The organism is Pseudomonas sp. UMAB-40 (assembly GCF_900095275.1).
GTDB lineage: Bacteria > Pseudomonadota > Gammaproteobacteria > Pseudomonadales > Pseudomonadaceae > Aquipseudomonas > Aquipseudomonas mandelii_B.
Genome location: NZ_LT607574.1, coordinates 26,656 through 81,794, shown reverse-complemented (window position 1 = coordinate 81,794; position 55,139 = coordinate 26,656). Strand labels below are relative to the sequence as shown.

Genomic DNA, 55,139 nt, shown 5'->3' with positions numbered 1-55,139 from the left:
GAGTCAACGGGGCGTTTTTGTCTGCTGGTCCGAGGACAACCGGACTTTGTGTTTGGAAGCGTTCAGTTGTTCGGGCGGATGGCCTTCAGAGTTGTTGCCTGAGCAATTGTGCCCATGGTGACGTCTCGGTGCCAGTCACCCCAATAGAAGGTCTGCATGCCAAAAAAGACGGGATGATTTCCAATTTTTACATCTCGTCCAGCTGATCTTCGCGAACGGCTTGTGCATGAATCGTGACGGTGCGACGGCTAAGCTTTACGGCAGCCCTTCGTGACCGACCAATAGTTACCGCTCACGAAGGACATCGACCCCGAACGGACACTTGCTGCCGCTATCTGAATGCTATGCGTAGATCATCAATAACCTGCTTGATTGACGGCCCTTGCGCTGCCGGCGGCTCAGGACTCTCCCCAAATTCACGCCAGATGAACAGCGTAAGTTCCGCTCCGTCAGTCAGTGACAGGGCGTTTTCGTCGCTGGCGAATGTCTGCAACAGCCTGTACCGGGCATCTTTCCAGAAAAGCGCTTCGACCCAGGCGTACACGGGAATGAAGTGAAAGTGGATGGGGTAACCAGGGTCGTGACCGAATCGACTGATGTAGAGCCATTTCGGCTTTAGCTGCCATTCCAGGGTTTTCTGGATGTTGGCCATCAGCCCACCCAACTCCGCCAGTGCATCCTCGGGAAGTTCAGCCAGCGAGTTGACGTGAGTTTTCGACCCCAGCATCAGATAGCCGGGAAGCGCCGACGACAGGTGATGATTGAGTAGCCAATGGGTGGTTTCAAAAATGACGAAGTGTGGTGCTACTTCCATGTGCTGATGTCCATGATCGTGGGGCACACAGAGTATCAAGGCATCGACTGTTGTGAAGGCCACCTCTGTGTCTATGCGCTTCCCACATCGGATTAATGCCGATTCATCACTGTTCTTTCAAATGCTCGGGGCACATTCTTGGCCAAACCCCGACGCCGTACTGCGCGTCATTCTCCACCTGACGAAGAGCTAAAAAATGAGCGTATTCACTCACGTTACAGTCGGCACCAATGATTTGAACAACGCCCGCAGTTTCTACGACAACGCACTGGGCGAACTGGGCCAGAAGCGCATTGCCGACCTCGGCGACAACGGTTCTATCTGGGGCGAAAACGCGCCGTCTTTCTTCGTTCTGAAACCGGCGAACGGCGCACCTGCCAGTGTCGGTAATGGGGTGACCATCAGTTTCGAAGCGCCGACGCGTGCCGCCATCGACGCGTTTCATGCTGCCGCATTGGCCGCTGGCGGTACCTGTGAAGGCCTGCCGGGACCGCGTGGCTGGGCACCGAATGCCTACGCGGCCTATGCCCGTGATCTGGACGGCAACAAACTGGCGGCCTATTGCTTCAGTCCCGATTAAGCGACTCCACCGGCAATAAGAGCCCGGTCAGCCGAAGGCTGTCGCGTCCGCCACGTTTGGATTCGTAGAGCGCCGCGTCGCCTTGTTCGATCAGCGCCGTCAGGCTGACGGGCGGTTTGTCGAACAGGGTGGCGCCGATGCTCAGTGTCACGGCGTCGGGCGTGGCGAACGTTTGAGAGGACGTGGTGCGGAACCGGTCACGCAGCGTATTGCCGAGTTCGACAATGCGCTCGGTCGATGCGTTGTTCAGCAGAATGACGAATTCATCTCCACCCAAGCGGGCCACCAACGCCTCTTCGGGCAGTAACGAGCGAATCATCTCGCTCAGCGCCACCAGCAGCCTGTCGCCTGCGGCATGGCCGTACAGGTCGTTGACCAGTTTGAAGTTATCGATGTCGATCAGCAGCAAGGCACCGGGTCGGGTCGACGAGACCTTTTCCAACAGACGCGGCGCCCGCAATTCGAGGGCTCGGCGATTGTAAAGGGCGGTCAATGGATCCCGCTCGGCCAACCGTGCGATCTGTTTTTCGCGCCGGTAGCGCTCGGTCCCGGTCATCGACAAGGCGATCAGCATGATTGCCATGGCGCCTTCGACCAGGGAAATCTGAATGATCTCGCCACGAAACGCCGTCAGATCGATCAGCGTGCCGGGAATCACGGCGGTCAATGCCTTGGCAACGTAGAAAATCCCGTGGGCCAGCAGCACATACCGCAGTTGCACCGCACCGACGCTCAAGGACTTGCCATGGGGACGCAGCAGAAAGCTGGCCCTGAGCGTCGACAGCGCCACGAGCAACGAGTTGACCAGCAACATGGCCTTCGACCACATTTCCCCGTCCGACAAGGACAGCATGGCGAACCAGGCGACGAAGATCAGGTACCAGGCACGGGACAGCTGTGTTTGGGTGAAACGTGCGACGCCCAGCAGGAACAGGAAGTGCGCGGTCACCAACAGGCCGTTGGCGAACCAGATGCCAATCAGGAGATACCCGCTGACGCGCAGCAAGGCGAGGGTGCTGCCCACGGAGATCGTTGCAAACCCGGCGCTCCAGAGCAGCAGCGAAGGCTCACGAATGCTGCGCCATTCGATGGCCAGATACAGCGCGGCGGCCGCTGCGAGGGCGATCGAAAGGGTCAACAGTGTGGGAGGGTCGAGCGGCATTTCCTGACAGACCTGTCTGGCTTTGGGAAGGACGGGGCGATTGTAAGCGAGCCTGGGTCTGGACAGCATCAGGCGCGAATCGCCGAGCCTGTCATTGGTCGGGCGCTACAGCCACGTATTCACCACCCGACGATCCAGCTCTTCCCAATCCGCCATGCCCAACACCCGCGTGGTGTTCAACCCGCGCAAATAACCACGCAACTGGTTGGCGGTGGCACGGGTTAGCTCCGGGTCGGGTGGGTTTTCGCACAGCAGTACGGTTTCGTACTCGATCAAGTACTCGGCTACCCGGTCACGGAAATCGGGCAGAACGGCGTCGCGGATCAGGTCAAACGTTCTCAAGGAGAGGCCTCATCAATCTTTTTCGGTTGTGATTGAGTGTGTACGAGTCTGCACGGTGCGCAACTATTGCTGGAGGCAATAGTGACAATCAAGAAACACAAGTTCTGCTTTGGCGCAATTAACCGGAAAATCGCCCCCATCGAACACCGCCCGTGACGCTGTCCCGTCGCGTGATGAACCCGGACTTTTTATTTTCAGGATGACATCCATGCGCCCTTTATTTGTGCCTGCCATGGCGTTTGCCTCTCTGTTGCTCAGCGGTTGCGCCTCTGCGCCGAACGACCCGACGCTGACCTTGCAGACCCGCAAGACGCCCGCCCAGTACGCCGAATGCGTCGTACCGAAATTGCAGGGCAGTGCGTTGAACCCGACCGTCTCGCAGACCCAGCGCAGCTACCGGATCGTGGTGCCGAGCAAAGTCTCTGCGGACAACGTGCTGGAAGCCTACAAGGCCGGCAGTGGCGGCAAGGTGTTCATCTACGAGCGACACCTGCTGGCCTCGAATTTACTGCCTTCGAGTTTTGGACGCGCCGCCCAGGATTGCATCTGACCCCGGCCTGTAAACGTTTTTCAAGCGCTCCTTTGGTTGGCCGCAACCAACCAATTTTCTGCCCCGCACCGCATTTCGGTTGCGGGGCTTTTTTTGCGCGGGCCAATTTGAATGGCCCAACACGGCCCGGATCGCCTGGTCGATATCGCGCAGATGTAGGCAGGTTTGTGCAGCACGAAATAATCCTGTCCTCTGGACGAAAAGCATCGTAGTTTACGCGCCATAAATACAAGGACGTCTGGGGTGTAAATGGGCGCTTATCGTTTGCTGTTGGCTATTCTTGTGGCCGTTTCTCATATGGGCAAGACGTTCGCGGGGCTTAACCCCGGCGTGGTTGCCGTTATTTCCTTTCTGATCATCAGCGGCTTCGTAATGACCTCGCTCATCGAGCGCAATTATAAGGCGCCGGAGAAAATCGGCCTGTTCTACATGGACAGGGCCTTGAGGCTTTACCCGCAGTTCCTGTTCTACTTCCTGGCATCCTGCGCCGTGATCTATTGCCTGCTGCCCGGCACGCCTCAAGCCGCCGAGCTGACGCTCGGGAACATCGCGGCGAGCCTCACTATGGTGCCCCTCGGTTTCTATATGTTCGGAATCGCAGGGTCGCTGATCTTGCCGCCGGCCTGGTCACTGGGGCTCGAGATGTGTTTCTACCTGGTGATTCCTTTCCTGATGATCTACAAGGTGAGGGGCGTTGCGTTTGCCGTGTCTGTCGCCGTGTTTATGACCGCGTGTCTTGGTTTCATCAACACCGATGTGTACGGCTATCGCCTGTTGCCGGGCGCCTTGTTCATGTTCCTGTGCGGCAGCTACCTGTACAAACCGCAGGCGAAGGGATTAGCGATCGCTGCTGGCACTGCCGTGGCGGCTGCCTTGACGTTTGCGGCAATCGAAGCGGGATTGATCGAGCGCCGGCCGTTTAACGCGGAGGTGACAGCGGGCATAGCGTTAGGCATTCCGGCCGTGTACGTGCTGACGAAACTCAAGTTTCATCGGGTTGACGAGTTCCTCGGGGACATCAGCTACGGCGTGTTTTTGAACCACTTTGTGGTGATGTACTTCCTGCGCGCTTTCTGGCCGGTTGCCTACGACGCGCACATCGTTGCAGCCGTTCTGGTCCTGTCGTTCGGGTTCAGTTGCGTTTCGTACTACTCCATCGAGCGACCGGCGCTGAAACTCCGTCATGCGCTTCGGGCTGGTGTCAGGTATGGCGCGGTTAAACCGCAAGGCGGCGAAACAGCGGCTTAGTACTGTCACTGGCGTTATGCCGGTCTTTCTCGGTCATACGTTTTCATTATCCGATCGGGTAAACGAGTACCGATCGATATCAGACCTGAGCTGCCAGCCCTGGCTTTGCCAATAGTCAGCAGCTGTTTCATCGAACGACCGCCTCACAGGGCAGCAGCCGATGGGCCTCGTCGAGTTCCATAGCGTGATGGACACCCCATTCGATCAACGATTCGAGGATGGGCCGCAGGCTTTCACCCAGCGGGGTGAGCAGGTATTCGATCCCCTGACGATCCTGGGCGCTGGGTTGCCGGCTCACCATCCCGTGTTCCTCAAGCGCTCGCAGTTGCTCGATCAACACCTTCTGTGAAACGCCGACGATGCGCTTCTCCAGATCACAGGTGCGTTGCGGTCCGTCCAGCAGCACATGAAGGATGACTCCCTTCCAGCGCCCGGAGAGCACAGCCAGCGTGCGCTCGATCGGCAAGCCCGGCAGTCTATTGATTGTCTTCATTGGGTACCACTGACTAAACGGTGTGTAGATAGGCTCGATTTACGAACAGTACGCTTTCCCTCCGATCAGATCCGACCCGAAGGAAGCCCAATGATAGACCTGTTTGAATCTCAGTTGGTTGGTGGCACCGTACTGCTGAAAAACCGCATCGTCATGGCCCCTATGACGCGCACGCGGACGTCCGAGGGGGACGTCCCCAATGAATTGATGGCCACCTATTACGGGCAGCGAGCCAGTGCCGGCCTGATCGTCGCCGAGGCAACGGACGTTGCTCCGTCCAGCAATGGCTACGCCATGACACCCGGCATCTACACGTCAGCCCAACGGCAGGGCTGGCGTCTGGTCACCGATCAGGTTCACCGCAACGGCGGCACGATATTTCTGCAACTGTGGCACGTCGGCAGGATGGCTCATCCATCGCTCATGCCGAACGGCGAGGCGCCTTGGGGCGTGACCGACGAAAGAGCTGAATCGCAGGTGTTTGCCCACGGCCCGGACGGCAAGTTGGACCATATCCCGGCAGGTAAACCTCGGCGCCTGAGGCCAGAGGAAGTGATGGCGTTGGTCGACACGTTTACCCAGGACTGCATCCACGCTCGGGAGGCCGGGTTTGACGGTGTCGAAATCCATGGTGCCAATGGCTATCTGTTCGAGCAGTTCATGAACTCGGTGCTCAATACGCGCAGCGATTTATATGGAGGCGGCAGCGTGGAAAACCGTACACGGTTCCTGCTGGAAGTCGTTGAAGCGGCGGTGCGTGAATGGGGGCCGGGGCGTGTGGGTGTACGCCTGTCGCCGTTCGGCAAGTTCAACGGTATTCCGGCGGACCCGCTGACCGAGGAAACCTTGCTGTACGTGGCTGAGCGTCTGGGTCGTCTCGGCGTCGCCTATCTGCACTTGGTCTACGAGCTGATGCCTGAGGAAAACATGGAGTTGGCCGAATTCAAAACGAACCACCTCGACCACGCTCTGCTGGCCAAGGTTCGGGCGGCGTTCACTGGCACAATCATCTGGTGTGGCGGATTCACTGATCGCAACAACGCGCAGGCTGCGCTCGATACCGGGTTGGTGGACTTGATTGCCTTCGGCAGACCCTTTATCGCCAACCCGGACCTTGCAGAGCGTCTCAAACACGGCTGGCCGTTAGCCGAAGCGGACCGATCAACGTATTACACCCGACGCGGCGAGGTCGGTTATACGGACTTCCCCGCCTATTCACTCGGGTAATGCTTTACGCAGCCTTAGACTGACTGCGGCGGTGGCAGGCGTTCGGTGGCGGGTTCTGCCAGCGCCTGCGATTTGCCGTCAATTGCCGCGTTGTGCTCCCTGTGCGCACCCCGGGGATCGGGTCCGGCCATTTAAGCTGATATCATTCGGGCGCTGACACACCGAGTGGAAAATCATGAATCGTCAAAAAAAAATCAAGCAGCTATTAAAGGCGCACGCCAAAAAGGCCAGTGCCAAACTGGCACCGGCAAGCAAGTCTAAATACATCAGCAAGGCTGACCGATTGAAGCTCGCGGCTGAATCCAGTCTCGATCCCATCACCTCCTCTGAGAGCGAGTGAGTTGCAGGAAACAGCGGTCTGTCGTGTCCAGCGATTGTTTGCCGGCACGCCGATTCACTGTTCGCGCCGCATCCGTCCCAGGAGCGTCCAATGCCGCCCATCATCACGCGCCTGGTGGCGCTGTTTGTTCTGTGCCTGACGCTTGAAGTGCCAGCCCAGACCGGCACCTGCCCGGCTGGCGAGAAGCAAGTGTGCCTGGACAGTTGCATTTGCCTGCCAGACATGGGGCTGACCGATGACCTCTACCAGATCGCCGCGCCGGCCTTGGCACTGTGGCTGACCCAAGCCCGCGCTGACGCCGCCATCACCGGCCTGCAACCCATTCCACCGCACATCCGGGAGCAACTGCTGCGCTGGTACGACCCCAGCGTCCTCGATGCCGCACGCTACAAAGTCAGCGATAACGGCCAGTTCAACGCCGCCACTGCCATGCTGCAAAACCCCGATGTCGGTGCCGTGACGCTGATCGACATCATCCTCTTCCGGGATGCTGAAACCGCAGAACAGAACATCGTGCTCTGGGCTCACGAACTCAAGCATGTGCAGCAGTTTCAGGAATGGGGGGTAGAAGGATTTGCCCAGCGCTATACACAAGATTTCAATGCGGTGGAGGCGCCGGCTTATGCCATACAGGCTGAGGTCAGGCGGACGTTGCGGGACGGAGCTGTAACTCATCCTTGAACCTGATCTGGAGCGGCGCATGAAAGTTGGTGTGATTTCCGATACCCATGGCTTGCTCCGCGCTGAAGCCCTGGCTGCCTTGGCGGGTTGTGAGCGGATCATTCACGCGGGCGACATTGGCAACGCCGACATTCTCGATCAACTCAACGCTATCGCCCCGCTTTACGTCGTCCGCGGGAATAATGACCTGGACGCCCCATGGGCAGAAAAAATCCCCGACCTTCTTCGTTTCGATCTCGACGGATGGGAAACGCTGCTGGTGCATGACATCGCCGATCTCCCGGCCGCGCTCGACTCAGCCATCAAACTGGTGATTACCGGTCATTCGCACAAGCCAAGGATAGAGTGGCGTGGCGAACAGCTTTACCTCAATCCCGGCAGTGCGGGGCGGCGGCGTTTCAAGTTGCCGGTGACGTTGGCGGTGCTGGATGTATTCGAAATGTCCCTGGAGCCGCGTCTGGTCTCGTTGCTCGAATAATGTCTGGGGTTTTTTCTAACAAAAAACGGCTCGTTGATAAAACGAGCCGTCGTTGTGAAAGGGCTATTTCAGATCGGCCTCAAAGGTGATCCGCATCAATCACCGCCTTGGCGAACGCCTGTGGATCTTCCTGCGGCAGGTTGTGACCGATGCCGCCGCTGATCAGCCGGAACTCGTATTTGCCGGTGAAGCGCTTGGCGTAATCCTCGGGGGCAGGGTGCGGCGCACCGTTGGCATCGCCTTCAAGGGTGATGGTCGGCACGCTGATGGACGGCGCCATGGCCAGTTTCTGTTCGAGCGCCTCGTATTGAGGCTCGCCCTGGACCATGCCCAGGCGCCAGCGGTAGTTGAAGACGGTGATCTCGACGTGGTCGGGGTTTTCCAAGGCCTTGGCGCTGCGGTCAAAAGTGGCGTCGTCGAACGCCCATTTTGGCGAAGCCAGTTGCCAGATCAACTTGGCGAAGTCATGGGTGTTTTTCTCATACCCGGCGCGACCGCGGTCGGTGGCGAAGTAAAACTGATACCACCACTGCAATTCCGCCTTGGGCGGCAGTGGATTCTTGCCGGCCGCCTGATTGCCGATCAGATAGCCGCTGACCGAAACCAGCGCCTTGACCCGTTCCGGCCACAGCGCCGAGACGATGTCGGCGGAGCGCGCGCCCCAGTCGTAGCCACCGAGCACCGCTTGTTTGATCTTCAGGGCATCCATGAAGTCGATGACGTCACTGGCCAACGCGGCCGGTTGGCCGTTGCGAAGGGTTTTATCGGACAGGAAATGTGTATCACCGTAGCCACGCGCATACGGCATCAATACGCGATACCCCTTCGCCGCAAGCAGCGGGGCGACTTCGTCATAACTGTGAATGTCGTAGGGCCAGCCGTGCAGAAGAATCACCACCGGCCCGTCGGCCGGGCCAGTTTCGGCGTAGGCCACGTTCAGCAGTCCAGCCTTGATGTGCTTCAGCGGGCCGAACGGGGAGGGTGTTGAATAAGTGGCTTCTGCCGTGATTGCCGCCTGCTGTGCGGCGGCAGGCGTTTGCGCGTGCGCCACGCCGAGCGCGCCGAACAGGGCAAACGCCAGGATCGACGAGCTGGCCAAGCGGCGGCGGGTATTGCCGATGTTGTTTTGCATTGCCATCTTCATGGTGATGTCTCCGTTGCAAGCCGTTGGCCAGGGGATCTGGCTGAGCCCCTTGAAACCTTGAATGCATTTCAACGCGGTGACGTATCTGGCCTGTGTCGAAACCCAGGCCCGGTGAAAACGGATGTATCAAGAGGATAGTCGTACACACTGTGATACACGCCGGCGCGGTGAAATAGCGGCCATTGGTGCACTCAAAATTCCCGACATTGGCGCTGTGTTGCGATCCGGGCGACGCGTACCCTTTTCCAGATCAACGGGCCGATCTGTGACAGAGGATAAACCGTGGCGACGAACAACCTTTTCAGCGTGAAAATCCCTGACAGCAAAATGGCCCGCGAGGTGACGCAGCTCATTCGCGATACCGAGAGCGAGTTGCTGTTTTCCCACTCCACGCGTGTCTACTTTTGGGGGGCGTTGCTCGGAGAGCGCAAGGGCCAGGCCTTTGATCCGGAGTTACTCTACGTCGCTGCCATGTTCCACGACCTCGGCCTGACCTCGATCTATCGCGAGAGTCAGCTTCGCTTCGAGGTGGACAGTGCGAATGCCGCGCGCGATTTCCTACGAGGCCATCACATCGCCGAAGGCGACATCGAGAAAGTCTGGAACGCCGTCGCGCTCCATACGACGCCGGGCATTCCAGAACACATGCATTCAGAGATTGCCCTGGTGCAGGCCGGCGCGGGAATGGACGTGGCGGGGCGTGGTTTTGAGCTGTTCACGGACGAACAACGCGAAGCGGTGATCGCTGCCTATCCTCGCGATACCGACTTTGCCCATCAGATGATCGACGCGTTTTATCACGGGCTGCAGCATCGGCCCCAGAGTACATTCGGGACTTTCAACGATGATTTCCTGGCTTACAAGGATCCGGGTTTCCAGCGGGTGAATCTTTGCAGCGTTATCCTGAGTTCGCGTTGGGAGCGGTGAGTCATGCTCTCAACGTTTCTGGTGTTTTGCACGGCAGATATGCCTCCGGCGGATCAAAGCTGCGGCGACTAAGCGGGGGGAGTTGTTTCCTGACAGAGCTGCACATCGAGATAATCGCGGTGGATCTCACCCTTTTCATCAGGTGGATATTCCAGAACGAGGCGGCAGTGCTCAGCGTCGTAACGCATACCTTCGACGAAGCAATCGTATTCCATTCCCGGAAATCGCGTTATGAGTGTCGCTATATTTTCCTTCGTCCACTCCAACAGCCGCATATGAAATGAACGCCAGTACATGCCGTATTTTTGAGCCTCTTTCACGGGGTAAAAACCCAGGACGTTGAGGCTGTAACCTAACAGCCTTGAGCTGTCCAGGTCGGGACATTGATGTATCGTGCGCTCCAGCCAACCATGAACTTGCTGCTGGATGTGTTGGCCGATCGTTGTCCTGAGCTCGTGGGAGTTCAGAATACCGCTCCATATGAGCTCATGATGAATGCGACGCGCGACAATTCTCGGTTTTCTTACGCGTGATGCGTCTTCGATCAACGAACAAATCAATTTCACAATGTCTTCGGTAGCGTGTTGCGGAATCGGCAACTTCGCTGACATGCGCTCGTCAAGAACGGTGACCATATCCCTGATGAGGTCACCCAATGCCGTCAAACGTAAGTAAAGATCATCGTGAATCTTTAACTGCGTCAATTGGAGGTCGTCGTTCAATTCGTCGACGATTGACGTGACTCTCATCCGCGCCCCGTGCAGTGCCGCCGCCCGCCTTGGCGCGTTGCTTGCGACATGACTGATGAATGCTTCGAGCACCAGGCGGTAATAGGCCCGCCATTGATCGATGTCCCATGGCGTGCGACGCGAATAGGTGGGGGAAAGGAGTGTGGAGATGCTTTCAACCAGCTTAGGGTCCCCGCACAGTGCGGATGTCACAGTTCGGGTGATACCTTCCGAGCCCGATTCGTAGTAGTCCGTCTCGCTGTAGAGGAACGAGGCCTTATTGTCGATCGCGGCGGTCACGATGTTTTTGGTGAAAATCTCGACACACAGGTGGTACTTCCGTTGCCGGCTCATCTCGCGGAACAGATCGTTAATCAATCCCGGAGCGCCCTCGACCGTAGCTCGGCAGAACTTTGGGCTGCCCATGGCAAGCAGAAGCCGGTCGGCACCGGATAGTTCAGATGGGGAGGTCGTGGCATGTTGGACGATCCTGACGACAGACCTGGACAGTTCATCCGCTACGATCGCCAGCTCCGTTGGCGAGCCACGCATAATGCTGGCCTCGAGAGTTTTGACGAAACGGCTGGCATTCAATCGGTTGAACTTGGCCGGGCGAATGAACGCGGACCACAGCCAGATGAAAATGGTCAGGAGGAAAGCCGCACCCAGCCAGAATTGCCACGACTCGGGAGTAAACAGGGGCCCTGAGGGAACCCAGCCTTGCTTGGCGCGCCAGAGGTCAGTCAACAGGGCCAAGATGCCTACGCTGAAAGTGACGAATAACGACAAGCCTCTCAGAGGCAAGGTTGCAGTGGCGATACGAAACTTGTAACGCACATCGACGGTGGTCCAGACCAACACCATCAGTGCCAGGCCTGCGATGAATTCCGAGAATCCAAAAAACTTGGGCGCAGTGCTATTGAGCTGAAAGCACTGGAAGGTGAACCCTACCAGTGAACACGTTTCCATGGTCATGTGAACGTCCTGTTTCCGCGCCCATGGATCTTTTTGGGCTGGCGTGCGAATGAAAAAAACGGGGGGCGTATCCTATCCCATCGCCGCGGCGTAAGGCGATGGCGGAGACCTTGCTTATCAAGATCCCATCAAGCCCTGCTATTCCAGGTCACCGCACACAGCGCCAGTCCGGCTACATTGAGGGTTACGGGATTGAAGGCATCCCTGAGCATGGAGAAATTGAAAATCGCGACATCCAGCAGCAGGCCGGCCAGCGCCGCCGAGGCGATGATCAACGGCCAGGCAATGCGTGACGCGAGCAATAGCCATAAGGCCAGGGCAATCTCGGCGACTCCGGCGGCATAGGCAAACAACTCCACCTGATGGATGCCATGGGCTTGAATCATGGTCCGCTCGCCTGGACTCAGCCACAGCAGCTTGGGCACCAGACCATGGTAGGCAAACATGAACGCCAGGCTTCCCCGGGCGATCCAGTGGGTGCGTTTCAAGGCGCTCACGTTGGCGCTTTCAAAAATCGACGCTCATGGTCGGGCGTGGGCAACAGGCAGGTGTCGTATTTTCCAAAGAGCCGATATCGATTCAGCGCAATGCGATCGTAGACCCAGTCCCGCAGCGTGCGCGGGCAGGCGCGCAACAGTCTCAATGGACGCCAGGCGCCGGGCAATTGGGCGATGACTTCGAAGACGGCATCCGAACGCACCCAGTAGTGCCGGTCGCGGATCACGGCCATGGTATCGAATTGATCCAGGGGCAAACCTGCCCACGCCAGCAACGCTTGTCCTTCGGGCGATTGCACTGCCGCCAAGCGCACGCGTTGGTCGCGGTCGTGGCGGATCAGGAACCTTGCCCAGCCGTTGCACAGCTTGCAGACGCCGTCGAACAAGACCACGGTTTCGCCTGGCTGGAGTAATGGCGCGGGTGAGGACCGGATTATGGACGCGGGCATAGAGGGGGCCATGGGGGATGGATTGTTCCGGATCATACCCGCGTGCCTGGGCGGAAGTCTTTACGGGAAGCGCCAGCCTCTATCAAGGATGGCCAGTGAAGGGCGGTGTCATCTTGGTGTCACCTAAGGCATGGCAAGATCATCGCAAACCGTCCTGAACACCCAGCGCAACCCCCGCCCACGGGCTGATGAATTTTCCAGGAATCCTCACCATGAAAGGAGACGCCTCTCTGTTTGCGGCCATTGACCTGGGCTCCAACGCGTTTCGCCTGATGATTGGCCAGTCGGTCAGACGCAACCAGCAGATCGTGATCCAGGAAGTCAAAACCCTGCGCGAGCCCGTCCGCTTGGCCGAAGGATTTCAGGGCGGCGCGCTGGATGAGTTGGCGTTGGATAGGGGGTGGCAAGCGCTCGCGCGATTCGGCAAAAAGCTGCGCGGCTTTGAGGCTGGACGGGTGCGGGCCGTGGCGACCAGCGCGGTGCGCGAAGCCGACAATGCGCAACTGTTTTTGACCAGCGCCGAGCGTCATCTGGGTTTTCGAATCGACGTTATCTCCGGGCATGAAGAAGCCCGGCTGGTGTATGCCGGGGTTGCCCACGCGACACCGAGTGCCGCGAGTATGCGGCTCGTGGTGGATATTGGCGGCGGGTCCACCGAGTTGATTCTGGGGCAGGGCGCCCAGCCCCTGCTGACCGAAAGCATTGCCATTGGCAGCAGCACTTTTGGCACGCGGTACTTCCAGGGTGGGCGCATTACGGCTCAGGCCCTGCTGGAAGCCGAGCGTGTCGCCACTGTGCAGTTTGAAAAGGTCGCGCGTCGTTACCGTGCACTGGGTTGGCAGCAGGCCATCGGCTCTTCAGGCACCGCGCGGATGCTCGCCAAAGTCCTCAAGGCCAACGGCTTGAACGACGATGACCAAAGCGGAATCACCTACGGCGGTTTGCTGCGCTTGTCATTGCGCCTGCTTGAAGCGGGGCAGGTCAATTCGCTCAGGTTGGCGAGCTTGCAACCCCATCGGCTGAGTAGTTTGCCGGGCGGTCTGGTGGTCATGCTGGCCGCGTTCAAGGTTTTTGGCATCTCGCAAATGACACCTTCCGAAGCGGGGTTAAGGGTCGGCGTGCTTCATGGGTTGATGGCCAGGCACTGATGGGGTGCTGTCGACTGACTGCAGTCATTATCGGTCAGGGATGCAAGCCGTCAGTCAGCGCTACTCAAGCGCGGGCGAATGCCAACTATCATGAACCGGGCGAAACCATCCTGAAGGAGGCGGTACCCCATGACGAAGGAAACCATCAGTGCAAAGGACGGAGAGGGTGAAGATGCCTCTTCGTTGATAGACGCGAGAATCAAGGAACTGAGTGATTGGCGGGGCGAAACGCTCGCCCGGGTCCGGGCGCTGATCCAACAGGCCGACCCTGACGTGGTCGAAGAATGGAAGTGGCGGATTCCGGTGTGGTCGCATGCGGGCATCATCTGCACTGGCGAGACGTACAAGAACGCCGTGAAGATGACCTTCGCCAAGGGGGCGTCGCTGGAGGATCCTTCGGGGCTTTTCAACGCGAGTCTTGAAGGCAATACGCGACGGGCGATAGACGTGCATGAAGGGGATGAAATTAATGAGAAAGCGTTGAAGGCGTTGATTAACGCTGCCGTCGCGCTCAACACCTCGCGAGCGGCCGCGCGTGCCAAACCGGCGAAGTGAGAGCAAGAACTAATTTCGATCAATGAATCGCACTTCTTGTAGCAGCAGGCTTCGCCAGCTGTAACAGATCGTGTGTCGGCTTAACTGACGTCTAAGCAGTGCTTAGTTAGTGCTCCTGAAATCAATCCGTCACGAATTTATTCATGCGACTTCTTTAGGTTGTTTGTGTTATCGCAAAAATGTATTAAAAACTGTCACTTATTACAGGTGGTTTAATGCGGGCTGCTGACTAGTGTTGTCGATGCAATCATAAAACGGCGGGGCGATACGCCCCTTCGATGTCTTAGCGAAGATAGGTGGACTTAAATGACTGATAATATTGCTCAGTGTATAAAGAATGCAGCGAAAAATATGCCTGTTTACGTCAAGGCTAATATCTATGATGAGAGTGTGGGTGTATACGTGGTTAAAGAGTTTGACGGCACGTTGCTGTCAGTAGAAAAGTCGCAGATTACTATTTCAACTGATGAAAATCCCTTCGGTCGAAGCATTCTTGTCCGGAATATCTTAAAGCTTAAAGGCACCCCTTTTATTCATTCTGGGATGACCATTTTTATAGAACTCCATTCGGGGGAGGTATTTGAGTTGTTTTATGTGAATCCTTCGGATTCCGTTGAAAATTTAAAAGTTAAGATTCAGAGTGAGAAAGGGTTTTATTCATATCAGCAAAGGTTGTTCCACCAAGGTCGGCAATTGGAGGACGGACGCACTTTAGCGGATTATGAGATTGGTGAAAATGCAACTGTACATTTGGAGGTGAGGGGGACGTAAACGGCTGGACCGACTGGGAAGCAATTGGCAAAGTTGTGCTTGCTCCAGGACGTAGAACAAAGTAGGCGGGTTTATTTATGACTTCAGATAAATCCGTCAACACTGTCAATTATCGTTTTTATTGTTTTTGCTGATGTTGTCTAAGTCTCTTAAAAAATCTTTATATAAGCAAGGTTTGCCTTCTCCGTCCTGGTAAATTCCATTTTTTAACTCGATGAGGATGTCAATGGCGTAAATTTTGTCGTCTTCGAGTGTCGAGCCTTCTGGGAATCGGTGCGAGTAGGTGCTGTTTTTCTGGCTGATTATATGGTTTACACCGTTTTCGTCTGAAAGATTGAATGGTCGATATCGACTTTCAGAGTCTCCTAGACTTGCCCGAATACCTCCTATCGATGCGATGGCTGCATCTATAGCAGTAATGGCATTATCTATCTTCGTGGCTGCTGACTCTGGGCTGGCGGCAGTTAATACAATAGTCCCACTTTTGATGTTCATAGAAATTGCGTCAAATTTGGGATTGATTTCGAAGGACTTGTTGTCTGACGTAATAGGCGTCCCGAGGGTCAGGTCTATCTGGCCGTTTTTTTTATCTGTCATGATGGACTCCAGTTATAAGTAGATAATGAGGTCTTGCTGCATTTCTGCCGGAAAATAGACGTACAAGGAAGTTGATAATTCATACGACTAATTCTTTTATTACGTAAAAGAAGATAGAGCTGCATGTGCGAATCGGCAACTGTAACAAATAACAGTTTTTAAGAATTTTTGGCTATAGCTTTCGCGTTAAATACATCGGTAATCAAAGAGCGTGACAAAGGCAGACAAAGGAAGCCATCCGTGCAAAGGACGGAGACGGAGAAAGTGCCTCTTCGCTGATAGACGCGAGAATCAAGGAGTTGAGTGATTGGTGGGGCGCTCCGGTGTCGTCGTATACCGGCATCTCCGCACCGGCGAGACGTACAAGAGCGCCGTGAAGATGACCTTCGCCAAGGGGGCGTCGCTGGAAGATCCTTCGGGGCTTTTCAACGCGAGTCTTGAAGGCAATACGCGACGGGCGATAGACGTGCATGAAGGGGATGAAATTAATGAGAAAGCGTTGAAGGCGTTGATTAACGCTGCCGTCGCGCTCAACACCTCTCGAACAAAAGCCGCCGCCAACCAAGGGGTGGCAAATTGCCTGCTTTAGCTGATACCAATTGGCCATCTCATCCGTTAGAGTGTGCGCCGCCCGAGAGATGGATCCCGGGCACTATCTCATGGAGTTTTTTCAGTGAAGTACGTTAGTAAAGTTGTCGCGGTTGCGCTGTTCGGTCTGGTTCTGGCGGGTTGCACCGGCACGCCGATGAACACCCAGCATTATGAAAGCAGTCAATACACCGTCTTGGGCCACAGTGAAGCAAGCGCCACTGGCCTGCTGCTGTTCGGCGTGATCCCGATCCAGCAGAACAACCGTTTTGTTCGCGCTCAGAATGCGGCGATCAAAGCCAAGGGCGGCGACGCGATGATCAACACCCAGGTGCAGGAAAACTGGTTCTGGGCGTGGGTCCTGACCGGTTACACCACCAAGATCTCCGGTGATGTGGTCAAGCTGAAAAACGTTCAGTAAGCCCAGTACCCGGTCTTGATTGCGGATGCGCAATTGTGGCGAGGGGATAACTCCCCTAGCCACAGGTTTTTGCTCCTCTGAAGATGTTCTTAAGTAATGGCCTTGCGGTTGAACCGGGTTTTCATCAGTGGAAGCTGGAGGTCATTGGCGTTCCGTCACTCTGGCTTGCTGTGCCACCCGATTCCTTCCCGACCACTTCGCCTGATAGAGCTGCTGATCGGCGCGTTTGATCAGCGCGGTGGTATTGCTGTCCGATAACTCGGCCAGGCCGATGCCGATGCTGACCGTGACGTGCCCGACCGTAGCAAAAGTGGCTGCGGCAATCGCGGCGCGAATCTTCTCGGCAACGACCTCGGGGCTCTCGGGTTCCTCGACTTCCGGCAGCAGCACCGCAAACTCCTCGCCACCGTAACGGGCCACGAAGTCAGTGGCGCGGGTATTGTCCTGGATTACCCGGGCGAGTTGGTGCAGCACTTCATCGCCGATCGCGTGGCCGTGGGTGTCATTGATTTGCTTGAAGTGGTCGGCGTCGATGAACAGCAACGCGAAGGGCCGTCCGGTGCGTTGAAACAGCAGGTTGCACTCATCCAGTTTCTCGTCGAATCGGCGCCGGTTGTACACGCCGGTCAGTGCGTCGTGGGTGGCCAGTTTCAACAGATCGGCGTTGGCCTGGGTGAGGGCGGCGGTGCGTTGCGCGACCGTGGCTTCCAGCGACGCATTGGCTTCCTGCAACTCGCGCTCCTTGCCGAGCAAGGACTCCGTCATGCCCTGGAGGGATTGGCCCAGTTGGGCGATTTCTCGCACCGAATGATCCCGGGGGAAGGTCACGCCGGGTTGATGGTGCTGTACCCGGTGGGCCGACTTTGCCAGTTGCTCGATCGGGCGACTGAGGTACAGCGCCAGGTAGTACGCCACCAGACCAAACACGACCGCGGCAATGACCCCCAACACCAGCAATTTGTAAAACAGGATACGTGCGGGTTGAAGCGCGATATCCAGTGGCTGACGGACCGCGATGTACCACGTCAGGTCCGTGCTCGATGGCGTGGGCACCGCGACAACGCTGGTCAGGTAACCGTTGCCCACTGACCAGCCGGCCGTGTCGGAATGATTTTCCCGGGCGACCGGCATGTCCGCCACGCGTTGCCCCATGAGTGATTCCGGGTAGAGCACTTTGCCGTCATGGTCGACGATCAGCGCCTCCACTTCGGGCGTCATGTCCTTGCGCAGCACGGCCGAGTCGACAATCCGCGTCGCCCAGCTCCAATGGGCATGCGCGCCGAGCACACCGATTACCTGGCCCTCGGCATTGCGGATCGGCGCGGCTAAATCGATGAAGCGCAAAGGCTCGCCACTGGCGGTTCCGGGCAGCAGTTTGGCCAGCAGGACCGCCTCATGAGGATCGCCGGTATAGGCACCGCGCAGCCCGGCCTGGAACCAGGGGCGCTCCTTCACCGATTGGTTCACCAGAAGGCCGTTCACCGCTTGCCGTACACGCCCGTTGGCGTCAGCCACGCCCATCCAGGCGTACTCGGCGCGGGACTGTGAACGCAGCTCCATCGACGACAAGATATCCGGATCGTCCAGGTCGCCATGCTTGAAAAACGGCGCTCGACTGAGCAGGGACACTTCGAGCTGACGCTCATGCAGTTGCGCGCCCAACAGCTCGGCCGCCGACCTTGCCGTGCTCAACAACGCATTGCCGCTGGCCTGCTTCATCTGCTCGGTGGCGATGTGGCCCACGTAGAAACCCACACTCACCAGCGTGAGCAACGACAGACCGGCAAACCAGAGTGTCAGGTGGCTTCGCAAACTGGCTTTGATCATGGGCGATACCTGACGGTTTGAAGTCGCAGCATGGTATGCGCAATGGTTGGGTGGGTGCCAGTGGCGGCGCTTTCATGGCCATCGCTCGGTACCCGCATTCGCCAACGCTATGACGTGAAACAAAGTCGGTGGTACAAGTCGGACTGAAGCGCCTTCAGTCGGCACGACCGCGTATTTGCGCTAGGATCCGCGCAGCATCCCGGGCCGGAGACAAACCGAAGACACGAACGTAGTCCCGGCTGAATTGGGTAGCGCTTTCATAGCCGACATCGAACGCGGCGCTGGTGACGCTTTTAGCGTTCGCCACCAACAAAGTCCGCGCCTGGAGCAACCGCACGCGTTTTTGATACTGCAAGGGGCTGAGCGTGGTGACGGCTTTGAAATGGCGGTGGAACGCAGACACGCTCATTGACGCTGTGCGGGCCATGTCCTCCACCCGCAGCGGCTCGGCGAAGGCGCGGCGGATCCACTGGATGGCGAGGCTGACACGGGCCATGGCCGTATCGGGCGCGGCGATTTCGCGGAGCATCCAGCCGTGCGGTCCTTGCAAAACCCGATAGAGAATCTCCCGCTCGTACACCGGGCTCAGCGCCGGGATGTCCGCCGGCCGGTCCATCAATCGCAGCATGCGCACCCAGGCGTCCATCAGCTCGGGTGTGACCGCGGCCACCGAAAAACCGGCCTCCCGTGATTGTTCAGGCGGAGCGGCAGGTTTTGGCAGGTCTGTCAGCAACGGCGCCAGAACGGCAGGGTCCAGTGTCAAGGCGACGGCGAGGTAAGGTTCGCCGGACGTGGCTGGATGCACACTGCCGACCGCAGGCAGTTCAATCGACATCACGAAATAGGTCGCCGGGTCGTACCGCAGGGTGCGATCGCCGACGGTCATCGACTTACTGCCTTGCAGGATCAGGTTGATCATCGGCTCATAGACAGCGGCCAACTGATGCTCGGGAATCGCACCCTGGACCATCGCCACGCGCGGGATGCCCGTCTCTGTACGCCGGTTTTCGGCCCTGGCGGCGAGGGTTCTGAGTTCATGCAGTTGGTTTTCCATGGGGAGACATCTGACCGCAGGGTGACGCACGACGCAAGCGAAAAGCAGAAACAGGCAGGATTGGAGCAGTAACGGCTGCGCTCGCTCGACGGTCTATGGTTACCGTGGTTGCTCATCTGATTGACAGTGGAGCAAGCCATGAGCGTTATCGTCATCACCGGCGGCAGTCGAGGCATCGGTGCCAGCGCCGCAGTGCACTGTGCCCGGCGTGGAATGGGCGTCATCCTGACCTACAAGAGCAACGTGCAGGCGGCCGATTCGGTTGTTCAGCGCATCAAGTCCGAAGGTGGTCATGCCGTCGCCCTCGAACTGGACGTCTGCCATGCCGGGAGCTTTCGCGTGTTCGTCGATGCAGTACGGCAGGCGCTGCAATCGAACTGGCAAACCACCACCCTGGGTGGTCTGGTCAACAATGCCGGCCACGGCCTGTTCAACCCACTTGAGACGGTCACCGAGGCGCAGTTCGACGACCTCATGAACGTTCACCTCAAAGGCCCGTTCTTCCTGACACAGGCCTTGTTGCCGCTGATGGAGGAGGGCGCGAGCATCGTCAACCTGACCAGCGCGACGACACGGGTGGTCACCCCGGGCGTAGCGCCTTATGCCGCTTTCAAGGGCGGGCTGGAAGTACTGACCCGTTACATGGCCAAGGAGTTTGGTGAGCGGCGCATCCGTGCCAATGCCGTCTCGCCTGGCGCCATTCGCACCGAACTGGGCGGTGGCTTGAGCGAAGAATTCGAGACGCTGCTGGCCTCGCAAACGGCGCTCGGTCGCATCGGCGAACCGGACGACGTCGGTCGAGTAATCGCCACGCTAATGTCCGAAGAAAGTGCCTGGGTCAACGCGCAATCCATTGAGGTTTCCGGCGGTTACATCATCTGAATCAGCGAGGCGCATTCCATGCTTGATCATGTTTTTATCTCAGTCAGCGACACCCGACGCTCCGTCAATTTCTACACCTCGGCGCTCACACCGCTCGGCATCACTGACCGGCTGGATTACGACGGCAAGGATGGCCCGCCGGGCCACCCGGACCTCAAGGGGTTCGGCGCGCATGGCCGGGTGTTTTTCTGGCTGCGTGAAGGCGTGGTGGAGGGGCGGGCTGCGCATGTCGGGTTCGTTGCGAACAGCAGGGGCGAGGTCGATGCGGCCTATGCCGCTGCAATGAAAGCAGGCGCCACCGATAACGGCGCTCCCGGCGCACGGTTGCATTACGACCCGAATTATTACGCGGCCAACGTCCTGGACCCGGATGGGTACAGCCTCGAGTTCGTCTATAAAAACTGGCAGCACCCACAATGAGCAGACTTCTGATTTATGGCGCAACCGGGTACACCGGTCGGATGGTCTCGGCACAGGCGAAGGCAGCCGGGCTGGACTTCGAAATCGCCGGACGCGATGCGACAAGATTGGCCGCGCTTGCCCGGCAACTGAACGTGCCCTATCGCACCTTCACGCCCGACGTTCAAACGGCGCAAGCGCTGAGCGGCGTCACCGTCCTGTTGAACTGCGCCGGCCCGTTTGTGCTGACGGCAGAACCGTTGATGCGGGCCTGCCTCGAGGCCGGGGTCGACTATCTCGACATCACTGCCGAAATCAACGTTTACCGGCTGGCGGAGCGGTTGGGCGAGGACGCCGGTGTGATGCTGTTGCCTGGCGTCGGCTGGGACGTTGTCCCCACGGACTGCCTCGCCCTGCACGTTGCCCGTCGCGTCGAACAGCCGCAGTCGCTACGGATCGCGCTGCAGGTCGCAGGCTCCATGTCCCGCGGATCGGCCAATAGCGTTGGCGAGATCATCGGTGCGGGATTGATGGTGCGGGTCGACGGCGTACTCGTTCCTGCGCCGGATGCGCAACCGCGTCACTTCGATTTCGGCGCCGGGCCTGTGCTCTGCGCGCCGCTGTCGTTCGGTGACCTGGTCACCGGCGGGCGCTCGACGGGTATCCCCAACATCGCGATGTTCGTGCACATCAGCGGTGACGCGTTCCCTGATGGCGACTTATCCCGACTTCCCGATGGCCCCAGCGAGCAAGAGCGCCTGTCGCATCGGGCCCGTGCGGTTGCCGAGGTGACGGGGGCAGATGGGCAGGTTGCGCAGTCGATGATCGAGACGATCAACGGCTACTCCTACACACCGTTGGCCGCGGTGGAAGCCGCGCGACGGGTGTTGGCCGGGGAGCGGCGTTCCGGGTTCGAAACGCCGGGTCGTCTGTTCGGTGTGGGGTTTGCCGAGAGCATTGCCGGAACGGTGATCGTTGATCTCTAAGGCTGGCGCTGAAGGCACAGCAAGTGCTCGATCTGCGCCAGCTCCCAGGTGCTGAGCAAACTGACCGGGTCGGTGCCGTAACGTTGCCAGCGGTCGAGTTCACCCTCGCGGCCGTCCGGGCTTTGGCAACGTTGGCAATGCAGCAGGCGATTACCGTCGACACCGAGGCTCAGGCGCCAGCCTTCGATATCGACGTGCACGTGGCCGGGCTCGGGTTGTTCGCCGAGCCGTATCAGAGGCCGGACTTCCAGCGCGGCGTCGCGCAATTGCTGGTAAACCTCGCGGGCGGTCAGGGGTGGCACAAGGTATCTCCGGTGAAATCGCGGGGGTGCACAGAATAGAGCCTGCGCTTGCCGCTGTCAGCGGAGCCTCAAACCTCCTCGACTGCCTGCGGGCGTCGGGCAGGCTGACCCTCTTCCTCGCGAAGCTCGCGGCTCATGTCGTTGCAGCTTTGCGACCAGTCTGTCACCCACTGCGGCATCGGCGGCGATTGTTCCGCCAGGCCCAGTTCCCGGGCGAACTCGCCGGGTGCAACCGTGCCTTTGCCTGCGCGAAACAGACCGCGCATCACCACCACGCCGACCACGCGTCCCTTGCTCACGAAGCGGTGCTCCATAAAGCTCCACTTATCGTCCCAGCCCAGCATCCGGGTGTGAATCTCGAACGCTTCGAACAGCTTCAGCTCACGACGGAATTTGCCCCAGGTATCGCCAACGATCGGCACCGCCTTGTTACGCAGCGCCACCCGGAATGCGCCGCTGCGCAGCACGTAATCCATGCGCCCGATGTCCGCCAGGGTGAAATAGCGGCCATTGGTCACGTGACGGTTGAGGTCGAGGTCGAGTGGCCAGACGCGCAGGCGGATGACGGTGGTGGCCAAGGCATCAACCGGCTTGCGCCACGGACGACGAAACAGCATGAGGAACAGTCGGAACCAGAGATTCATAAGTACGCCGAAGGTTTGAGTGACCGGTGCACTTTAGGCAGGAGGGATCAGGTAAGGTAGGTGCGCAAATGACTTTTTTCATGCGAAAAGCGCAATTGGATCATTTATGCACGTCACGCTTTTACTCGCGGACCAATGTTCCGCCGCCAGCGCCACCCTGGCCCTGGAAGTACTAAGCGCGGCCAACCTGTTCGCAGACACGGTATGTCATGTGGTCTTTGCCCAAGAGCCACGGGGATGGCGATATCCTGCGATCGCAAAACTGGCTGGAGGCACATTTCGATCAACCCCTGCTGATTGATGATGTCGCCCAGCGATTCGGGTTCGGTGTGCGCAACTTCAAAAGGCGCTTCAAGGACGCCACCGGGTACACGCCGATTACCTACCTGCAAACCCTGCGTCTGGAGAAGGCCAAGCAGTTGCTTGAATCCACGCGAATGACGCTGGACAGCATCACTTACGCCGTGGGCTACGAAGATGGCAATTCATTCCGTAGACTTTTCCGCCAACGAGTGGGTTTGCTGCCGGCGGCCTACAGGAAGAAGTTTCAATCGGGTATGAGTTGATTCACACGGGATAAGCCACAGAAGATCTGGAGCAGTACATGAAGAAAGCCGCAGCACTCACCCTGGTCTTGCTACTCACTGCCGGGTTGTTCAGCGCGCAGGCACAAGCAGTCGGCGATGCTGAAGCCGGCGCGACACTGTTCAAACGGATATGCGGTGGCTGCCATCAAGTGGGGGAGTCGGCGCGGGGTTCGTTCGGGCCGCATCTCAATGGCATTTTTGGACGCCCGTCAGGTAGCACGACGGATTATCAATATTCCGACGCCATGAAATCGGCCGGCATCGTCTGGACCCGCGAAACCCTGATCGCGTACCTCGAAGATCCAAAGGAAGTAGTACCCGGTACCCGGATGATTTTCTGGGGGCTCAGCGATCCGGAGAAGATTGAAAACCTGTTGGCGTATCTTCAGACCTTTCAGCCGCAGTAGGGCACCCTGAACTGACGCAGCGCGGCTTTCGATCAAACGCTCGGACCCACCCTCAGCAAGGCGACGTGCGTACCAGGGCGATCTATATGTAGGAAGGCACCTACAAAAACTCAAGAAACCATGATTTTCCACACTCATAATTGAACTGGATAACCGCCGAATGGGGCGGTTTTACTTCGTTAGGATGTGTCAGTTTTTCCCCGGTATTGACTTCGATGTTTCAGGGGTAGACTCTTGGCGTCGCTGGACCCCGTAGCTGAAACCGGAAAGAAATGCTCTTGCCAAATAGACTCAAAGATCATCGTGTATCTCTAGTGCAGAAAAAAACATTCTGGTTTTATGACCGTGAATGTTGTTTTTCATGCGCCATGAATACACCGTATTTGTTAGCTGCGAGCTCTCTGGGATGGGCGTTTCGGTTGACGTTAGTTATGTGTGATAACACGGGTAAGAGGGGTTGGCGGATAGGTCTGCCCTAAATAGTTAGTTCTAATGATCGACGCGTTGCCATTGGATAGTTCGCGGCAGATGGCAGGTTGGATTGATTAGATAATATTCCAAGGACTGCACTTGCATGATGTAAGTGCGAACAATCGATAGAAGTGAGTTTATTCACTTCTGGAGGCAAGGATGCACGACCAAGTTACGTCTGAATTTTCTGTTCATCTGTGTATTCATCAACTATTCGAAGCCCAGGTTGCATGCAGTCCGCAAGCCACGGCGCTGGTCTTTGAGGGTGAGACGCTCAGCTATGGCGAACTCAACGTCAGGGCCAATCGGCTGGCGCATCGGCTGATTGCTTCGGGCGTCAGGCCTGACCAGCGCGTGGCGATCTGTGTCGAGCGCTCCCCGGCGATGGTGGTGGGCCTGATGGCGATCCTCAAGGCGGGCGGCGCCTATGTGCCGCTCGATCCGACCTATCCGGGTGATCGACTGGCTTACATTCTGGCCGATACCGCTCCGGTCCTGGTGCTGGCCGATGCGGCCGGGCGGCAGGCGCTGGGTGAGGCGTTGCAGGCCCATACCGTGCTTGATCCCAATGAAGTCCTGACGGAAGCAGAGGGCAATCTGCAGATTCCCGGCCTCACACCGCACAACCTTGCCTATCTGATCTATACCTCGGGTTCAACCGGACAGCCCAAGGGCGTCATGATCGAACACCGTGGATTGGTCGCGTCGACACTGGCACGGACCACGGTCTATCAGCCGGGAGCCGATGCGGTATTTTTGCTGTTGTCGTCGGTGGCGTTTGACAGCTCCGTGGCAGGTATCTTCGGAACGTTAACCACCGGCGGTGCGTTGTGCCTGCCGGGCAGCAATGCAGTGGTAGATCCACACATCATCAGCAGGCTGTTGATTGAAAACAACGTCACCTCAGTGCTGATGGTGCCGTCTCTGGCAAGGCTGGTTCTGCCGCAAGTCGCCCAGCTCGGCTATGGACAACTGCGTCAGGTGATCGTGGCGGGTGAAACATGCCCGGCGAAGCTGGTCCACGAAGTGACCTCATCGTTCACCCACGTTGAATTATTCAATGAGTATGGCCCGACGGAGGCGACCGTCTGGGCGGCGGTCCATCGCTGCTCCTCTGAAGACGTTGATCCGGTTCCGATAGGCCGTCCGATTGCAAACGCGCGGGTTTATCTTCTGGACGTGCATGGCGTGCCTGTTCCGCTGGGTGCGGTGGGCGAGATGTACATCGGGGGCGCGGGGGTTGCACGAGGATATCTGAACCTCGCCGAACTGACGGCTGAGCGCTTCTTGCTCGATCCATTCGCCGGCAAGCCTGACGCGCGGATGTATAAGACCGGGGATTTGGCGCGCTATCTGCCCAACGCAAACCTGGTGTTCCTGGGCCGCAACGACGATCAGGTCAAGATCCGCGGCTTGCGGATCGAACCGGGTGAAATCGCAGCCAGATTGTCCGGGCATCCCGCCATCCGCGAGGCGGTTGTGGAGGTGCAAGGCGTCGACCCGGACAAGCGACTGGTCGCTTATGTTGTGGCTCAGCCAGAGGCCGGCTTGTCGCTGGCAGGACGACTGCGCGATTACCTGAGTGAATGTTTACCCGACTACATGGTGCCGTCGGCTTTTGTGCTGATCGAACGCTTGCCGCTCACCCCTAATGGCAAGCTGGATCGCAAGGCATTGCCTGCTCCTGAGGGCGAGTCTTTTGTCCATGAGGTGTATGAGGCACCGCAAGGTGAGACCGAGACGATCCTCGCCGCGCTTTGGTCGGAATTGCTCGGGGTTGAACAGGTCGGTCGCCATGACCACTTCTTCGCCCTCGGCGGCCATTCGCTCATGGCTGTCCAGCTGATGCAAAGAGTCAGGCGTTATGGTCTGGAGTGTTCGCTGAGCGACATTTTTGATCATCCGCGATTGGCTCATCTTGCTTCTCGGATCGCACAGTCTCCTGTGCTGAAGCCGCCTGTCGGAGCGATCACGGTGCGCGCGGACGGGTCTGAGCTTCCGGTCTTTTTTGTGCCGTCGGGACTGGCGGATTATTCGTATGCGGTTTCACTGGCGCAACAACTGCGGGTGAGCTGCCCGATCCACGTATTGCCGTGGTCGGCCATTGGTGAGCCGCAACCTCAATCCCTGGAGGATATGGCCGAACGAATGATCCCGCTCATCCAGGCGATCCAGCCGGAAGGACCGTATCGAATCGCGGGCTATTCCTCTGGCGGGATCCTCGCTTATGCCATCGCCCATGCGCTGATGCGCAAAGAAGCGAGCGTCGAGTTTTTAGGGTTTGTTGACGTGCCTGCGCCTCATAAGCTGCTTTATAAGAACCGAGACATAAAGCAGTACTTTATCGAGCATGTTAAGGCGGTGGCCCCGGAGGCGGAGTGTCAAAAATTCGATGGGCTGAATGAGGCTGACGAGTTGGCTGAGCTGATTAAAAAAGCCCAGGATCTGGGCGGCTATGACTCAAATGCCGACCTCTTGCTGGAAACAATCAAATGGCAAGCCATTTATCATTTCTCACAGATTGCCGGTGCCTACACGCCCTCGCCATTGCCGATCAACCTCTACCATTTCTACGCGGCTGAACGTGAGCGTGCTCGTCTGCCGCAGGTGGATATGGTCGGCGGCTGGAGAGAATTATTGCCGGATCTGGCGATTAGTTCGGTTTCTATTCCAGGCACGCATGTGTCCATGATGGAGGACATCAGTCATCGCAAACACTTGGCTGAAGCCTTCAGCCGGGCGCTTTTGTAAGCGGTCGAGCGTAACGCTCATCTGCCTGCAAGCGAGGCAGTTACAACGGTTGCAACAGCCTCGCTTGCTGGTTCACATGTGCCATTGAGTCGCCGATAAACCGCCCGCAACAGTTTGCGGGCGTGCAGCGGGGTACCCATCAGCGAAGCATTATAAAAAGGAGAAATCATGGCAAATCCCTACCGCGAACTGCTCACCACCCCGGGGGTCATGGGGTTGGTGATCGCGAGTTCCATTGCCCGGCTGCCGCAGGCAATGATCGGCATCGGCATCATTACCATGCTGGTGCAGCAGACGGGTCTGTATTGGCTGGCTGGCTCGGTCGCCGGTACCTTTACCCTGGCGAATGCGCTGATCGGCCCGCACGTGTCAAAACTCGTCGATCAGCGGGGGCAGAGTCGGGTGCTGCCCTTAGTGACCACCTTCAGCATTGGCATGTTGCTGGCGCTGATCGTTGCCGTCTCTATGAGGGCGCCGACCCCGCTGTTGTTTATTCTTGCGGCACTGGCGGGCACGATGCCCAGCATGCCCGCGATGATAAGAGCACGCTGGACACAGCTTTTCCGTGGCAAGCCGCAGCTGCACACGGCCTTCTCCCTGGACACGGTGCTGACTGAGCTCGCGTTCATTATCGGTCCACCCCTGGCCATCGGTCTGAGCGTCAGCTTTTTCGCCGAAGCCGGACCTCTTGTGGCGGTCTTGTTGCTGGTCATCGGCGTGAGCGCTTTTCTTCTGCAAAAGCAGACAGAACCGAAGGTCGTCGTGGGCGTCAGGAAAAGCACCGGCTCGACCTTGCTGATTCCCGGCGTTCGCACCATCGTTCTGGCACTCCTGGCGATGGGGGTGATTGGCGGATCAATCGATGTGGCGGTGGTGGCCTTCGCCAACGCACAAGACTGGCCAGCGTCCGCCAGTTTCATCCTCGCAGCCTATGCGCTCGGCTCAATGATCGCGGGCCTGACGTTCGGCGCGTTGAGGGTCTCCTTGGCGATTGAAAAGCAGTTCTTCGTTGGGGTTCTGATCACGGCAGTTACAGCCGTCTTGCCTATTTTCTCGCCAGACGTCTACATCCTTTCCGGGATGCTGTTTGTGGCAGGCATGTCATTCGCACCCACGATGGTCGTCGTCATGAACCTTGGTACGATCATCGTTCCACCGTCCAGGATCACCGAAGGCCTGACGTGGATGACGACGGGCATCAGCATCGGCGTGGCGCTCGGTGGCGTACTCGCGGGTCTGGTCATCGACGCCTATGGCGCACGGGCAGGGTTCGGCGTCGCCATCGGTGCGGGGCTGGTGATGGTGGTGATCGTACTGTTGGGGCTGCGTACACTTCGCGCCACGTCAGCGGTTTGTGCCGAGCCGAGTTTCCAGTAATGAGCACTCTGGACTTCGTCGCCGCATTGATCTGCCGACAAGGGGCAGGGCCCTCTTCGTGGTCCCGCTGGTCGCTCAGCTAGAATGAGCATTCATTCCCCATTGATGGAGAACCAGAATGGTCAGCAAAAACACGATTTGCCTCTGGTACGACGGCGCCGCGCTGGACGCCGCGACGTTCTACGCCAAAACGTTTCCCGACAGCGCGGTGGGCACCATCCTTCGCGCGCCTGGCGACTATCCGGCGGGCAAGCAGGGCGATGTGTTGACGGTCGAATTCACGGTGATGGGCATCCCGTGTCTCGGCCTGAACGGGGGCTCTGGGGTCAAACACAACGAGGCGTTCTCGTTCCAGGTGGCGACTGACGACCAGGCCGAAACGGATCGCTTGTGGAACGCGATTGTCGGAAACGGCGGCCAGGAAAACGTCTGTGGCTGGTGCCAGGACAAGTGGGGACTGTCGTGGCAGATCACGCCCCGCGTCCTGACAAACGCCATCAACCATCCTGATCCAGCGGCGGCCAAGCGAGCGTTCGACGCCATGATGCAGATGGGGAAAATCGACGTCGCGGCGATCGAAGCGGCGGTCAAGGGTTAGACCGCGCGGCGCGGAAAGCCAGTGGTGGTCGCGGGTGCCTTCAAGACCCTTACTGCGTCTGGCTCGCTGCTCCCAGGTTGCTCAACAGCCACTCGACGAAGCTTCGCGCCAGCGGATTGTTCTCGCTGTCACGGTGGGTCAGCAAGGCCCAGTTCGGGCCGCGAATGGTGTCTTCCACCAACGGTTGCAACAGTCCGCTGTCCCTCGCTGGCCGACTCAATAGTTGGCTGACCAACGCGATGCCGAGCCCCGCGCATGCGGCGTCCAGCAGCAGGCCGGGGTCGGAGAAATTCAGCCCCTGATCCTTCTGCCCGACATCAATCCCAGCCTCCACCGCCCAATGACTCCAGTCCATTTCCCGCTCGCCGTGAAGGGTGGTGCGCTGCTCGACGGGCACCGCCAGCAGGTCTGGATGGCAGGCCGGGTAGAGGCGGTCGGCGTGCAGCACTTTGAAGCTGCACTCGGCCTGGGAGCTGATGTCATCGCGCACCGCGAGGTCGATGGTCTGGGTGGTCATGTCCGGGACTTCATCGGTGCTGAAAATCCACAGGTCGACTTCCGGGTGCTGCCGGCGAAAATCCCCCAGTCGAGGCAGTAGCCAATGACGGGCGAATGTCGGCGTGGTGTTGAGCACCAGTTGGTTGGGTTTCTGATACTGCCCTAGGCGACGAATGCCGACCGCCAGTTGCTGCAATAACGCCTGGGTGGTGCTGAGCAGATCGTGACCGGCATCGGTCAGGCTGACGCTGCGTCCACTGCGAAAGAACAACGGCTGCTCAAGGTACGCCTCAAGCGTGCGGATCTGCTGGCTGATGGCCGACTGGGTCAGGTGCAGCTCGTCGGCGGCCTTGTGAAAACTGCCCAGGCGGGCAGCGGCTTCAAAGCCGCGAAGGGTGCTGAGCGGAGGCCAGTGCTTAAGCATATCGATAAGTTCCTCTAATCACTTGTCTACAAAATCCATCGTTTGTTGGCCTTGTTTTACGGCCGTAGCATGCATGCCAAGACCGCGAAGGCAGTTTTCATTGAACACAATGACTTAACTCAAGGGTGCTTGTCATGCAGCAGAACGAACTTCAGAACAGTGGCTGGTGGATGCCGGCAGAGTGGGTGAAGCACGCCGCGACCTGGATGGTCTGGCCGCACAACCAGGCACTTTGGGAGTCGGGCTGGGGCGTCACCTTGCCGTTGGTGCAAGAGGATTTTGCCCGGGTGGCGAACGCCATCGCCCGGTTCGAACCGGTGAAAATGGTCGTCGACCCGACGGCTGTCGCGAGTGCCAAAGCGCTGTGTGGACCCAACATCGAACTCATCCCGTTGGCGGTCAACGACAGTTGGTGTCGGGACTCCGGCCCGAGCTTTGTCTGCCATCCGCAACACGGTCTGGGCGGGGTGAGCTGGCGTTTCAATGCCTGGGGTGGCAAGTCGCTGCATAACCTGGACGAAAGCCTGGGGCGCCGCGCACTCAATCATCTCGGCGTGCCATGTTTCGGCACTCCGCTGAGCAACGAAGGCGGTGCGATTCATGTGGACGGCGAGGGCACGCTGATCACCACCGAATCGGTGTTGCTCAACCCCAATCGCAACCCGGGCATGACCAAGGCCGAGATCGAGGAAATCTTCACGCGGTTATTGGGCGTGAAGAAAACCATCTGGCTGCCGGGTGACCCGGACTACGTGACCGGCGACATGACTGACGGCCACGTCGATGGCGTCTGCGCCTTCGCCCGCCCCGGCGTGTTGCTGGTGGATGCCACCCACGACAAAAATTCGGTGTACGCCGAGGTTGCACGGGAAAACCGTCGTGCGCTGGAACTGGCCACCGATGCCCTCGGGCGCACGTTCGAGCTGATCGAACTCTATGAAGCCACCGACGCCGTGGACACCGAAGCCGAAGTGTTCTGTGCCTCGTACACCAACTTCTACATCGCCAACAACGCGATCATCATGCCGGCCTATGGCATCGACGCCGACCACGCGGCGGCCGAGGTATTGGCCCGGGCGTTCCCGGGACGCGAAGTGGTGCCGGTGCGGATCAATCACCTGGCCCATGGCGGCGGCGGGGTGCATTGCATCACCCAGCAGCAGCCCGCCTGGCCAGTGCAGGGGTGATGCCATGACCCTTTTGACGATTGCCACCACCCAGATGCCGTGCACCTGGGACTTGCCGAAGAACCTCGATCAGGCCGAGCAGTTGGTCCGCGAGGCGGCGGCGAAGGGCGCCCAAGTCATCCTGTTGCAGGAGCTGTTTGCCACGCCGTATTTCTGCATCGAACAAAGCCATAAGCATTTGGCGTTGGCCGAAGAGTATCGATACAGCGGCTTACTCAAGCGCTTTGCTGGGCTGGCCAAGGAGTTGGGGGTGGTGCTGCCGCTGAGCTGGTTCGAGAAGGCCGGCAATGCCTACTTCAATTCCCTGAGTGTGGCCGACGCCGACGGGCGCTTGCTGGGGGTGTATCGCAAGACCCACATCCCAAATGCCATCGGTTATCAGGAGAAGGAGTATTTCAGCCCCGGCGACACCGGTTTCCGTGTCTGGGACACGGCGTTCGGGCGCCTCGGCGTGGGGATCTGCTGGGATCAGTGGTTCCCCGAGACCGCCCGCTGCCTGGCGCTGATGGGCGCCGAAGTCTTGCTGTTTCCCACCGCCATCGGCTCTGAGCCGGGCTGCGAAACCCTGGATTCCCGTGACCATTGGCAGATGACCATGCGCGGCCATGCCGCTGCAAACATCTTGCCGGTGGTGGCGGCCAATCGCGTCGGCCGGGAAGTGGCGACCACCGATCCGGAGTTGCAGATGAGCTTTTACGGTTCGTCGTTCATCTGCAACCACAAAGGCAAGTTGCTCGCCGAAGCCGACCGTGACAGCAGCGGTGTGCTGGTGCGCAGCCTCGACCTGGCCGCCATCCGCGAAGAACGCCTGAGTTGGGGCATCTACCGCGACCGTCGCCCGGACATGTACGGGGCGTTGCTGAGTCAGGACGGTCGTCACCTTCATGCACGCTGGAACACTCAAGGAGTTTGATATGTGCACTCCCTACAAGCTGTTGCTCGGCGCCTTGGGACTGGTAATCGCCTCGTCGTCGCTGCACGCCGAAGAAAAAACCCTGCGGCTCTACAACTGGGCCGATTACTTCGCCGAAGACACCCTCGCCAAATTCACCGCCGAAACCGGGATCAAAGTGATCTACGACGTCATGGATGGCAGCGAAACCCTGGAAGCCAAGATGCTCGCCGGCGGCAGTGGCTATGACCTGATTTTTCCCGGCGACACCGTTGCCGAACGCTTGATGCGCGCCGGCAGTCTGTTGCCGCTGGACCAGTCAAAACTCACCGCCGTGGACGACATCGAACCCGGTTTGCAGAAGCTGCGCAGGCAGTACGAAACGTCGAGCCAGGCCACCGTTCCCTACACCTGGGGCACCATCGGCCTGACCTACAATGACGAACAGGTCAAACAGCGTTCGCCCAGCGCCCCGGTCAACAGCCTGGACATGCTGTTCAAACCGGAACTGGCGGCGAAATTTGCCGATTGCGGCATCTCGATGATCGACTCGCCAGACGAAGTGCTGGCGGTGGTGCTCAACTACCTCGGGCGCGAACCGCGCAGCGCCAAGCCTGAAGACCTGGCCGCAGCGAGTGAGTTGCTGATGAAACTGCGACCGCACATTCGCAAGTTCCAGTCGCAACCCGTGACCGATCTGGTCAACGGCAACCTGTGCCTGTCCCTCGGTTACAGCGGCGACATGACCCAGGCACAACGTACGTCTGACGGCGCCGGCAAGCACACCCGATTCGAGTACCGCATTCCCCGCGAAGGCACGACGGTGTGGATGGACACCATGGCGATCCCGGTCGACGCCAGACACCCGGAGTACGCCTACGCGTTCATCAACTTCGTCATGCGCCCGCAGAACATGGCCGCCATCAGCAACTTCACCGGCTACCCGACTTCCAACGCCAAGGCCCGTCCCAGTGTCGATGCGAGTATGCGCAACAACCCGGACATTTACCTCGATGAGGCGACCTATGCGCGGCTGATTCCGGGCAAGGACATTCCCCAATCCGACATGCGGGCGCGGATGCGCACCTGGACCAAATTCAAGACGGCCACTGCAAAATGAGTGCTTCAGACAAAGATCAACACAGGCCGACACGTCGGGACTTCATCAAGCAGGTGTCGGTCATTGCCGGTCTCGGCGCCGCTGCCTCCCTCGGTTTCAGCGTTGCGCCCGTGCACGCGGCGACACAAGGTCCTTGGCGCATGCCGGATGAGGGCGACCGACACGAACGAGCCTTCATCGCGTTCGGCGCACAGAGCGCCATCTGGGAGGATTTCACGCCCGATGTACAAGCGGCCATTGGCCTGATCGCCCGCACCATCGCGCGCTATGAACCGGTCACCGTGTTCTGCCGCCAGCGCGAGCGGCGTCTGGCCGAACAACAGTGCGGCACGACCAACATCACCTACGTCACCACCGAGCTCGACGACATCTGGATGCGCGATATCGGTGCCAACTTCGTCATCGATGGCGAAGGCGGGCTCGGCGCCGTGGATTTCAACTTCAACGGCTGGGGCAACAAGCAGCAGCATGACAAGGATGCGCAACTGGCCGCGTTGGTGGCTGACACGGCAGATGCCCGTTACCTGCGCAGCGAACTGGTGGGCGAGGGCGGCGGTATCGAAGTGGATGGCCACGGCACGGGGATCATGACCGAAAGCAGCTGGATCAACCGCAACCGCAACCCCGACTGGACCAAAGCCGAGGTCGAGCAGGAACTGAAAGACCGTTTGGGGTTGCGCAAAATAATCTGGCTGCCGGGCATCAAGGGCAAGGACATCACCGACGCCCACGTCGATTTCTATGCGCGTTTCGTCAAGCCGGGCGTGGTGGTCGCCAATCTCGACAACGACCCCGCGTCATACGATCGGGAAGTGACATTGGCGCACCTGGACATTCTCAAAAACGCCACCGATGCCGACGGCCGAAAGCTGCAAGTGCATACCCTGTCGCCACCGCTCAATCCACGCAAAAGCCAGTTCAACCGCGACAACCCGGACTTTGCTGCCGGTTACATCAACTACTTCCTGGTGAATGGCGCGGTCATTGCGCCGGAGTTTGGTGACAAGCCGGCGGATACGAAAGCGTTTGAGCTGTTGTCGCAGCTGTACCCGGACCGGGAGGTGGTGCAGCTGAACATCGACGCCGTCGCGGCGGGTGGCGGGGGGATTCACTGTGTGACCAGTCATCAGCCGGCGGCTTGATATCGACCCAAAGCGTTCGTTAGCAGGGATGCCGGCGCTCAAGCTCTCGTGCAGGATGAAACGTAAGCACGTCATCAATGACTTCCTCGTTACACAAACGTAATCTTGCCGACTCGACAACTAAAACAAGACAAAGAATCAGGAGTCATCGATGCAACCGATCCGTCTCGGTCTGGTGGGTTACGGCAAGATTGCCCAGGACCAACACGTTCCCGCGATCCACGCCAACCCCGCGTTCCAGCTGGTGTCTGTCGCCACGCAAGGGCAGCCCTGCGCCGGGGTCGAGAACTTTCGGTCCCTGGGCGAGCTGCTCGACAAGGGTCCGCAGGTCGATGCGATTGCGTTTTGCACGCCGCCGCAAGGTCGCTTCGCGCTGGTGCAACAAGCGCTGGCCGCTGGCAAGCACGTGCTGGTCGAAAAACCGCCGTGCGCCACGCTGGGTGAAGCGATGGCCTTGGTGAGCCAGGCGCAGGAGCAAGGCGTCAGCGGTTTGTTCGCCTGGCATTCACGCTACGCGCCCGGCATCGAAGCCGCCCGAGCCTGGCTGGCCAACCGCACCCTGCAAAGCGTGCAGATCGACTGGAAGGAAGACGTGCGCAAATGGCACCCCGGTCAGGCCTGGATCTGGCAACCCGGCGGCCTGGGCGTCTTCGACCCGGGTATCAATGCATTGTCGATTGCAACCCATCTGCTGCCGCTGCCGCTGTTTGTCGAGTCTGCCGAGCTGCGAGTCCCCAGCAACTGCCAGTCGCCGATTGCCGCTTCCATCAAAATGTCTGACGCCTGTCACCTCGACGTCCGCGCAGCGTTCGATTTCGATCACGGACATGAGGAACTCTGGAGCATCGAGATTCGCTGCACCGAAGGCACCCTGCGACTGGACAATGGTGGCGCGCTGTTGAGTATCGACGGCGTGCGCCAGGCCGTCTCGGAGGAGGGCGAGTACGCGGCGGTGTATCGACATTTTCAACAGCTGATTGGCGACAAAACCAGTGACCTGGACCTCCAGCCGCTGCGACTGGTTGCCGACAGTTTTTTTGTCGGCAGTCGGGTATCGGTTGAGCCGTTCTACGACTAACGTCCGCTCGGGCAAAGGTTGAGGCAAGCCTCAGCCGGAGGCTCGTGCATTGATATATTGACATATCGGTAAATTTCGATATCTTCGGGTCATGGAATTACTCGAAATATTCAAAGCCCTCTCAAACCGTACACGCCTTGAAATCTTGAAAGGTTTGAAGGATCCGGCCAAGAACTTCCCTCCGCAGGATGAAGGTGACGTTCATACGGTGGGCGTCTGCGTCAGTAGTATTCAAGAAGGCGTCGGCCTGTCGCAGTCGACGGTGTCTGATTATCTGGCAACGCTGCAACGAGTGGGCTTGGTCGAAGTCAGGCGCATCGGTCAGTGGACCTACTACAAGCGCAATGAAGCAACCATCAGGGCTCTTGCCGAGATCATAGGGCAAGAACTGTAGTTTTTTTTACCACAAGATATCGAAAAATCCCGATATCCCTTTTTATCGAAACGAGGATTGACCATGAAAGCGCTCATACTCAAATCATTTGGCGGCCCGGAATCGTTCGAACTTCGCGACGTGCCCAAGCCAGTGCCGCACGCAGGACAGGTCCTGGTCCGGGTACACGCAACCTCCATCAATCCGCTGGATTACCAGGTACGACGTGGCGATTATCCCGACCTGGTACAACTGCCGGCCATTACCGGACACGACGTATCTGGCGTTGTCGAAGCCGTCGGGTCGGGTGTGACGACCTTCGCTCCGGGAGACGAGGTCTGGTACACCCCGCAAATATTTGACGGGCCAGGCAGTTACGCCGAGTACCACGTTGCTGCCGAAAGCATTGTCGGGAAGAAGCCTCCTTCGCTCAGCCATCTTGAGGCGGCAAGCCTGAGCCTGGTCGGCGGAACGGCGTGGGAAGCACTGGTCGTGCGTGCGGCGCTCAGAGTGGGGGAAAGCATCCTGGTCCACGGCGGCGCGGGAGGCGTCGGTCATGTGGCGATCCAGCTGGCAAAAGCCATCGGAGCAAGGGTGTTCACGACCGTGCGCGAAGCAAACGTTGAGTTCGCACGAAGTATGGGGGCCGACGTGATCATCGACTACGAGAAGGAGGATTACGTCGACGCCATCATCCGGGAAACGGGTGGTCGCGGAGTCGATGTCGTGTTCGACACCATCGGCGGCAACACACTGTCGCGTAGCCCCGACGTGCTCGCACAACTTGGCCGCGTGGTCTCGATTGTGGACATTGCCCAGCCACAAAATGTTGTTCAGGCCTGGGGCAAGAACGCGAGTTATCACTTCGTTTTCACAAGACAAAACCGCGGCAAGCTTGATGAGTTGAGCGCATTGATAGCGCGCGGTCAGCTGCGACCGCACGTTGGCGCCGTCTATTCGCTCGCCGACATTGCGCTCGCCCATGCGCTTCTGGAGAGGCCCAACAACGGTCTTCAAGGAAAAATCGCGATTGCCGTAGGGCCGTCGTCCCATCTCGTCAGTGCGTAATGTTGACCGTTGAACTCGCTTTAGGGGAACGCCATGATTTATGAAATCGCTCTGCTACCCGTGCACAAAGAACACATTGAAACGTTCAGGCGTGCATTTGCCGAGGTCGCCCCTTTGCTCTGCCGAGCAAAGGGTTACCGCGGTCACTTGCTCGCGCAAGGGATCGAAACCCCCCAGCTATTCAACCTGATCGTGCGATGGCAATCACTCGAGGATCACACGCCGGGCTTCGAGGCGAGTGAAGACCATCGGCTATTCATGATGGGCTTGGAGGAATATTTTTCGGAAGAACCGACGGTCTATCACCTTGAGGGGGGAGCTTTTGCTACAGGTGAATATGATGATCCGAACAGCGCCGTCGGGATGGGGAATGCTGTTGCCTGAGGCGTTTGTAGCTTTGCCGGATCACCGCTCGGCACTGTTCGCGTAAGCCCTTTACAATTTCAAGCCAGCAGCTCAGTGATCCATCGGGCCTGCCGGGCGATGTCTTGCACCTTCTCCTCGGGCACGGCCTGCCGCGCCCGGGCGAAGTGGGTCAGGGTCTGCTGCTTGTGGCGCAGGATGCGCTGCCACTTGAGCAGGAACGCCGGGCTGCGTGCCTGCATCTGCAGCGGGCCGAAGTACAGCTCCTCGGCGGTGTACAGCACCGGAGCGGCGCGCTCGGCGACGATGATTTCATAGTCGAAACGGTTTTCCCGCAGCAGTTCTTCGCAGAGGATGCGGTAGTCATTTTCCATCAGCCATTGGCGCAACGGCTGTTCGCCGCCGTTGGGTTGCAGGATCAGGCGTTCCTGGCCGCTCAAGTGCGCCTTGCCGCTGTCGAGGATGTCGCGGATCGTCTCTCCACCCATGCCGCAGATGCTGATCGCCGTGATCCCGTCTCCCGGCTCGATGGCCGCCAGGCCATTGGCGAGGCGCACGGTGATTTGCAGGTCTTGGCCGCTCTCGCGCACGGTGCGTTCGGCCGAGTGGAACGGCGTCAATGCCACCTCGCCGGCCACCGCCGATGCGATGGCGCCCCGGCGCATCAACGCCACCGGCAGGTAGCCGTGATCCGAGCCGATATCAGCAAGGCGCGCACCGGCGGGCACATGCGCCGCCACGCGTTCCAGGCGCATGGACAATGTCTGTTCGTTCAACCGCAACCCCTTTTCACCACGAACGTCCGGCACGTTGGCCGAATCGGGGCGCCATTCTGGCGAGCAACGCCGTGCATTTCAAATTCCTGCGACCGGGGCCATGGATCGCGCCGCGCCTTAGCGCTCGAAGCGAACATGAATCCGGGCACTTTCTGCCATCGCTGAGTCAGTTCGGCGGTGCAATCGGCCAACAGCGCCTTACCTCAATTTCACAAAACCCTCAAAGCAACCGTTCAATGGCAGAATCTCCCCCACTTGATCGTTTTGGAGAACACCATGCTTCGTGCGTTTGAACGAAGACTCGACCCTTTTCCTCCTGACGAGGTACCACCGCCACCCGCCGGCCTGGCTCGGTTCCTGTGGGCCTGTACCCGGGGCGCCCGCGGTTACATCCTTGCGCTTGCGCTGCTCAGTGCCTGCGTGTCGATTTACGAAGCCTGGCTGTTTTCCTTCCTCGGTCAGGTCGTGGACCTGCTCTCGACCTGGCAGGCGGGTGGTGAAGCGGCGGCGCAGGAAAGTCGCGTGTTGTGGGGCATGGGCATCGTCATGGTAACCAGCGTCGGGCTGGTGGCGTTGCGCACCATGGTGCAGCACCAGATATTGGCGATTAACTTGCCGTTGCGGCTGCGTTGGGACTTCCATCGCCTGATGCTGCGGCAAAGCCTTTCGTTTTTTTCCGATGAGTTTTCCGGCCGAGTCACTACCAAGGTGATGCAGACGGCGCTGGCGGTGCGCGACGTGCTCTTCACCCTGATCGAGATCGCACCCGGGATCGGGGTGTATTTCATTGCGATCATCGCACTGGCCGGCGGCTTCGCGCTGAAACTGATGCTGCCGTTCGTTGCCTGGGTCGTGTTGTTCGGTCTGGCCATGCTGTACTTCGTTCCCCGTCTGGGGAAAGTCGGGCAGGAACAGGCCAATGCGCGGTCGATGATGACCGGGCGTATCTCGGACGCCTACACCAACATCACGACGGTCAAGCTGTTCTCTCACTCCAATCGTGAAGCGCACTTCGCGCGTGCCGCGATGGAGGATTTCAAGCAAACCGGCTTTCGCCAGATGCGTCTGGTCAGCCAGTTCGAGATCGTCAACCAGGCACTAGTGGTGGCGTTGATCATGGCCGCCGGTGGTTATGCCCTGTGGCTATGGCACCTGGGGGAGGTTGGCGCGGGTGCCGTGGCTGCGATCACCGCGATGGCGTTGCGGATCAATGGCATGTCGCACTGGATCATGTGGCAAATGACCTCGCTGTTCGAGAGCATTGGCACCGTACAGGATGGCATGGCGACACTGACCCTGGGCGCCAAGGTGCAGGATGCACCGGGTGCGGGCGTGCTAGTGACCTCAGGCGGCGCAGTCACCTTCGAGAAGGTGAGCTTCAATTACAATGGCGAGCGCCAAGTGCTCGATGGCCTGAGCCTGAGCATTCGTGCGGGCGAAAAAATCGGCCTGGTTGGCCGCTCTGGCGCTGGTAAATCCACGCTGATCAACCTGCTGCTGCGCTTCTATGACGTCGACAGCGGGGTGATTCGCATCGATGGCCAAAACATCGCACATGTGACGCAAGAAAGCCTGCGCGGCTCCATCGGCATGGTCACGCAGGACACCTCCCTTCTGCACCGTTCTATTCGCGACAACATCGCCTACGGCCGTCCCGATGCGACCGACGCGCAAATTCGCAGCGCCGCGGCCAATGCCCAGGCCGATGGGTTCATTAGCCAACTGAGCGACCGGCAAGGCCGTACCGGCTACGACACCCTTGTGGGTGAGCGCGGCATCAAACTGTCGGGCGGCCAGCGCCAACGCGTCGCAATTGCCCGTGTGATGCTCAAGAACGCCCCGATCCTGCTGCTTGACGAGGCCACCAGCGCGCTGGACTCGGAAGTCGAAGTCGCCATTCAGGAAAGCCTCGATGAAATGATGCAGGGCAAGACCGTGATCGCGATCGCCCATCGTCTGTCCACGATTGCGGCCATGGACCGGCTCATCGTCATGGATGACGGACGCATCATCGAACAGGGCACTCACAGCGAATTGCTTGCGAAGAACGGCGTCTATGCGCGGCTGTGGCAGCATCAAAGCGGCGGGTTCCTGGGAGAAGACAAGGGCGTGTTCGAGGCGATGGATCAGGTGTGAGGGGGAGGGTGCGTGTCCGAGCGAACTGTTGATTTGCAGAGCCCGGACCGAATTCATCCCTCTCTGTGAGTATTCATGCACCGTCACAAGCGGCGATAACAATGAGTGCGAGAAAACAGATCAACTGCAGGCAAAAGAAGGTAAACCGAACCGCCACAACCGTATCGGTTTGCACATGGGATACGTGAACCAGAGACTGACACACACGAGCGATCAGGACGATTATGGACAAGTAGCTCACCGCAGGACCGTCGACTCCAAGGGCTGAGATCACGAACACGATGACGCCAAAGACCGGCAGATTTTCCACACAGTTCGCGTGTGCTCTTATCCCGCGCCGATACCAATCCTCGCCTTCGAGCTGATCGCTTCGGAAAGAAGCAATCGGAACATTCAAGAACAAGATTCTGACCCAGCGATACACCCCGACGGTTGCCATCAACAACAGTAAAGTCCAGGTCGCAAATCCAAGCAGCATCCACATCGGAATTGTCATGGCTGCCATCCTCAATCAGTCATGTTTCAGCACGTCATCCCACTGTCGCGCGACCGACACGCGGTCGGTCGCCCCTGTCGATCAATTGCTCATGATGGGTGCCAGTGCGGTCTGAACCCTGGACAGCTGTTCTGGAGTTGTCATTCGCGTCAGCAGCTGGCCAAAGTGTGGATGCTGCACGCCCGAGATAATGTATTGCCAGCGGTAGGCGCTCAGCACGCAGACTTTGATTTGCGCTGTCTCATCGACACTGAACGATCGTGAAGCATTTCGAATGAAGTAGTCGGCATCGGATGCCGATTGTGCCTGCAGGATTGCGTCGACGGCCGCCACCAGCGCAATCAGATCGTTCACTGCCTGGTCGCGCTGGGCTGCCGAGAGTTTCGCGTGTTCCGCTTCCCACTCCAGTTCATCGAGTACGACGTGGCGGCTTTCATCCTTCCAGTGAAATTTGAAGACGTCCTTGAAGAGTGGGCACAACTCCTCGCGCGGGGCGATGCTCTGCACGTAGTGCGCCTGAACAAACAGCTCGATATGACAGGTCAGTGCCAGCACTGACCAGGTACTGGCCGCCAGTACCGACCGCGCCACATCGTTCGGATCGGCAACTTGGCGATATCCGGCTGGCAATTGCGAACCAATCATTGTCTCCATGCGCCGGAACAGCTCCTGGTGCTTGATCTCGTCGTTGGAAAAGCGCACCAGCGCTTCGAGTGCGAGCTGATCGTCAAATACATGGGCCCGACCTTGATCAAGCATTTTGGCACTGATAAAACGCTCGACCAGGCCAAAAATATACGCATAGGTTCGGCCCTGAATCTGACTGAGCAAGCGCGCCTCGTCCGCGGCGAGAAAGGTCAGGCGGTCGATCCTCGATAGTCCGTCGGGCAAGAATTTGCGCGAGAAGTCGAAGCTGCGCTCCTGTAGCAAGTCCCGGTCGATCTGCCATTCCGCTTTCTTCGATGATCTGACAAGTTGAGCATAACGGGCGGCGTTGCCCGAATCTGAGCGGGGCAGGGTAGCGGCGGTGTTCATAGTGATCTCCGGCTGGTGTGGTCAAGTTGGAATGGGCCAATTTTGGTTAACGCGGGAGTCAATGATCCTCGGTGAAGCGTCTGGGGATCGTCTCGATCACTGAGTCCACGTTGGTGCTAATCTAGGCCTCGCTGTTCAGGCGGAAAATGACCAGTGCGCCTGATTACATGCTCCGGACTCCGGAAAGGAGGGCTGGCAATTGTTGGATGCACTTTCTGATGTCTTGCGTGTGATTCGGCTGTCTGGAGGGGTTTTCCTCGAGGCGGAATTCACCGCGCCCTGGTGCATCAACGGAAGAATCTCGGCAGACGATTGCAAACCGTTCCTGGCGGCACCTCGGCAAATCATTGCGTCGCATTTTGTCGCGGCGGGGCACATGCAATTGCGAATCGACGATGGCGCCACCCTCGACGTGCGGGCAGGCGAACTCATTCTGCTTCCGCGCAATGACGTTCATACGTTTGGCAGTGATCTGAGCATTGCTCCCATGTCGGGGCGCGAAGTTATTCAGCCGCCGGAAGTCGGCGGCATATCACGCATCAAATACGGCGGGGGCGGCGAGGCCACACAGTTACTGTGCGGATTCCTCGGCTCTGAAACGCCATTCAGCCCGTTGCTTTCGTCGCTGCCATCCTTGTTGAAGCTGGATGTCCGCGCGACGGCTTCGGGAGCCTGGATTGAAAGCTCATTCCGTTTCGCTGTCAGTGAGATCGCGGCGGGGCGCGTCGGCTCGACAACGGTTATCGCCAAGCTATCTGAATTGCTGTTCGTCGAAGCCGTCAGCCAGTATGTCGCGAACCTCCCCACTGAACGGCGCGGGTGGCTGGCGGGTTTGCGAGATCCGCATATCGGGCACGCACTGGCGCTGCTCCATGCTCGTCCAACCGAGGGCTGGACGGCAGAAGCCCTGGCGCTTGAAGTGGGCATGTCGCGCTCGGTGTTCGCGGAACGATTCACGGCATTGGTCGGACAGCCGCCGATGCAGTACCTGACACTCTGGCGTATGCACTTAGCGGCTCAACACCTGCGCGAAGGTCGCGGTAATGTGGCGCAAATCGGCTTTGCAGTGGGCTACGAATCCGAAGCTGCGTTCAGTCGTGCATTCAAACGCCAGTTCGGCACATCACCCGGTACCTGGCGCAGACAATCCGCATGAGAAGGTCCGGTGCCTAAGGACACTCCGTTTCTAGCTGTACAGGTGCAAGATCGCTCGGGCTCGGGAAACGGGTTAATCCGGTTGGGACTAATGCTTAGTGCGTATCGTGATTAGCCTCGGTGGAAAGTTCCAGCCCAGCAGCAATACTCCATGTGCTTCGGAACTATTCGAATAGAGCGTGGGGCAACAAGTCATGAATTCAGACGACTGCAACGCGAAAGAATCTCGATTTGCAGCAATCACGCAATGCCTTCGCCAGCCATTACTTCACTTCTTAATTGCAGGTTTTGCGCTCTTTGTGCTGTTTGGAGGTTTACACCGCTCCACCACCAATCAAGACCCCCAACGCATCGACATTACCCCAGACGTTGTTCAGCGCATCGCGATTTCCTGGTTGGCGCGATGGCAGCGTCCCGCATCGGAACAACAGTTGCAGGGCCTGATTGATGAGTATGTGAAGGAGGAAATCCTCTATCGCGAAGCATTGAAACTTGGCCTGGATAAAGACGACACCATCATTCGCCGTCGATTGGCGCAAAAAATGGACTTCCTTGCCGAGGATGTCGCGTCACTTCGCGAACCGGCATCCGGTGTACTGGAGGCTTGGTACAACCAGCATCAGGCCCGATATGCCCCGCCGCCACTCGCGACGTTCCATCATTTGTATTTCGCCTTGGACAAGCGCGGTACGGGTGCGCAGGCCCATGCTCAGAACGCGTTAAGCAGGCTGACTGACAAGAACAGCGGTGAAGGCGATGCGTTCATGTTTAAAAACGCCTACACCGAACAATCCCAGGATCAGGTGGCGCGAGTCTTTGGTTCAAAATTTGCCATTTCATTGTTCACGCAAACGCCGGGTCGCTGGGTGGGGCCTGTGGAGTCTGGTTTTGGCTGGCATCTGGTGTGGATAGATGCGCTGGCCAAACCACCGTCACCGCCCTTCGAAACTGTGGCCCAGCAAGTCAAGTCCGATTGGTTGTCCGAGCAACGGAGCGAATCGAAACGCGCCAGCTTCGATGCGCTGAAAGCACGCTATGAAGTGGTGGTAATGATGCCTGCTTCTGCCGGTGCGATTGCCACCACACAAACGGAGCGGCCGTGATGAGGCGCACGGTCTGGTTGCTGGCGGCACTCTGGCTCATGGGGCTAACGGCCATGGCCCATGAGTCGCGCCCCGCTTACCTGGAACTCAATGAAACGGCCGTCGGGCGCTACGAAGTACTGTGGCGCACGCCTGTGCTTTCAGGCATGCGATTGCCGATTGCGCTTCGGTTTGCCGAAGGTGTGCGCACTGTCGTTGAGCCCGTGGAAAGTGAACTGAACGATTCACTGATCGAGCGTCGAGTCATTGATGCAGGTTCTGCTGGACTGGTCGGGCAACGTATTGAGTTCATCGGTCTGCAAGCGAGCATCACCGATGTGCTGGTGCGTATCTCGCGCCTGGACGGCGGCCTGACGACCAAGCTCGTCCACCCCTCACAACCCTGGATAGAGATTGCTGTCACGCCGGGAGCGTTCTCGGTGGCTGGAGCGTTTCTGGTCCACGGCATCCAACACATCCTGGGCGGTTTTGATCACCTGTTGTTCGTTTTCGGCCTTCTGCTGCTGGTGGGCAATGGCTGGATGCTGGTGAAAACCATCACCGCGTTTACCCTCGCACACTCCATCACCCTGGCGCTCGCTGCGCTGGGGGCGGTGCGGCTTCCCGGCCCACCCGTGGAAGCGACAATTGCGCTGAGCATTGTGTTACTGGCAGTGGAAATCGCCCGCAAGAACCGGGGTGAAGTCAGTTTCACCATTCAATGGCCCTGGGTGGTGGCGTTCTGTTTTGGCTTGTTACATGGCTTTGGATTTGCCGGCGCGCTGGCGGAGATCGGCTTGCCACAGCGCGACCTGCCTTTGGCACTGTTCACCTTTAATGTCGGCGTCGAAATCGGCCAACTGATGTTCGTCGCCGTGGTACTGGGCCTTCGCGCACTGTTGCTGCGTTGTCGACTGCCGCGGCCTGCGCTCGTTTATGCCCGACCGATTGCTTCTTATGGGCTGGGTACGCTGGCTGCCTTCTGGTTTTTCGAAAGAGTTGCGAATTTCTGGACCTGAATCACACCCTCTCGCTGCCGTATTCCCAAGAGGTGGAACATGAACCTCCCTACACACTTCACCGCGTCAACACTGCTCGGTTGCACCGCGCTTACTGTCAGCATGCTGGCATTGGCAGAAGGCAACCCTGATCGCGAGGTTTACTTTGGCCAGACGCACTCGCACACCTCCTGGTCGATTGATGCCTACCTGATCGGCAACCATCAGGTCGATCCCGAGCAGGCCTACCAATATTCACTAGGGGTGCCAATCAAGCACCCGATGGGGTTTGAAGTGCAACTCAAGGGCCGACCGCTGGATTTCCATGGCGTGACCGATCATTCGGAATACGTCGGCGTGATCGCCTTGGCCAACGATCCGAAATCAGACTTCAGCAAGCAGCCTATCGCGCAAAAGCTGATTGCCAAAACCCCGGAAGATTTCAACCGGGTGTTCAAGTGGATCGCCGGCAGTTTGAGCAACCCGATCAAGGAGCTGATTGATCCGAAGGTTGCCGGCAATATCTGGCAGCAGAACATCGCCATCGCCGACAAGTATTACAAGCCTGGCAAATTCACCACGTTTGTCGCGTATGAATGGACCTCGGCCCCCCAGAATCAAAACATGCACCGTAATGTGTTTTTCCGCGACTCAAAGAAGGTGCCGGACCTGCCCTTCACAGCACTCGACTCGGACAAGCCGGAGGACTTGTGGGCCTGGATGGACGATCAACGCAAAAAGGGCAATGAGGTATTGGCGATCTCCCACAATGCCAATCTCAGCAACGGCCTGATGTTTCCGGTGGACGTTGATGACCGTGGCCGCCCCATCGATGCCGCGTGGGCCGAAACGCGGATGCGCAATGAATCCCTCACCGAAATTCACCAGGTCAAGGGCACCTCCGAAACCCATCCCGAGCTATCGCCGACCGACGAGTTTGCCAATTATGAAATCATGAGTTTCCTGCTGGGCGTCGACAACAGCACGTCGAAACTCAATGGCAGTTACATCAGGCAAGCCTGGCAAAACGGCATGGCCTTGCAGGAAGCCCGTGGATACAACCCTTACAAAATGGGCGTGGTCGGCGCCAGCGACTCGCACAACGGAGTCATCCCCTATTCACAGAGTTATAACTTCGGCTCCCACGGGTTTACCGACAGCACCCCGGCAGCGCGCATTTCCGGTAAACAGAACTCGGGCATGGTGGCCCTGCAAACCAGCACCTCCGGTTTGGCTGGCGTGTGGGCTGAGGAAAACACCCGTGAATCAATCTTCGATGCCATGAAGCGTAAAGAAGTCTATGGCACCAGCGGCGTGCGGATCCCCGTGCGTCTGTTTGGTGGCTGGGGCTTCGACAGCAGTGTGTGGGACGATAAAGACTGGGTGCATGCCGCTTATGCCAAGGGCGTTCCCATGGGCAGCGACTTGCCGGCAAAAACCGGTAAACAGGCGCCGTCCTTTGTGGTGTGGGCGGTCAAGGATGCCGACGATGGCAACCTTGACCGCATCCAGATCATCAAGGGCTGGACCAAAAACGGCCAGACCTTCGAGAAGGTCTACGACGTCGCCTGGTCTGGTGATCGCCAACCGGACCAGGCGACCGGAAAAATCCCGCCAGTGGGCTCGACGGTCGACGTGTCCAAGGCGACTTACACCAACACCATTGGTGCCACCGAGCTGAAAAAAGTCTGGGTCGATCCGGACTTCGATCCGGCGCAGCACGCGTTCTACTACGCCCGCGTATTGCAGATTCCGACACCGCGCTGGAGCACCTATGACGCGGCCAAGCTGCAAGTAGCGCCGCCGGCCGGCGTCTCGGCCACCGTCCAGGAACGCGCGTGGACCTCGCCGATCTGGTACACGCCCAATGCCGAGGACAGCAAGCGAGTCGCTGCGGGAAAAACCATTGATCAATTGAAAACCGACGGTGCCAAAGCGCTCACCAACGAGCAGTTGCAAGCATACGTAGTGGGTAAAACCGTCAAGGTGCGTAACGCTGTCACTGGTCAGACGTTCGAGATTGTCTATGGCGCCGACGGCCAACGCCTGATCACCAGCGTCGATGGTAAGCCGCCTGCGCAAGGGGAATACCTGAATATGCTGCATGACGGCCAGTTTGGTGTGCCGGCCAAGTATGAAATCAAGGACGGGCACCTGGTAACAACACTTGGCGGATCGCCCTTCGAGGCCACGGTGTTTGAGCAAAACGGCAAATACATGGCGGCTCGCAGCAACGAGTTCGGTTATGTGAATTATGAGATCGAGGAGGTCAAATAGCGGTAAAACGCTTGGCCAACGTGCAACTGCGCCATCCAGTTGAGGTTGTGTTAGCGCATACGCTCACGAAGTGAGATCACAGCTAGCCATCGCCGTGAACCGGGAAGCTGTTCTTACATTTGTTATTGAATTGATTACATTGCGTATCAACTGAAATACGCATCAGCGGCATTATCACAGGAGAGCACTGCCACTACAGTGGAGAGGACATTTTTCTCGGGTGCCTCCCATGATTCAGAGCATTATGAAAACTGCTTGCCTGACAACGTTTCTTGCCCTGTTTACAACCCTGTCGGTGGTTCAAGCACAACCACTGCCGCTCGGTAAAACCGGTGCTTCGTATAACGAAGAGGTGGAGTGGCGAAGCTTTCCAGCGTTTCCGCAAGAAGTAAAACTCGCCGTATTGGTCGGTGATCCCGCCAAGCCAGGCCCCTACGTTGTGCGAGTCAAAGTGCCGAATGGCACGAAGTTAATGCCCCATACCCATCCTGAAGACCGTATATACACCGTCATGTCCGGTGTGTTTTACATTGGTTTTGGCTCGGTATTTGATCCGGACAAGTTGATCGCTTATGGCCTGGGCAGTGTCGTGGTGCTCCCGGCCAATACTCCGCATTTTCATTGGGCCAGATCGGGGGAATATATTTCTCAGGTGTATGGAACAGGTCCGCTGGGGCTTGAGTACATTGACCGTCGTGACGATCCTCGTCATGCGTCAAAGTGAAAAGGAGAAGGGGGCAGGCTCAGCCCTTGGCCCGGTGACGCAAGCGCGAGTATGAAATCAGCATGCTGGTCAGTTCCTGCGTGACGTGGGTGAAGGGTGACACTCGGCGGCTGATCAAGCACACCTCGCACGACTCCAACGGCTCCTGAATTGATAGGCTGATAAGCGACGAGGAGAACAGCTTCATGCCGGGAAGCAAGCTGGGCTCTATGGTCAGGTAATCCGTTTCGGAAATGATGTGCAGGATTTCCAGCAGCGATTCAGTCGTGATCGCGATCTTCGGCGGGGATAAGCCTTGGGCTTTGAACAGCTCGATCAAATGGTTCTCCGCGCTTCCGACGACTCCCGCCGGCCGGACGCTGATCCACTCGCTATCGGCCAGGTCGTGCACTGAGCGTGCTCCCGCCAGGGGATGCCCCTTGCGTGCAATGACGCTGGTTTTCGAGCTGTAAAGCCGCTCGATGTGCAGGTCGATATCGCAGACGTCGGGACTCAGTGGACCCATCACAAAGTCGAGTCGGCCTGCGCGAATCATCTCGATCAGCATCCTGGTCTTTCCGCTGGCGACGTGCAGCTGCACGTTTGGAAATCGGCGGGTAAAACTGCTGAAGACCGGCATCAGGCACGCGGCCATTGGTTCCGCTGTGACGCCCAAGGCGATCTGGCCTTCGGGCGTTCCATTCCATTGTCGGACGTCTTGTACCGCGCGATCGCAATCCAGAATGATCGAGCGTGCCCGGGTCAGGAAAACCTTGCCGGCCAGGGTCAGGCTGATGCCTTGATTGGAGCGCACCAACAAGGTGACCCCGAGTTCTTTTTCCAGACTTTGAACCGACTCTGTCAGCGTGCTTTGGGCAGCGTCCAGTTCCCGTGCCGCCGAACGAAAGCTGCCCCTGTCGACGACTGAGCAGAAGGCTCGAAGCTGAATCAGCTTCATGAAGCAATGATCCAGTTGTTGCCGTTGTGGCCACAGGAAGCGTGATGGGTATTGCTCGACAGGGTGTGGCTGCTTCCGGTGTTCATGGCTGATCTCCAAATGGCAGGGGGTTGCGGTGGCTTGTTATCGTAATCGATTAGATCGTATGCGATGTATAAATAGTCAACTAATCCCTCAGTGATGTCAAAGCTGACGTTGCGCCTTGGCGACGAGCGGTGGTGGGCGGAAAAGCCGAAGGTGATCGCCTTTTCCGTTCTTCTCGACCCCTTTGGTGCGCCTATAAAATCAATGCCGTCAGATAGTTACGTCGCTTTCGTACTGTTTGACTTTCACTAAATTCTCAAGGAATCACCGATGAGCAACATCGAAAAAGTCCTGGTTACCGGCAAAACCCACACCGCCCTGAGCAGCACTGGAAACACTTCCCGCGGGCACAACGGCAACCTCGACATCGAACTCTCGACGCCCGGAAACGCCCAGCCTGCGCACGTCTTCGCCGCTACTCAACCGCATCCGACCGCCGAACAGTTGTTTGCCGGGGCATGGTCGGCCTGCTACATCGCCGCCGTTGGCCTGGCGGGCAAAGAACTGAAGGTGACGATTCCCGCCGACGTGTCCGTCGAGGTCGAGATCGATCTGGGTCAAACCGGGAACGCTTACTTCCTGCAGGCTCGGTTCAATGTACGGCTGCCAGGTCTGCCCCATGAGGTCGCCCGCGCTGTCGCACATGCTGCGGACCAGATGTGCCCTTACTCGAAGGCAACGCGTGGCAATATCGACGTTTCATTTAATGTGCAGACCTCGTGATTCAACTTTTTACTTTGTTACCCAAACTATAAAAAACACCGATCCGAAGTGTTACAACGCCCGCCATAAATACCTATTTGTCGTTAGGGTCCCATCAATCAAAGAGGGGATCTACGGGTGGCTTCGCGCCTTGGGGGCCGGATATGTCAAAACACATCAAACAACTTTCCCTGACCAGACGTAATTTTTGCGGCGCTGCGGCAGTCACTTGCGCTGTCGCACCGCTAGGGTTACTCGGTTTATCCATCAGGACTGACGCTATGACTAATACTTCAACAAAAACAAATAGTGTTTCCACTGAAATACGCCCCTTTCATTTCAGCGCTAAAGAGGCTGATCTTTCAGAGTTGCGCAGGCGTATAGAAGCAACACGATGGCCGGACAAGGAAACCGTCAATGATTCCTCTCAAGGTGTACAACTGGCGACGATCCAGAAACTGGCCAAACACTGGGCGACCCGTTACGACTGGCGAGTCATCGAATCGAAGATAAACGCAGTTCCAAACTTCGTTACGAATATTGAAGGCCTGGACATCCATTTCATTCATGTCCGCTCAAAACACGAGAATGCGTTGCCGCTGCTGATGGCGCACGGCTGGCCCGGGTCGGTGATCGAGTTGATGAAAGTCATCGGGCCACTCACCGATCCTGTGGCGTATGGCGGCAGTGCCTCCGAAGCGTTCAGCCTGGTGATTCCATCGATGCCGGGTTACGGCTTTTCGGAAAAACCGACCGTGGCTGGCTGGAATCCCGATCGTATCGCCGATGCCTACATCGAGCTGATGAAGCGTCTCGGGTACACTCGGTATGGGGCGCAAGGTGGCGATTGGGGGGCAATCGTTGTCGATCTGATGGCTGTAAAGGCGCCATCTGGCTTGATCGGTATTCATTCGAACATGCCTGGCGTAATCCCCCCCGACCTTGACGCGGCGTTGTTTCGCGGCGACCCGGTACCTAGTGGTCTTTCTGAGGAAGAGAAGCGAGCGGCTGATCAACTCGCCAATACTTACAAGCACATCGGTTACGCAATCATGATGGGGGATCGGCCTCAGTCGCTGACAGGTCTCAATGATTCACCCGTTGGGCTGGCGGCCTTTATGCTTGATCACGATCCGAAGAGCTACGAGATGATTGCGCGCTCCATCGACGGGCACCCGGAAGGTCTCACGCCCGATGACGTCCTCGACAACATCACGTTGTTCTGGCTGACCAAAACGGCCGTTTCCTCGGGGCGTCTCTATTGGGAGAACAAATCGACATTCTTTGCCGTCAAGGGCGTCAACATCCCGGTCGCGGTCAGCGTATTTCCCGATGAGTTGTATGCGGCGCCGAAAAGTTGGTCGGAACAGGCCTATCCCAAACTTGTGCATTACAACGAGCTTGCCAAAGGCGGGCACTTTGCTGCGTGGGAGCAGCCGGAGCTGTTCTCACAGGAAGTCCGGGCCGGGTTCAAGCCGATGAGGTAAGTGACAGGCCCGAAGGCATCGAAGTACTGATCTTGTCATGATCAGGATGGCTCGGTTCGGATCGTTGATCGTCATGCGTGAAAGTGACCCGAACCGCGCGATCAGGGCGCGTTCCCGTTGAACCGGTCGTCGGCCTTCACAGGCGTGATCGACCTGAAAGCGACGACCGTAGCAGCGAGCACTTCCGATACCATCGCATGCGATGTATAGTCTGACCTTCCAGCCCATCCGTCTTCGGCCCCAGAGAACGCTCATGAAACCCACCGAAAAAACAGCCGCCCTCGACCTGAAGCTTGCCGACTTCCTGTGCTTTGCGGTCTATTCCTCTAACCTCGCTTTCGGCAAGGCATACAAGCCAATGCTCGAACGGCTCGGACTTACCTACACGCAATACATCACCCTTGTGGTGCTGTGGGAAGAAGACAACCAGACCGTTGGCAGCCTCGGCGAAAAGCTGTTCCTCGAATCCAACACCCTCACGCCGATCCTGAAGAAACTGGAAGCGATGGGTTACCTGCTGCGCCAACGCGACCCGGAAGACGAGCGCCAGGTCCGCATCAGCCTCACAAGCGAGGGGCGAAAACTGCGTGAGGGCCTCACGGAAGATGGCTTCCCGCAAACCGGTCTTGATCCCGACGAATTTGTGCAAATGCAGAAAGCCATTGTGAAATTACGGGACAACCTCATCCGTACTACGAAAGACAGGGAATAAGCCGTTTCGAATGGCTACTTCACTGCGCCTCCCGGCTTGATGTCACCGCAAAAAATATCGACGTTGCCACTCTCTGGAGCCGTTCGCACGACGATGGAATACCCGCCGGAAAGCAGGTCTTGCAGGGCGATCGGTGCACTTCTTGAGAACGACCAGCCGCGTACAGCTTCGCGCTGGGTGTTGACCTTGTCGTTCATTGCAAAGGCCACTGGCCCGGGTTGCTGGCAGCTGCCTTTATGGATGAAGCTATAGAGACGCAAGGGTAGAGTCGCTCCGCTTGGAGCACCCGTGATGAAGAAACTGAGTCCGGTCTGTTTGTCCCAGCTTGTCAGCGTCACGTTGCCGATCTGCCCGGTGTTCTGTCGGGTGGCGACCAAGGGGACAGACACGCCATGGTCTGTTGAAGTGGCGCAGCCGAAGAGGCTTGCGCTGATCATTAGGGTTGCAAGTGAGTGTCTGAGGTTCATTGCCAACTCCTGCGTAGAAACTGCAATGGGTGATTAGCCGGTATAGCTCATTTATCGCCGTCCGGTGCTGCTTGTGCCAATTCTCCCTGACGCTCAGCCAATCCCTCCAACCCCTCCACGGAAGGCACAAAAAACAACCCCCCGGTCACCGCCGTACTGAAATCCAGCAGCCGGTCATAGTTGCCTTCCGGCCTGCCCACGAACATGTTCTCCAGCATCAGCTCAAGCGGCGCAGGCGACCGTGCATAGCCAATGAAATAAGTACCAAATTCCCCCGCGCCCGGCCGACCAAAAGGCATGTTGTCGCGCAGGATTTTCACTTCTTGCCCGTCCTCGGTGATCGTCGTCAGCGCGCTGTGTGAGTTGGTCGGTTTGACCGCGTCATCCAGTTCGATATCGGACAGTTTCGTTCGCCCGATAACCCGCTCTTGAGCCTCGACGGATAACGCGTTCCAGGCGCTCATGTTGTGCAGGTATTTCTGCACCAGCACATAGCTGCCGCCGCTGAAGGGCGGGTCTTCATCCCCCACAATCGTAAACTCGACCGCCTTGCGCCCGACCGGGTTTTCGGTGCCGTCGACAAAGCCGATGATGCTGCGCATGTCGAAATAGCGAAAACCCTGCACTTCATCGACGACTGAAATCGCATCGCCCAGCGACGAAACCAGTTGCGTTGCCAATTCGAAACACAGGTCCATCCGGTCAGCCCGAATGTGCAGCAAGAGGTCGCCGGGCGTGGCGATGGCTCGGCGCCCGGCCGGGCCAAATTCCCGAAACGGGTGCAGCGAAGCGGGGCGCGGGTTGCCGAACAAGGTGTCCCAGGCGGTGGCGCCAAAACCGCAGACGCACGACAGATTGCCGTCGGGAACGCGCTTGCCGACCGAGCGCACGAGGCCTGCGATGTCTGCACACCAGGCGCGAACTTCACCGGCAGCGTCGGCACCGGGCGCCAATGTCGCCACGATAAAAATCGCGCTGCTGGTGATGAGGCTGTCGACGGATTGAGGTTCGGGTGTCGGGTTTTCCATATCAGCGTTAGTCCTTCATTTGCTCGCATCCAGCACCACGCGATAACGCGCCTTGCCGCTGCGCAGGTGATCGATCGCTTCGTTGACCCGGCTCATGGGAAAGAGCTCGACCTGCGGCAGGATCTGATGACGTGCGCAGAATTCCAGCATGGTTGCCGTGGTACTTGGCGAGCCGACGGGGGAGGCGGACAAGGTCTTTTGTTGAGGAATCAGGTTGAACACATGCACGGGAATCGCGTCGGGCACGATGCCGACAAAGTGCAGGCGACCCTTGCCGCGCAGGGTGGCGAGCATGGCAGTCCAGTCGAGGTTGGCGTTGGCGGTCACTAGCAAGAAATCCAGGGTGGCGGCGATGGCGTTCAACGCGTCAGTGTCGGTCGAGGCGACGACGTTGTGCGCCCCCAGGCGCCGGGCCTCGTCCGTCTTGTTCAGCGACGAGGTAAACGCCGTCACTTCGCAGCCCCAGGCGTTGAGGAAGCGCAGTGCCAGATGACCGAGGCCGCCGATGCCGACCACACCGACCCGGTCAGTGGGTTTGACTCCGAACTCCACCAACGGGTTGAACACCGTCGAACCGGCGCAAAACAGCGGCCCGGCCATCGACGGGTCGAGCTCGCCCGGTATCGCCAGCGCCCAGGCCCAGTGCGAACGCAGCCGGTCAGCGAAGCCTCCGTTGCTGCCGATGATGGTGGGTTTGGCGGTGCTGCACAGATGGTGGGCGCCGCCGATGCATGAGGAGCAATGCATGCAACTGCCCTTGTACCAACCAATGCCCACCCGTTGACCTACTTCAAGGCCGTGGACCTGCGCACCCACTCGCACAATGCTGCCGACCACCTCGTGGCCAGGGATAAAAGGGTAGTGGCTGACGCCCCATTCGTTATCGATCAACGACTGGTCGGAGTGGCAGACGCCGCAGTACTCCACGGCGACTTCCACCTCCTCATCCCCCAATGGGCCGGGGTCATAGCTGTAACGCTCCAGTGGCGCGCCGGCGGCCATTGCGGCCCAGCCGGTGAAAGTCGTGACTTCGGTGCTGTCGCTCATGGGATACCTCCAGATCAGGAGACATGGGGATTTGGCTGCTCAGGGTGTCGCGGCGGAGCAAGGCAAGCGCGGCGACCGCATGAAAGGATAGTCCGGGATCTGGAACCAAGGGCGCGGCCCGACAATCAGTTCTTCCGGGTTGCCATTGCGCCATGATCGCGATCGGCACCCGCAAGCGAGGTGCCAAGCGGCAGCACCTCACTCCGGACGAGGCAACGCAATCAGGCTTTGCTGGCCGCCAGGTAAGCGCCAAGGCGTTGTCCCATTTGCTCGCCCAAGGCTTGCAAGGCACTGAAGGGGCGGACCATCACCTCGAATTCAACGATTTTCCCCTGTTCATTGAACCGGATCATGTCGATGCCCTTTAACTCTTTACCGCTGACTTTGGCGCTGAACTCCAGGACGACGCTCAAGCCGTCGGCGGTCGACAGTTCGCGGTGGTAGGTGAAATCCTCAAACACCTTGACGACCGTGTTGAGAATCATCGATACCACGGGCGCTCCCGGGTAAGGCTTGTGGGCCATGGGCGAGCGGAACACCGCTTGCGGGTCCAACAACTCGGGCAGGGCGCTCAAGTTGCCCTTGAGGATCATGTCGTGCCATTGATGCAAGGACTTTGCGGCGTTGGGATGCAGGTTCAGCTCAGACATTTTCAACTCCTGTATTTTTGTTGTTCTGTGAACGCTTCAGTGTTGCATATGCAGAATTGCACGATGGCTTGCTGCAGAACTTCAATAGTGCCGCGAGGATCGACTGGCGGCTATGCGAATTTATTAAAAGTAGCTCACGAAAAAGCCCGGCTGATCAGGCCGGGCTTTTCGTTGGGTGCATCGGTAAAGCCATTCATTTAT

58 protein-coding genes and 3 pseudogenes are annotated in these 55,139 nt (G+C 58.4%); 38 read left to right on the top strand and 23 right to left on the bottom strand.

All coding sequences use genetic code 11. The features are described from left to right. Nucleotides 1–331 precede the first annotated feature (331 nt). A complete protein-coding gene (locus K0F88_RS27555) occupies nt 332–814 on the bottom strand; it encodes an HIT family protein (protein ID WP_219097317.1) in 483 nt (160 codons plus the stop codon). A gap of 196 nt (nt 815–1,010) precedes the next feature. On the opposite strand from K0F88_RS27555, the gene K0F88_RS27550 reads away from it, so the two are divergent. Continuing rightward, nucleotides 1,011–1,394 carry a VOC family protein gene (locus tag K0F88_RS27550; RefSeq protein WP_219097316.1) on the top strand — a complete coding sequence of 128 codons (384 nt, stop codon included), beginning with the start codon at nt 1,011–1,013 and terminating at the stop codon, nt 1,392–1,394. On the opposite strand, the gene K0F88_RS27545 is transcribed toward K0F88_RS27550, so the two are convergent. Together K0F88_RS27545 and K0F88_RS27540 are read right to left on the bottom strand one after the other, a co-directional pair. After that, entirely contained in the window at nt 1,381–2,556 is a 1,176-nt protein-coding gene (locus K0F88_RS27545; protein ID WP_219097315.1) for a GGDEF domain-containing protein, read from the bottom strand. The genes K0F88_RS27550 and K0F88_RS27545 overlap by 14 nt on opposite strands. A 105-nt stretch (nt 2,557–2,661) precedes the next feature. Continuing rightward, entirely contained in the window at nt 2,662–2,898 is a 237-nt protein-coding gene (locus tag K0F88_RS27540) for a hypothetical protein (RefSeq protein WP_094467950.1), read from the bottom strand. A 208-nt stretch (nt 2,899–3,106) separates the two neighbouring features. Between K0F88_RS27540 and K0F88_RS27535 the strand changes: the two genes are divergently transcribed. Together K0F88_RS27535 and K0F88_RS27530 are read left to right on the top strand one after the other, a co-directional pair. Further along, nucleotides 3,107–3,448, top strand: coding sequence for a hypothetical protein (locus K0F88_RS27535; protein WP_094467949.1), 342 nt, complete (start codon nt 3,107–3,109; stop codon nt 3,446–3,448). Between the two features lie 249 nt (nt 3,449–3,697). Beyond that, nucleotides 3,698–4,696: an acyltransferase gene (locus K0F88_RS27530; RefSeq protein WP_094467948.1), complete on the top strand. Its 999-nt coding sequence runs from the start codon at nt 3,698–3,700 to the stop codon at nt 4,694–4,696. A 33-nt stretch (nt 4,697–4,729) separates the two neighbouring features. Here the strand turns inward: K0F88_RS27530 and K0F88_RS32615 are convergent. Together K0F88_RS32615 and K0F88_RS27525 are read right to left on the bottom strand one after the other, a co-directional pair. Then, nucleotides 4,730–4,822, bottom strand: a pseudogene (locus K0F88_RS32615) (GNAT family N-acetyltransferase); the annotation flags it as partial. Nucleotide 4,823: 1 nt separating this feature from the next. Further along, complete coding sequence (locus K0F88_RS27525) at nt 4,824–5,189, bottom strand: helix-turn-helix domain-containing protein (protein ID WP_094467947.1); 366 nt, start codon at nt 5,187–5,189, stop codon at nt 4,824–4,826. A 90-nt stretch (nt 5,190–5,279) separates the two neighbouring features. Between K0F88_RS27525 and K0F88_RS27520 the strand changes: the two genes are divergently transcribed. The 4 genes from K0F88_RS27520 (at nt 5,280) to K0F88_RS27505 (ending at nt 7,915) form a co-directional block, all read left to right on the top strand. Beyond that, the gene (locus tag K0F88_RS27520; RefSeq protein WP_094467946.1) at nt 5,280–6,416 is read left to right on the top strand and encodes an alkene reductase; all 1,137 of its coding nucleotides are present in this window, start codon (nt 5,280–5,282) and stop codon (nt 6,414–6,416) included. 175 nt (nt 6,417–6,591) lie between these two features. Continuing rightward, nucleotides 6,592–6,756: a DUF2986 domain-containing protein gene (locus K0F88_RS27515; RefSeq protein WP_094467945.1), complete on the top strand. Its 165-nt coding sequence runs from the start codon at nt 6,592–6,594 to the stop codon at nt 6,754–6,756. Nucleotides 6,757–6,846: 90 nt separating this feature from the next. Further along, the gene (locus K0F88_RS27510) at nt 6,847–7,437 is read left to right on the top strand and encodes a DUF4157 domain-containing protein (protein ID WP_094467944.1); all 591 of its coding nucleotides are present in this window, start codon (nt 6,847–6,849) and stop codon (nt 7,435–7,437) included. A 19-nt stretch (nt 7,438–7,456) separates the two neighbouring features. Continuing rightward, nucleotides 7,457–7,915 carry a metallophosphoesterase family protein gene (locus K0F88_RS27505; protein ID WP_094467943.1) on the top strand — a complete coding sequence of 153 codons (459 nt, stop codon included), beginning with the start codon at nt 7,457–7,459 and terminating at the stop codon, nt 7,913–7,915. 79 nt (nt 7,916–7,994) lie between these two features. On the opposite strand, the gene K0F88_RS27500 is transcribed toward K0F88_RS27505, so the two are convergent. Next, nucleotides 7,995–9,059 carry an alpha/beta fold hydrolase gene (locus K0F88_RS27500; RefSeq protein WP_219097314.1) on the bottom strand — a complete coding sequence of 355 codons (1,065 nt, stop codon included), beginning with the start codon at nt 9,057–9,059 and terminating at the stop codon, nt 7,995–7,997. A 327-nt stretch (nt 9,060–9,386) separates the two neighbouring features. Between K0F88_RS27500 and K0F88_RS27495 the strand changes: the two genes are divergently transcribed. After that, nucleotides 9,387–9,986, top strand: coding sequence for an HD domain-containing protein (locus tag K0F88_RS27495; protein WP_219097346.1), 600 nt, complete (start codon nt 9,387–9,389; stop codon nt 9,984–9,986). 68 nt (nt 9,987–10,054) lie between these two features. Here K0F88_RS27495 and K0F88_RS27490 read toward each other — a convergent pair whose 3' ends face one another. From K0F88_RS27490 to K0F88_RS27480, 3 genes are all read right to left on the bottom strand, one after another. Continuing rightward, a complete protein-coding gene (locus K0F88_RS27490) occupies nt 10,055–11,689 on the bottom strand; it encodes a hypothetical protein (RefSeq protein ID WP_219097313.1) in 1,635 nt (544 codons plus the stop codon). 128 nt (nt 11,690–11,817) lie between these two features. Then, the gene (locus tag K0F88_RS27485) at nt 11,818–12,186 is read right to left on the bottom strand and encodes a DoxX-like family protein (protein ID WP_219097312.1); all 369 of its coding nucleotides are present in this window, start codon (nt 12,184–12,186) and stop codon (nt 11,818–11,820) included. After that, nucleotides 12,183–12,635 carry a thiol-disulfide oxidoreductase DCC family protein gene (locus K0F88_RS27480; RefSeq protein WP_219097311.1) on the bottom strand — a complete coding sequence of 151 codons (453 nt, stop codon included), beginning with the start codon at nt 12,633–12,635 and terminating at the stop codon, nt 12,183–12,185. The genes K0F88_RS27485 and K0F88_RS27480 overlap by 4 nt, the downstream gene beginning before the upstream one ends. A 212-nt stretch (nt 12,636–12,847) precedes the next feature. Between K0F88_RS27480 and K0F88_RS27475 the strand changes: the two genes are divergently transcribed. The 3 genes from K0F88_RS27475 (at nt 12,848) to K0F88_RS27465 (ending at nt 15,109) form a co-directional block, all read left to right on the top strand. Continuing rightward, nucleotides 12,848–13,783 carry a phosphatase gene (locus tag K0F88_RS27475; RefSeq protein ID WP_094467941.1) on the top strand — a complete coding sequence of 312 codons (936 nt, stop codon included), beginning with the start codon at nt 12,848–12,850 and terminating at the stop codon, nt 13,781–13,783. A gap of 129 nt (nt 13,784–13,912) precedes the next feature. Continuing rightward, nucleotides 13,913–14,338, top strand: a complete 426-nt coding sequence (locus K0F88_RS27470; protein WP_219097310.1) for a DUF1801 domain-containing protein — start codon at nt 13,913–13,915, stop codon at nt 14,336–14,338. Between the two features lie 306 nt (nt 14,339–14,644). Continuing rightward, nucleotides 14,645–15,109, top strand: a complete 465-nt coding sequence (locus K0F88_RS27465; RefSeq protein WP_219097309.1) for a ubiquitin-like domain-containing protein — start codon at nt 14,645–14,647, stop codon at nt 15,107–15,109. 105 nt (nt 15,110–15,214) lie between these two features. Here the strand turns inward: K0F88_RS27465 and K0F88_RS27460 are convergent, their stop codons facing one another. Continuing rightward, complete coding sequence (locus K0F88_RS27460) at nt 15,215–15,706, bottom strand: hypothetical protein (protein ID WP_219097308.1); 492 nt, start codon at nt 15,704–15,706, stop codon at nt 15,215–15,217. A 236-nt stretch (nt 15,707–15,942) separates the two neighbouring features. Here K0F88_RS27460 and K0F88_RS27455 point away from each other — a divergent pair. Together K0F88_RS27455 and K0F88_RS27450 are read left to right on the top strand one after the other, a co-directional pair. Then, nucleotides 15,943–16,295 (top strand): annotated as a pseudogene (locus K0F88_RS27455) (DUF1801 domain-containing protein). 84 nt (nt 16,296–16,379) lie between these two features. After that, nucleotides 16,380–16,715, top strand: coding sequence for a hypothetical protein (locus K0F88_RS27450; protein ID WP_010459119.1), 336 nt, complete (start codon nt 16,380–16,382; stop codon nt 16,713–16,715). A 141-nt stretch (nt 16,716–16,856) separates the two neighbouring features. Here the strand turns inward: K0F88_RS27450 and K0F88_RS27445 are convergent, their stop codons facing one another. Beyond that, nucleotides 16,857–18,542 (bottom strand): sensor domain-containing diguanylate cyclase, encoded by a 1,686-nt coding sequence (locus K0F88_RS27445; RefSeq protein ID WP_219097307.1) that lies wholly within the window; start codon nt 18,540–18,542, stop codon nt 16,857–16,859. 154 nt (nt 18,543–18,696) lie between these two features. Next, nucleotides 18,697–19,596: an AraC family transcriptional regulator gene (locus K0F88_RS27440; RefSeq protein ID WP_094467935.1), complete on the bottom strand. Its 900-nt coding sequence runs from the start codon at nt 19,594–19,596 to the stop codon at nt 18,697–18,699. Between the two features lie 138 nt (nt 19,597–19,734). Here K0F88_RS27440 and K0F88_RS27435 point away from each other — a divergent pair, with 138 nt between their 5' ends. From K0F88_RS27435 to K0F88_RS27425, 3 genes are read left to right on the top strand one after another with little or no spacing between them, the layout of a single operon-like run. After that, on the top strand, nt 19,735–20,478 hold the full coding sequence (locus K0F88_RS27435) for an SDR family NAD(P)-dependent oxidoreductase (RefSeq protein ID WP_094467934.1): 744 nt from the start codon (nt 19,735–19,737) through the stop codon (nt 20,476–20,478). Nucleotides 20,479–20,496: 18 nt separating this feature from the next. Further along, on the top strand, nt 20,497–20,898 hold the full coding sequence (locus K0F88_RS27430) for a VOC family protein (RefSeq protein ID WP_094467933.1): 402 nt from the start codon (nt 20,497–20,499) through the stop codon (nt 20,896–20,898). Then, nucleotides 20,895–21,863: a trans-acting enoyl reductase family protein gene (locus K0F88_RS27425; RefSeq protein WP_219097306.1), complete on the top strand. Its 969-nt coding sequence runs from the start codon at nt 20,895–20,897 to the stop codon at nt 21,861–21,863. Before K0F88_RS27430 ends, K0F88_RS27425 begins: the two co-directional genes overlap by 4 nt. On the opposite strand, the gene K0F88_RS27420 is transcribed toward K0F88_RS27425, so the two are convergent. Further along, complete coding sequence (locus K0F88_RS27420) at nt 21,860–22,165, bottom strand: hypothetical protein (RefSeq protein ID WP_094467931.1); 306 nt, start codon at nt 22,163–22,165, stop codon at nt 21,860–21,862. The two genes, K0F88_RS27425 and K0F88_RS27420, sit on opposite strands and share 4 nt — an antisense overlap. A 68-nt stretch (nt 22,166–22,233) precedes the next feature. Then, nucleotides 22,234–22,809 (bottom strand): acyl-CoA thioesterase, encoded by a 576-nt coding sequence (locus K0F88_RS27415; protein ID WP_219097305.1) that lies wholly within the window; start codon nt 22,807–22,809, stop codon nt 22,234–22,236. Nucleotides 22,810–23,003: 194 nt separating this feature from the next. On the opposite strand from K0F88_RS27415, the pseudogene K0F88_RS27410 reads away from it, so the two are divergent. The 5 genes and pseudogenes from K0F88_RS27410 to K0F88_RS27390 form a co-directional block, all read left to right on the top strand. Further along, nucleotides 23,004–23,375: pseudogene (locus tag K0F88_RS27410) on the top strand (GlxA family transcriptional regulator); the annotation flags it as partial. Nucleotides 23,376–23,413: 38 nt separating this feature from the next. After that, complete coding sequence (locus K0F88_RS27405) at nt 23,414–23,803, top strand: cytochrome c family protein (protein ID WP_094467930.1); 390 nt, start codon at nt 23,414–23,416, stop codon at nt 23,801–23,803. A gap of 630 nt (nt 23,804–24,433) precedes the next feature. Then, on the top strand, nt 24,434–27,025 hold the full coding sequence (locus K0F88_RS27400) for an amino acid adenylation domain-containing protein (RefSeq protein WP_219097304.1): 2,592 nt from the start codon (nt 24,434–24,436) through the stop codon (nt 27,023–27,025). Between the two features lie 168 nt (nt 27,026–27,193). After that, nucleotides 27,194–28,402 carry an MFS transporter gene (locus K0F88_RS27395; RefSeq protein ID WP_094467928.1) on the top strand — a complete coding sequence of 403 codons (1,209 nt, stop codon included), beginning with the start codon at nt 27,194–27,196 and terminating at the stop codon, nt 28,400–28,402. Between the two features lie 118 nt (nt 28,403–28,520). Next, nucleotides 28,521–29,000 (top strand): VOC family protein, encoded by a 480-nt coding sequence (locus K0F88_RS27390; protein ID WP_094467927.1) that lies wholly within the window; start codon nt 28,521–28,523, stop codon nt 28,998–29,000. A 49-nt stretch (nt 29,001–29,049) separates the two neighbouring features. On the opposite strand, the gene K0F88_RS27385 is transcribed toward K0F88_RS27390, so the two are convergent. Further along, nucleotides 29,050–29,922: a LysR substrate-binding domain-containing protein gene (locus K0F88_RS27385; protein ID WP_094467925.1), complete on the bottom strand. Its 873-nt coding sequence runs from the start codon at nt 29,920–29,922 to the stop codon at nt 29,050–29,052. Nucleotides 29,923–30,056: 134 nt separating this feature from the next. On the opposite strand from K0F88_RS27385, the gene K0F88_RS27380 reads away from it, so the two are divergent. The 8 genes from K0F88_RS27380 (at nt 30,057) to K0F88_RS27345 (ending at nt 37,166) form a co-directional block, all read left to right on the top strand. Beyond that, on the top strand, nt 30,057–31,109 hold the full coding sequence (locus K0F88_RS27380; protein WP_094467924.1) for an agmatine/peptidylarginine deiminase: 1,053 nt from the start codon (nt 30,057–30,059) through the stop codon (nt 31,107–31,109). 4 nt (nt 31,110–31,113) lie between these two features. After that, entirely contained in the window at nt 31,114–32,022 is a 909-nt protein-coding gene (gene aguB / locus K0F88_RS27375; protein ID WP_094467923.1) for an N-carbamoylputrescine amidase, read from the top strand. A 1-nt stretch (nt 32,023) separates the two neighbouring features. Next, entirely contained in the window at nt 32,024–33,121 is a 1,098-nt protein-coding gene (locus tag K0F88_RS27370) for an extracellular solute-binding protein (protein ID WP_094467922.1), read from the top strand. Continuing rightward, a complete protein-coding gene (locus K0F88_RS27365) occupies nt 33,118–34,263 on the top strand; it encodes an agmatine/peptidylarginine deiminase (RefSeq protein WP_094467921.1) in 1,146 nt (381 codons plus the stop codon). The genes K0F88_RS27370 and K0F88_RS27365 overlap by 4 nt, the downstream gene beginning before the upstream one ends. Nucleotides 34,264–34,414: 151 nt before the next feature. After that, nucleotides 34,415–35,341: a Gfo/Idh/MocA family protein gene (locus K0F88_RS27360; RefSeq protein WP_094467919.1), complete on the top strand. Its 927-nt coding sequence runs from the start codon at nt 34,415–34,417 to the stop codon at nt 35,339–35,341. Nucleotides 35,342–35,432: 91 nt separating this feature from the next. Continuing rightward, on the top strand, nt 35,433–35,735 hold the full coding sequence (locus K0F88_RS27355; RefSeq protein WP_094467918.1) for a helix-turn-helix transcriptional regulator: 303 nt from the start codon (nt 35,433–35,435) through the stop codon (nt 35,733–35,735). 63 nt (nt 35,736–35,798) lie between these two features. Beyond that, nucleotides 35,799–36,782, top strand: a complete 984-nt coding sequence (locus K0F88_RS27350) for a zinc-dependent alcohol dehydrogenase family protein (protein WP_094467917.1) — start codon at nt 35,799–35,801, stop codon at nt 36,780–36,782. A gap of 33 nt (nt 36,783–36,815) precedes the next feature. Next, the gene (locus K0F88_RS27345) at nt 36,816–37,166 is read left to right on the top strand and encodes an antibiotic biosynthesis monooxygenase (protein ID WP_094467916.1); all 351 of its coding nucleotides are present in this window, start codon (nt 36,816–36,818) and stop codon (nt 37,164–37,166) included. Between the two features lie 59 nt (nt 37,167–37,225). Here K0F88_RS27345 and K0F88_RS27340 read toward each other — a convergent pair whose 3' ends face one another. After that, complete coding sequence (locus K0F88_RS27340; RefSeq protein ID WP_257605365.1) at nt 37,226–37,921, bottom strand: tRNA (adenine(22)-N(1))-methyltransferase TrmK; 696 nt, start codon at nt 37,919–37,921, stop codon at nt 37,226–37,228. A gap of 276 nt (nt 37,922–38,197) precedes the next feature. Here K0F88_RS27340 and K0F88_RS27335 point away from each other — a divergent pair, with 276 nt between their 5' ends. After that, on the top strand, nt 38,198–40,057 hold the full coding sequence (locus K0F88_RS27335) for an ABC transporter ATP-binding protein (RefSeq protein ID WP_094467914.1): 1,860 nt from the start codon (nt 38,198–38,200) through the stop codon (nt 40,055–40,057). 73 nt (nt 40,058–40,130) lie between these two features. On the opposite strand, the gene K0F88_RS27330 is transcribed toward K0F88_RS27335, so the two are convergent. After that, a complete protein-coding gene (locus K0F88_RS27330; protein ID WP_219097302.1) occupies nt 40,131–40,553 on the bottom strand; it encodes an MAPEG family protein in 423 nt (140 codons plus the stop codon). Between the two features lie 81 nt (nt 40,554–40,634). Further along, entirely contained in the window at nt 40,635–41,588 is a 954-nt protein-coding gene (locus K0F88_RS27325; protein ID WP_219097301.1) for a diiron oxygenase, read from the bottom strand. 199 nt (nt 41,589–41,787) lie between these two features. On the opposite strand from K0F88_RS27325, the gene K0F88_RS27320 reads away from it, so the two are divergent. From K0F88_RS27320 to K0F88_RS27300, 5 genes are all read left to right on the top strand, one after another. After that, complete coding sequence (locus K0F88_RS27320; RefSeq protein ID WP_219097300.1) at nt 41,788–42,744, top strand: AraC family transcriptional regulator; 957 nt, start codon at nt 41,788–41,790, stop codon at nt 42,742–42,744. A gap of 193 nt (nt 42,745–42,937) precedes the next feature. Next, on the top strand, nt 42,938–43,846 hold the full coding sequence (locus K0F88_RS27315; RefSeq protein WP_219097299.1) for a peptidyl-prolyl cis-trans isomerase: 909 nt from the start codon (nt 42,938–42,940) through the stop codon (nt 43,844–43,846). After that, entirely contained in the window at nt 43,846–44,844 is a 999-nt protein-coding gene (locus K0F88_RS27310; protein WP_219097298.1) for a HupE/UreJ family protein, read from the top strand. Before K0F88_RS27315 ends, K0F88_RS27310 begins: the two co-directional genes overlap by 1 nt. 39 nt (nt 44,845–44,883) lie before the next feature. Then, nucleotides 44,884–47,100: a DUF3604 domain-containing protein gene (locus K0F88_RS27305; protein ID WP_219097297.1), complete on the top strand. Its 2,217-nt coding sequence runs from the start codon at nt 44,884–44,886 to the stop codon at nt 47,098–47,100. A 229-nt stretch (nt 47,101–47,329) separates the two neighbouring features. After that, nucleotides 47,330–47,824 (top strand): cupin domain-containing protein, encoded by a 495-nt coding sequence (locus K0F88_RS27300; protein ID WP_219097296.1) that lies wholly within the window; start codon nt 47,330–47,332, stop codon nt 47,822–47,824. Between the two features lie 19 nt (nt 47,825–47,843). Here the strand turns inward: K0F88_RS27300 and K0F88_RS27295 are convergent, their stop codons facing one another. Then, nucleotides 47,844–48,761 carry a LysR substrate-binding domain-containing protein gene (locus K0F88_RS27295; protein ID WP_219097295.1) on the bottom strand — a complete coding sequence of 306 codons (918 nt, stop codon included), beginning with the start codon at nt 48,759–48,761 and terminating at the stop codon, nt 47,844–47,846. 354 nt (nt 48,762–49,115) lie between these two features. Here K0F88_RS27295 and K0F88_RS27290 point away from each other — a divergent pair, with 354 nt between their 5' ends. The 3 genes from K0F88_RS27290 (at nt 49,116) to K0F88_RS27280 (ending at nt 51,746) form a co-directional block, all read left to right on the top strand. Next, nucleotides 49,116–49,568, top strand: coding sequence for an Ohr family peroxiredoxin (locus K0F88_RS27290; protein WP_219097294.1), 453 nt, complete (start codon nt 49,116–49,118; stop codon nt 49,566–49,568). 260 nt (nt 49,569–49,828) lie between these two features. Beyond that, the gene (locus K0F88_RS27285; protein WP_257605363.1) at nt 49,829–51,034 is read left to right on the top strand and encodes an epoxide hydrolase family protein; all 1,206 of its coding nucleotides are present in this window, start codon (nt 49,829–49,831) and stop codon (nt 51,032–51,034) included. A gap of 253 nt (nt 51,035–51,287) precedes the next feature. After that, nucleotides 51,288–51,746 (top strand): MarR family winged helix-turn-helix transcriptional regulator, encoded by a 459-nt coding sequence (locus K0F88_RS27280; protein WP_094467911.1) that lies wholly within the window; start codon nt 51,288–51,290, stop codon nt 51,744–51,746. A 14-nt stretch (nt 51,747–51,760) separates the two neighbouring features. On the opposite strand, the gene K0F88_RS27275 is transcribed toward K0F88_RS27280, so the two are convergent. The 4 genes from K0F88_RS27275 to K0F88_RS27260 all read right to left on the bottom strand — a co-directional run bounded on the left by K0F88_RS27275 (nt 51,761) and on the right by K0F88_RS27260 (nt 54,938). Then, nucleotides 51,761–52,213 (bottom strand): hypothetical protein, encoded by a 453-nt coding sequence (locus K0F88_RS27275; protein ID WP_094467910.1) that lies wholly within the window; start codon nt 52,211–52,213, stop codon nt 51,761–51,763. Nucleotides 52,214–52,260: 47 nt separating this feature from the next. Next, on the bottom strand, nt 52,261–53,241 hold the full coding sequence (locus tag K0F88_RS27270) for a Dyp-type peroxidase (protein WP_219097292.1): 981 nt from the start codon (nt 53,239–53,241) through the stop codon (nt 52,261–52,263). A gap of 15 nt (nt 53,242–53,256) precedes the next feature. Beyond that, the gene (locus tag K0F88_RS27265; protein WP_219097291.1) at nt 53,257–54,288 is read right to left on the bottom strand and encodes an NAD(P)-dependent alcohol dehydrogenase; all 1,032 of its coding nucleotides are present in this window, start codon (nt 54,286–54,288) and stop codon (nt 53,257–53,259) included. A 221-nt stretch (nt 54,289–54,509) separates the two neighbouring features. Continuing rightward, entirely contained in the window at nt 54,510–54,938 is a 429-nt protein-coding gene (locus K0F88_RS27260; protein WP_219097290.1) for a nuclear transport factor 2 family protein, read from the bottom strand. Nucleotides 54,939–55,139 lie beyond the last annotated feature (201 nt).

Coding starts and splice junctions, on each gene's coding strand:
- K0F88_RS27555 (WP_219097317.1), bottom strand. CDS start 814: ATGGAAGTAGCACCACACTTCGTCATTTTTGAAACCACCCATTGGCTA.
- K0F88_RS27550 (WP_219097316.1), top strand. CDS start 1,011: ATGAGCGTATTCACTCACGTTACAGTCGGCACCAATGATTTGAACAAC.
- K0F88_RS27545 (WP_219097315.1), bottom strand. CDS start 2,556: ATGCCGCTCGACCCTCCCACACTGTTGACCCTTTCGATCGCCCTCGCA.
- K0F88_RS27535 (WP_094467949.1), top strand. CDS start 3,107: ATGCGCCCTTTATTTGTGCCTGCCATGGCGTTTGCCTCTCTGTTGCTC.
- K0F88_RS27530 (WP_094467948.1), top strand. CDS start 3,698: ATGGGCGCTTATCGTTTGCTGTTGGCTATTCTTGTGGCCGTTTCTCAT.
- K0F88_RS27525 (WP_094467947.1), bottom strand. CDS start 5,189: ATGAAGACAATCAATAGACTGCCGGGCTTGCCGATCGAGCGCACGCTG.
- K0F88_RS27520 (WP_094467946.1), top strand. CDS start 5,280: ATGATAGACCTGTTTGAATCTCAGTTGGTTGGTGGCACCGTACTGCTG.
- K0F88_RS27515 (WP_094467945.1), top strand. CDS start 6,592: ATGAATCGTCAAAAAAAAATCAAGCAGCTATTAAAGGCGCACGCCAAA.
- K0F88_RS27510 (WP_094467944.1), top strand. CDS start 6,847: ATGCCGCCCATCATCACGCGCCTGGTGGCGCTGTTTGTTCTGTGCCTG.
- K0F88_RS27505 (WP_094467943.1), top strand. CDS start 7,457: ATGAAAGTTGGTGTGATTTCCGATACCCATGGCTTGCTCCGCGCTGAA.
- K0F88_RS27500 (WP_219097314.1), bottom strand. CDS start 9,059: ATGAAGATGGCAATGCAAAACAACATCGGCAATACCCGCCGCCGCTTG.
- K0F88_RS27495 (WP_219097346.1), top strand. CDS start 9,387: ATGGCCCGCGAGGTGACGCAGCTCATTCGCGATACCGAGAGCGAGTTG.
- K0F88_RS27490 (WP_219097313.1), bottom strand. CDS start 11,689: ATGACCATGGAAACGTGTTCACTGGTAGGGTTCACCTTCCAGTGCTTT.
- K0F88_RS27480 (WP_219097311.1), bottom strand. CDS start 12,635: ATGCCCGCGTCCATAATCCGGTCCTCACCCGCGCCATTACTCCAGCCA.
- K0F88_RS27475 (WP_094467941.1), top strand. CDS start 12,848: ATGAAAGGAGACGCCTCTCTGTTTGCGGCCATTGACCTGGGCTCCAAC.
- K0F88_RS27470 (WP_219097310.1), top strand. CDS start 13,913: ATGACGAAGGAAACCATCAGTGCAAAGGACGGAGAGGGTGAAGATGCC.
- K0F88_RS27465 (WP_219097309.1), top strand. CDS start 14,645: ATGACTGATAATATTGCTCAGTGTATAAAGAATGCAGCGAAAAATATG.
- K0F88_RS27460 (WP_219097308.1), bottom strand. CDS start 15,706: ATGACAGATAAAAAAAACGGCCAGATAGACCTGACCCTCGGGACGCCT.
- K0F88_RS27445 (WP_219097307.1), bottom strand. CDS start 18,542: ATGATCAAAGCCAGTTTGCGAAGCCACCTGACACTCTGGTTTGCCGGT.
- K0F88_RS27440 (WP_094467935.1), bottom strand. CDS start 19,596: ATGGAAAACCAACTGCATGAACTCAGAACCCTCGCCGCCAGGGCCGAA.
- K0F88_RS27435 (WP_094467934.1), top strand. CDS start 19,735: ATGAGCGTTATCGTCATCACCGGCGGCAGTCGAGGCATCGGTGCCAGC.
- K0F88_RS27430 (WP_094467933.1), top strand. CDS start 20,497: ATGCTTGATCATGTTTTTATCTCAGTCAGCGACACCCGACGCTCCGTC.
- K0F88_RS27425 (WP_219097306.1), top strand. CDS start 20,895: ATGAGCAGACTTCTGATTTATGGCGCAACCGGGTACACCGGTCGGATG.
- K0F88_RS27415 (WP_219097305.1), bottom strand. CDS start 22,809: ATGAATCTCTGGTTCCGACTGTTCCTCATGCTGTTTCGTCGTCCGTGG.
- K0F88_RS27405 (WP_094467930.1), top strand. CDS start 23,414: ATGAAGAAAGCCGCAGCACTCACCCTGGTCTTGCTACTCACTGCCGGG.
- K0F88_RS27400 (WP_219097304.1), top strand. CDS start 24,434: ATGCACGACCAAGTTACGTCTGAATTTTCTGTTCATCTGTGTATTCAT.
- K0F88_RS27395 (WP_094467928.1), top strand. CDS start 27,194: ATGGCAAATCCCTACCGCGAACTGCTCACCACCCCGGGGGTCATGGGG.
- K0F88_RS27390 (WP_094467927.1), top strand. CDS start 28,521: ATGGTCAGCAAAAACACGATTTGCCTCTGGTACGACGGCGCCGCGCTG.
- K0F88_RS27385 (WP_094467925.1), bottom strand. CDS start 29,922: ATGCTTAAGCACTGGCCTCCGCTCAGCACCCTTCGCGGCTTTGAAGCC.
- K0F88_RS27380 (WP_094467924.1), top strand. CDS start 30,057: ATGCAGCAGAACGAACTTCAGAACAGTGGCTGGTGGATGCCGGCAGAG.
- aguB (WP_094467923.1), top strand. CDS start 31,114: ATGACCCTTTTGACGATTGCCACCACCCAGATGCCGTGCACCTGGGAC.
- K0F88_RS27370 (WP_094467922.1), top strand. CDS start 32,024: ATGTGCACTCCCTACAAGCTGTTGCTCGGCGCCTTGGGACTGGTAATC.
- K0F88_RS27365 (WP_094467921.1), top strand. CDS start 33,118: ATGAGTGCTTCAGACAAAGATCAACACAGGCCGACACGTCGGGACTTC.
- K0F88_RS27360 (WP_094467919.1), top strand. CDS start 34,415: ATGCAACCGATCCGTCTCGGTCTGGTGGGTTACGGCAAGATTGCCCAG.
- K0F88_RS27355 (WP_094467918.1), top strand. CDS start 35,433: ATGGAATTACTCGAAATATTCAAAGCCCTCTCAAACCGTACACGCCTT.
- K0F88_RS27350 (WP_094467917.1), top strand. CDS start 35,799: ATGAAAGCGCTCATACTCAAATCATTTGGCGGCCCGGAATCGTTCGAA.
- K0F88_RS27345 (WP_094467916.1), top strand. CDS start 36,816: ATGATTTATGAAATCGCTCTGCTACCCGTGCACAAAGAACACATTGAA.
- K0F88_RS27335 (WP_094467914.1), top strand. CDS start 38,198: ATGCTTCGTGCGTTTGAACGAAGACTCGACCCTTTTCCTCCTGACGAG.
- K0F88_RS27330 (WP_219097302.1), bottom strand. CDS start 40,553: ATGACAATTCCGATGTGGATGCTGCTTGGATTTGCGACCTGGACTTTA.
- K0F88_RS27325 (WP_219097301.1), bottom strand. CDS start 41,588: ATGAACACCGCCGCTACCCTGCCCCGCTCAGATTCGGGCAACGCCGCC.
- K0F88_RS27315 (WP_219097299.1), top strand. CDS start 42,938: ATGAATTCAGACGACTGCAACGCGAAAGAATCTCGATTTGCAGCAATC.
- K0F88_RS27310 (WP_219097298.1), top strand. CDS start 43,846: ATGAGGCGCACGGTCTGGTTGCTGGCGGCACTCTGGCTCATGGGGCTA.
- K0F88_RS27305 (WP_219097297.1), top strand. CDS start 44,884: ATGAACCTCCCTACACACTTCACCGCGTCAACACTGCTCGGTTGCACC.
- K0F88_RS27300 (WP_219097296.1), top strand. CDS start 47,330: ATGATTCAGAGCATTATGAAAACTGCTTGCCTGACAACGTTTCTTGCC.
- K0F88_RS27295 (WP_219097295.1), bottom strand. CDS start 48,761: ATGAAGCTGATTCAGCTTCGAGCCTTCTGCTCAGTCGTCGACAGGGGC.
- K0F88_RS27290 (WP_219097294.1), top strand. CDS start 49,116: ATGAGCAACATCGAAAAAGTCCTGGTTACCGGCAAAACCCACACCGCC.
- K0F88_RS27285 (WP_257605363.1), top strand. CDS start 49,829: ATGACTAATACTTCAACAAAAACAAATAGTGTTTCCACTGAAATACGC.
- K0F88_RS27280 (WP_094467911.1), top strand. CDS start 51,288: ATGAAACCCACCGAAAAAACAGCCGCCCTCGACCTGAAGCTTGCCGAC.
- K0F88_RS27275 (WP_094467910.1), bottom strand. CDS start 52,213: ATGAACCTCAGACACTCACTTGCAACCCTAATGATCAGCGCAAGCCTC.
- K0F88_RS27270 (WP_219097292.1), bottom strand. CDS start 53,241: ATGGAAAACCCGACACCCGAACCTCAATCCGTCGACAGCCTCATCACC.
- K0F88_RS27265 (WP_219097291.1), bottom strand. CDS start 54,288: ATGAGCGACAGCACCGAAGTCACGACTTTCACCGGCTGGGCCGCAATG.
- K0F88_RS27260 (WP_219097290.1), bottom strand. CDS start 54,938: ATGTCTGAGCTGAACCTGCATCCCAACGCCGCAAAGTCCTTGCATCAA.